This is a genomic window from Rhizobium sp. BK399 (assembly GCF_014194695.1).
In the GTDB taxonomy this organism is placed as follows: Bacteria; Pseudomonadota; Alphaproteobacteria; order Rhizobiales; family Rhizobiaceae; genus Rhizobium.
On record NZ_JACIAH010000004.1, the window covers coordinates 1 to 55947 of the forward strand.

General features: G+C 60.7%; 55 protein-coding genes, 1 tRNA gene and 1 riboswitch. Of the genes, 25 read left to right on the forward strand and 31 right to left on the reverse strand.

What is annotated here, in order from left to right; all coding sequences use genetic code 11:
* Positions 1 to 168 precede the first annotated feature (168 nt).
* From FHT97_RS10740 to FHT97_RS10770, 7 genes are read left to right on the forward strand one after another with little or no spacing between them, the layout of a single operon-like run.
* Positions 169 to 1194, forward strand: a complete 1026-nt coding sequence (locus FHT97_RS10740) for a LacI family DNA-binding transcriptional regulator (protein ID WP_183862041.1) — start codon at positions 169 to 171, stop codon at positions 1192 to 1194.
* 19 nt (positions 1195 to 1213) lie between these two features.
* A complete protein-coding gene (locus FHT97_RS10745; protein ID WP_183862043.1) occupies positions 1214 to 2236 on the forward strand; it encodes an ABC transporter substrate-binding protein in 1023 nt (340 codons plus the stop codon).
* 60 nt (positions 2237 to 2296) lie between these two features.
* On the forward strand, positions 2297 to 3124 hold the full coding sequence (locus tag FHT97_RS10750; RefSeq protein WP_183862045.1) for an ABC transporter permease: 828 nt from the start codon (positions 2297 to 2299) through the stop codon (positions 3122 to 3124).
* Positions 3121 to 3900 carry an ABC transporter permease gene (locus tag FHT97_RS10755; RefSeq protein WP_018859249.1) on the forward strand — a complete coding sequence of 260 codons (780 nt, stop codon included), beginning with the start codon at positions 3121 to 3123 and terminating at the stop codon, positions 3898 to 3900. The genes FHT97_RS10750 and FHT97_RS10755 overlap by 4 nt, the downstream gene beginning before the upstream one ends.
* Positions 3893 to 4918: an ABC transporter ATP-binding protein gene (locus tag FHT97_RS10760; RefSeq protein ID WP_183862047.1), complete on the forward strand. Its 1026-nt coding sequence runs from the start codon at positions 3893 to 3895 to the stop codon at positions 4916 to 4918. The genes FHT97_RS10755 and FHT97_RS10760 overlap by 8 nt, the downstream gene beginning before the upstream one ends.
* A gap of 4 nt (positions 4919 to 4922) precedes the next feature.
* A complete protein-coding gene (locus FHT97_RS10765) occupies positions 4923 to 5843 on the forward strand; it encodes a nucleoside hydrolase (protein WP_183862049.1) in 921 nt (306 codons plus the stop codon).
* On the forward strand, positions 5840 to 7627 hold the full coding sequence (locus FHT97_RS10770; protein ID WP_183862051.1) for an adenine deaminase C-terminal domain-containing protein: 1788 nt from the start codon (positions 5840 to 5842) through the stop codon (positions 7625 to 7627). The genes FHT97_RS10765 and FHT97_RS10770 overlap by 4 nt, the downstream gene beginning before the upstream one ends.
* A 56-nt stretch (positions 7628 to 7683) precedes the next feature.
* On the opposite strand, the gene FHT97_RS10775 is transcribed toward FHT97_RS10770, so the two are convergent.
* Entirely contained in the window at positions 7684 to 8859 is a 1176-nt protein-coding gene (locus tag FHT97_RS10775) for a M20 aminoacylase family protein (RefSeq protein WP_183862053.1), read from the reverse strand.
* Positions 8860 to 9059: 200 nt separating this feature from the next.
* Here FHT97_RS10775 and FHT97_RS10780 point away from each other — a divergent pair, with 200 nt between their 5' ends.
* Both FHT97_RS10780 and FHT97_RS10785 read left to right on the forward strand, forming a co-directional pair.
* Entirely contained in the window at positions 9060 to 9722 is a 663-nt protein-coding gene (locus FHT97_RS10780; protein ID WP_183862055.1) for a sulfite oxidase-like oxidoreductase, read from the forward strand.
* 185 nt (positions 9723 to 9907) lie between these two features.
* Positions 9908 to 10690 (forward strand): helix-turn-helix transcriptional regulator, encoded by a 783-nt coding sequence (locus FHT97_RS10785; protein WP_246712604.1) that lies wholly within the window; start codon positions 9908 to 9910, stop codon positions 10688 to 10690.
* On the opposite strand, the gene FHT97_RS10790 is transcribed toward FHT97_RS10785, so the two are convergent.
* From FHT97_RS10790 to FHT97_RS10800, 3 genes are read right to left on the reverse strand one after another with little or no spacing between them, the layout of a single operon-like run.
* On the reverse strand, positions 10687 to 11295 hold the full coding sequence (locus tag FHT97_RS10790; RefSeq protein ID WP_183862057.1) for a hypothetical protein: 609 nt from the start codon (positions 11293 to 11295) through the stop codon (positions 10687 to 10689). The two genes, FHT97_RS10785 and FHT97_RS10790, sit on opposite strands and share 4 nt — an antisense overlap.
* 40 nt (positions 11296 to 11335) lie before the next feature.
* Positions 11336 to 12079, reverse strand: coding sequence for a CbtA family protein (locus FHT97_RS10795; protein WP_183862059.1), 744 nt, complete (start codon positions 12077 to 12079; stop codon positions 11336 to 11338).
* Between the two features lie 13 nt (positions 12080 to 12092).
* A complete protein-coding gene (locus tag FHT97_RS10800) occupies positions 12093 to 12302 on the reverse strand; it encodes a CbtB-domain containing protein (protein ID WP_183862061.1) in 210 nt (69 codons plus the stop codon).
* Positions 12303 to 12330: 28 nt separating this feature from the next.
* A riboswitch (cobalamin riboswitch) is annotated at positions 12331 to 12482 on the reverse strand.
* A gap of 40 nt (positions 12483 to 12522) precedes the next feature.
* On the opposite strand from FHT97_RS10800, the gene FHT97_RS10805 reads away from it, so the two are divergent.
* The 3 genes from FHT97_RS10805 (at position 12523) to FHT97_RS10815 (ending at position 15860) form a co-directional block, all read left to right on the forward strand.
* Positions 12523 to 13089 carry a histidine phosphatase family protein gene (locus tag FHT97_RS10805; protein WP_183862063.1) on the forward strand — a complete coding sequence of 189 codons (567 nt, stop codon included), beginning with the start codon at positions 12523 to 12525 and terminating at the stop codon, positions 13087 to 13089.
* 360 nt (positions 13090 to 13449) lie between these two features.
* Positions 13450 to 15015: an EAL domain-containing protein gene (locus FHT97_RS10810; protein ID WP_183862065.1), complete on the forward strand. Its 1566-nt coding sequence runs from the start codon at positions 13450 to 13452 to the stop codon at positions 15013 to 15015.
* Positions 15016 to 15236: 221 nt separating this feature from the next.
* Positions 15237 to 15860 carry an outer membrane protein gene (locus FHT97_RS10815; RefSeq protein ID WP_183862067.1) on the forward strand — a complete coding sequence of 208 codons (624 nt, stop codon included), beginning with the start codon at positions 15237 to 15239 and terminating at the stop codon, positions 15858 to 15860.
* Positions 15861 to 16120: 260 nt separating this feature from the next.
* Here FHT97_RS10815 and FHT97_RS10820 read toward each other — a convergent pair whose 3' ends face one another.
* Both FHT97_RS10820 and FHT97_RS10825 read right to left on the reverse strand, forming a co-directional pair.
* Positions 16121 to 16381 (reverse strand): hypothetical protein, encoded by a 261-nt coding sequence (locus FHT97_RS10820; protein WP_016557240.1) that lies wholly within the window; start codon positions 16379 to 16381, stop codon positions 16121 to 16123.
* 633 nt (positions 16382 to 17014) lie between these two features.
* Positions 17015 to 17164 (reverse strand): hypothetical protein, encoded by a 150-nt coding sequence (locus FHT97_RS10825; protein WP_183755687.1) that lies wholly within the window; start codon positions 17162 to 17164, stop codon positions 17015 to 17017.
* A gap of 194 nt (positions 17165 to 17358) precedes the next feature.
* Here FHT97_RS10825 and FHT97_RS10830 point away from each other — a divergent pair, with 194 nt between their 5' ends.
* Entirely contained in the window at positions 17359 to 17607 is a 249-nt protein-coding gene (locus FHT97_RS10830) for a hypothetical protein (protein WP_183862069.1), read from the forward strand.
* 782 nt (positions 17608 to 18389) lie between these two features.
* Entirely contained in the window at positions 18390 to 18575 is a 186-nt protein-coding gene (locus tag FHT97_RS10835; RefSeq protein ID WP_183755689.1) for a hypothetical protein, read from the forward strand.
* A 179-nt stretch (positions 18576 to 18754) separates the two neighbouring features.
* On the opposite strand, the gene FHT97_RS10840 is transcribed toward FHT97_RS10835, so the two are convergent.
* From FHT97_RS10840 to FHT97_RS10860, 5 genes are all read right to left on the reverse strand, one after another.
* Positions 18755 to 18831: transfer RNA gene (locus FHT97_RS10840), tRNA-Met, on the reverse strand.
* Between the two features lie 109 nt (positions 18832 to 18940).
* Positions 18941 to 20140, reverse strand: coding sequence for a tRNA 2-thiouridine(34) synthase MnmA (mnmA, locus tag FHT97_RS10845; RefSeq protein ID WP_183755690.1), 1200 nt, complete (start codon positions 20138 to 20140; stop codon positions 18941 to 18943).
* 184 nt (positions 20141 to 20324) lie between these two features.
* On the reverse strand, positions 20325 to 21737 hold the full coding sequence (gene chrA / locus FHT97_RS10850) for a chromate efflux transporter (protein ID WP_183862071.1): 1413 nt from the start codon (positions 21735 to 21737) through the stop codon (positions 20325 to 20327).
* A gap of 1 nt (position 21738) precedes the next feature.
* Entirely contained in the window at positions 21739 to 22554 is an 816-nt protein-coding gene (locus FHT97_RS10855) for a sulfurtransferase/chromate resistance protein (protein ID WP_183862073.1), read from the reverse strand.
* 257 nt (positions 22555 to 22811) lie between these two features.
* The gene (locus tag FHT97_RS10860) at positions 22812 to 23582 is read right to left on the reverse strand and encodes a siderophore-interacting protein (RefSeq protein WP_183862075.1); all 771 of its coding nucleotides are present in this window, start codon (positions 23580 to 23582) and stop codon (positions 22812 to 22814) included.
* 293 nt (positions 23583 to 23875) lie between these two features.
* On the opposite strand from FHT97_RS10860, the gene FHT97_RS10865 reads away from it, so the two are divergent.
* Positions 23876 to 24490 carry a DUF1442 domain-containing protein gene (locus FHT97_RS10865; protein ID WP_183862077.1) on the forward strand — a complete coding sequence of 205 codons (615 nt, stop codon included), beginning with the start codon at positions 23876 to 23878 and terminating at the stop codon, positions 24488 to 24490.
* Positions 24491 to 24499: 9 nt separating this feature from the next.
* On the opposite strand, the gene FHT97_RS10870 is transcribed toward FHT97_RS10865, so the two are convergent.
* On the reverse strand, positions 24500 to 25651 hold the full coding sequence (locus FHT97_RS10870) for a TDT family transporter (RefSeq protein ID WP_183862079.1): 1152 nt from the start codon (positions 25649 to 25651) through the stop codon (positions 24500 to 24502).
* 115 nt (positions 25652 to 25766) lie between these two features.
* On the opposite strand from FHT97_RS10870, the gene FHT97_RS10875 reads away from it, so the two are divergent.
* Positions 25767 to 26666 carry a LysR family transcriptional regulator gene (locus tag FHT97_RS10875; RefSeq protein ID WP_183862080.1) on the forward strand — a complete coding sequence of 300 codons (900 nt, stop codon included), beginning with the start codon at positions 25767 to 25769 and terminating at the stop codon, positions 26664 to 26666.
* Between the two features lie 220 nt (positions 26667 to 26886).
* Here FHT97_RS10875 and FHT97_RS10880 read toward each other — a convergent pair whose 3' ends face one another.
* Complete coding sequence (locus tag FHT97_RS10880) at positions 26887 to 27345, reverse strand: helix-turn-helix domain-containing protein (RefSeq protein ID WP_183755696.1); 459 nt, start codon at positions 27343 to 27345, stop codon at positions 26887 to 26889.
* 71 nt (positions 27346 to 27416) lie between these two features.
* On the opposite strand from FHT97_RS10880, the gene FHT97_RS10885 reads away from it, so the two are divergent.
* Complete coding sequence (locus FHT97_RS10885; protein ID WP_183862082.1) at positions 27417 to 29663, forward strand: heavy metal translocating P-type ATPase; 2247 nt, start codon at positions 27417 to 27419, stop codon at positions 29661 to 29663.
* Positions 29664 to 29706: 43 nt separating this feature from the next.
* On the opposite strand, the gene FHT97_RS10890 is transcribed toward FHT97_RS10885, so the two are convergent.
* The 17 genes from FHT97_RS10890 to ybgC form a co-directional block, all read right to left on the reverse strand.
* A complete protein-coding gene (locus tag FHT97_RS10890) occupies positions 29707 to 30879 on the reverse strand; it encodes a transporter substrate-binding domain-containing protein (protein WP_183862084.1) in 1173 nt (390 codons plus the stop codon).
* Positions 30880 to 31155: 276 nt separating this feature from the next.
* Complete coding sequence (locus FHT97_RS10895; RefSeq protein WP_183862086.1) at positions 31156 to 31464, reverse strand: hypothetical protein; 309 nt, start codon at positions 31462 to 31464, stop codon at positions 31156 to 31158.
* Positions 31465 to 31536: 72 nt separating this feature from the next.
* Positions 31537 to 31695, reverse strand: a complete 159-nt coding sequence (locus FHT97_RS30790) for an entericidin (RefSeq protein WP_246712605.1) — start codon at positions 31693 to 31695, stop codon at positions 31537 to 31539.
* A gap of 135 nt (positions 31696 to 31830) precedes the next feature.
* A complete protein-coding gene (serA, locus tag FHT97_RS10900; protein ID WP_183862088.1) occupies positions 31831 to 33426 on the reverse strand; it encodes a phosphoglycerate dehydrogenase in 1596 nt (531 codons plus the stop codon).
* A gap of 86 nt (positions 33427 to 33512) precedes the next feature.
* The gene (locus FHT97_RS10905) at positions 33513 to 34694 is read right to left on the reverse strand and encodes a phosphoserine transaminase (protein ID WP_183862090.1); all 1182 of its coding nucleotides are present in this window, start codon (positions 34692 to 34694) and stop codon (positions 33513 to 33515) included.
* 141 nt (positions 34695 to 34835) lie between these two features.
* Entirely contained in the window at positions 34836 to 35636 is an 801-nt protein-coding gene (locus FHT97_RS10910) for an outer membrane protein (RefSeq protein WP_183862092.1), read from the reverse strand.
* 178 nt (positions 35637 to 35814) lie between these two features.
* Positions 35815 to 36585, reverse strand: coding sequence for an outer membrane protein (locus tag FHT97_RS10915; protein WP_183862094.1), 771 nt, complete (start codon positions 36583 to 36585; stop codon positions 35815 to 35817).
* 191 nt (positions 36586 to 36776) lie between these two features.
* Positions 36777 to 38129, reverse strand: a complete 1353-nt coding sequence (glmM, locus tag FHT97_RS10920) for a phosphoglucosamine mutase (RefSeq protein ID WP_114714619.1) — start codon at positions 38127 to 38129, stop codon at positions 36777 to 36779.
* Positions 38130 to 38367: 238 nt separating this feature from the next.
* Entirely contained in the window at positions 38368 to 40299 is a 1932-nt protein-coding gene (ftsH, locus tag FHT97_RS10925; RefSeq protein ID WP_183862096.1) for an ATP-dependent zinc metalloprotease FtsH, read from the reverse strand.
* Between the two features lie 98 nt (positions 40300 to 40397).
* On the reverse strand, positions 40398 to 41717 hold the full coding sequence (gene tilS / locus FHT97_RS10930) for a tRNA lysidine(34) synthetase TilS (protein WP_183862098.1): 1320 nt from the start codon (positions 41715 to 41717) through the stop codon (positions 40398 to 40400).
* A gap of 12 nt (positions 41718 to 41729) precedes the next feature.
* Positions 41730 to 42731 carry a tol-pal system protein YbgF gene (gene ybgF, locus FHT97_RS10935; RefSeq protein ID WP_183862100.1) on the reverse strand — a complete coding sequence of 334 codons (1002 nt, stop codon included), beginning with the start codon at positions 42729 to 42731 and terminating at the stop codon, positions 41730 to 41732.
* 160 nt (positions 42732 to 42891) lie between these two features.
* A complete protein-coding gene (gene pal / locus FHT97_RS10940) occupies positions 42892 to 43422 on the reverse strand; it encodes a peptidoglycan-associated lipoprotein Pal (protein WP_040675631.1) in 531 nt (176 codons plus the stop codon).
* Positions 43423 to 43578: 156 nt separating this feature from the next.
* Positions 43579 to 44889, reverse strand: coding sequence for a Tol-Pal system beta propeller repeat protein TolB (gene tolB / locus FHT97_RS10945; RefSeq protein ID WP_016557211.1), 1311 nt, complete (start codon positions 44887 to 44889; stop codon positions 43579 to 43581).
* Between the two features lie 22 nt (positions 44890 to 44911).
* On the reverse strand, positions 44912 to 46042 hold the full coding sequence (locus tag FHT97_RS10950; RefSeq protein ID WP_183862102.1) for a hypothetical protein: 1131 nt from the start codon (positions 46040 to 46042) through the stop codon (positions 44912 to 44914).
* A gap of 8 nt (positions 46043 to 46050) precedes the next feature.
* Complete coding sequence (gene tolR / locus FHT97_RS10955) at positions 46051 to 46506, reverse strand: protein TolR (protein ID WP_025660914.1); 456 nt, start codon at positions 46504 to 46506, stop codon at positions 46051 to 46053.
* 29 nt (positions 46507 to 46535) lie between these two features.
* Positions 46536 to 47255, reverse strand: a complete 720-nt coding sequence (tolQ, locus tag FHT97_RS10960; protein ID WP_016557208.1) for a protein TolQ — start codon at positions 47253 to 47255, stop codon at positions 46536 to 46538.
* 441 nt (positions 47256 to 47696) lie between these two features.
* Positions 47697 to 48161, reverse strand: coding sequence for a tol-pal system-associated acyl-CoA thioesterase (ybgC, locus tag FHT97_RS10965; protein ID WP_016557207.1), 465 nt, complete (start codon positions 48159 to 48161; stop codon positions 47697 to 47699).
* 119 nt (positions 48162 to 48280) lie between these two features.
* On the opposite strand from ybgC, the gene FHT97_RS10970 reads away from it, so the two are divergent.
* The 7 genes from FHT97_RS10970 to FHT97_RS11000 all read left to right on the forward strand — a co-directional run bounded on the left by FHT97_RS10970 (position 48281) and on the right by FHT97_RS11000 (position 54465).
* Entirely contained in the window at positions 48281 to 49501 is a 1221-nt protein-coding gene (locus FHT97_RS10970; RefSeq protein ID WP_183862104.1) for an NAD-dependent epimerase/dehydratase family protein, read from the forward strand.
* On the forward strand, positions 49498 to 50319 hold the full coding sequence (locus FHT97_RS10975) for a glycosyltransferase (RefSeq protein ID WP_183862106.1): 822 nt from the start codon (positions 49498 to 49500) through the stop codon (positions 50317 to 50319). Before FHT97_RS10970 ends, FHT97_RS10975 begins: the two co-directional genes overlap by 4 nt.
* Positions 50316 to 51200, forward strand: a complete 885-nt coding sequence (locus tag FHT97_RS10980) for an NAD(P)-dependent oxidoreductase (protein WP_183862108.1) — start codon at positions 50316 to 50318, stop codon at positions 51198 to 51200. The genes FHT97_RS10975 and FHT97_RS10980 overlap by 4 nt, the downstream gene beginning before the upstream one ends.
* 65 nt (positions 51201 to 51265) lie before the next feature.
* Complete coding sequence (locus FHT97_RS10985; RefSeq protein ID WP_183862110.1) at positions 51266 to 51997, forward strand: hypothetical protein; 732 nt, start codon at positions 51266 to 51268, stop codon at positions 51995 to 51997.
* 96 nt (positions 51998 to 52093) lie between these two features.
* Positions 52094 to 52681, forward strand: a complete 588-nt coding sequence (locus FHT97_RS10990) for a 5-formyltetrahydrofolate cyclo-ligase (RefSeq protein WP_183755711.1) — start codon at positions 52094 to 52096, stop codon at positions 52679 to 52681.
* 2 nt (positions 52682 to 52683) lie between these two features.
* Positions 52684 to 53508, forward strand: a complete 825-nt coding sequence (locus FHT97_RS10995) for a TIGR00282 family metallophosphoesterase (protein ID WP_183862112.1) — start codon at positions 52684 to 52686, stop codon at positions 53506 to 53508.
* Between the two features lie 120 nt (positions 53509 to 53628).
* Entirely contained in the window at positions 53629 to 54465 is an 837-nt protein-coding gene (locus tag FHT97_RS11000) for an MBL fold metallo-hydrolase (protein ID WP_183862114.1), read from the forward strand.
* 29 nt (positions 54466 to 54494) lie between these two features.
* Here the strand turns inward: FHT97_RS11000 and FHT97_RS11005 are convergent, their stop codons facing one another.
* Positions 54495 to 54998: a pyridoxamine 5'-phosphate oxidase family protein gene (locus FHT97_RS11005; protein ID WP_183862116.1), complete on the reverse strand. Its 504-nt coding sequence runs from the start codon at positions 54996 to 54998 to the stop codon at positions 54495 to 54497.
* 174 nt (positions 54999 to 55172) lie between these two features.
* Here FHT97_RS11005 and FHT97_RS11010 point away from each other — a divergent pair, with 174 nt between their 5' ends.
* A complete protein-coding gene (locus tag FHT97_RS11010; protein WP_183755714.1) occupies positions 55173 to 55919 on the forward strand; it encodes a YebC/PmpR family DNA-binding transcriptional regulator in 747 nt (248 codons plus the stop codon).
* Positions 55920 to 55947 lie beyond the last annotated feature (28 nt).

Below are 55947 nucleotides of genomic sequence, written 5' to 3' on the forward strand. Positions count from 1 at the left end.
GGCGAGCTGAGCCACACGAGACAGAAAGCCCCGCAATCGCGGGGCTTTTTTATGGCCGCTATCGGTAGCCAAAGCCGATAATGACGGCAGCGGCGATTTTGGATTCGACAAGTTCGCCGGCCTGATGTACGCAGTGATTAAACGATTAATCTCCGTATGTCGGAAACCATGCCTCCAACGCGACCTGGACCGAACCTGAGCAGGATTGCGACGTCGCTTGGCGTATCTGTCGCGACGGTTTCCAATGCGCTCTCTGGCAAAGGCCGCGTTTCCGAACAACTGGCAGAGAGGATCAAGGAACATGCCGCCGAACTCGGCTACGTTCCGAGCCAGGCCGGACGCGCGCTTCGTACCGGGCGCAGCGGCGTCCTCGGCCTTGTTCTGCCTGACATCGCCAACCCAATTTTCCCGAAGCTCGCCCAGGCGATCGAATTCGCCGCCACTGCCGCCGGTTACGGCGTGCTCATCGCCGACTCCCGGGGGGACGTCGCCACCCAGACCGAGGCGATCAACCGTTTGGTCGAGCGCGGCGTCGAGGGTATGGTAATCATTCCGCGCCGCGCGACCCGAATTTCCGCCGCCGCCTGCCCGGTCGCCGTCATCGACACAGCCTCCACCCCTGGCAACACCGTGGCTGCCGATCACATGCAGGGCGGCTGGGCGATCGCCAACCATTTGGCCGAGCTTGGACATCGGCGCATCCTCATCATCGGCAACAATCCCGGCTCAAATGTTCAAAACGACCGCGTGGGCGGCATCCGCTCAGGTCTCCGCCCCGGAATGAGTTCGGCAACACTCTGGATCGAGACGCTGGAGCGGCAAAACGGCAGCGGGTGCAGTTTGGGACTCGCTGAGAAAGTGCGCGAGGGCTACACGGCGTTCGCAGCGCTGTCGGATTTGCAGGCCTTGCGAGCCCTCACAGAATTGCAGCGCGACGGCATTGATGTGCCAAGCGTCGCAAGCGTAACCGGCTTCGATGACCTCATCTGGTCACCCGTCATCACCCCATCCCTGACGACGGTGGCGATGGACATGCATACCATCGCAGAGATCGCCATTACGTCATTGCTGCAGACCATACAGACGCGCGGCAGCCGCGAGGGCGTGCTTGTCACGTCTGAGACCGACCGAGTTCCAATGCAACTGATCGTTCGCCAGTCCTCCGGGCCGGCGGACCCGACACGAATATCCTGACAGACGGAGAACAGCTGACATGAAGAATGCCCTCATCGCTTCGGCCGCGCTATTGGCGCTGTCGCCCCTCGCCGCGAAGGCAGAAGAAAAGACGCTTACGATTTCCGTCTATGCCTTTGCTCAGGATGACTTCAAGTCGATCGTCTACGATCCCTTCGAGGCCAAGTGCGGCTGCAAGCTTGTGGTCGAGACTGGCAACAGCGTCGAGCGGCTTGCCAAGATGGAGGCCAACAAGGCGAGCCCCGTTATCGACATGGCCGTCGTCTCCATGGCCGATGCCCTGTCGGCCACCCGCAAGGATCTGATCGACAAGGTCGACACCTCCAAACTCTCCAACTTCGGCAAGCTCTATGACCTCGCCAAGGACCCGAACGGCGACGGCATGAGCGTCGGCTACACCTTCTACGCCACCTCGATCGCCTATCGCTCCGACAAGATGAAGATCGAGTCCTGGGCAGACCTGTTGAAGCCTGAATATGTCGGCCATGTCGCCTTCCCGAACGTCACCACCAACCAGGGCCCTCCGGCGCTGTTCATGCTCGGACAGGCGCTCGGCAGCGACAAGCCGGATCTGAAGACGCCGATCGAGGCGGTCGGCGAGAAGAAGGACGAGATCGTCACCTTCTATGAGAAATCCTCGCAGCTGGTGCAGCTGATGCAGCAGGAAGAAATCTGGGCCGCCCCGATCGGCCGCTTCTCCTGGGCCGGCTTCACCAAGCTCGACGTTCCCGTCGCATGGGCAACGCCTAAGGAAGGCCAGACCGGCGGCATGAACGTGATGGTCGTGACCAAGGGCTCGAAGAACCGTGATCTCGCCCTGCAGTTCATGGACTTCTGGCTCTCCACCGAAATCCAGACGAAGCTTGCTGAAAAGCTCGTCGACAGCCCGGCGAACAAGGAGGTCAAGCTCTCCGAGGAAGCCGCCAACAACCTCACCTACGGCGAAGAAACCGCCAAGAGCCTGAAGCTCATCCCATCAGCAGCCGCGCTCGACAACCGCGATGCCTGGCTGAAGGAATGGAACGAGAAGGTCGGTCAGTAATTTCGAGGCCGGCTCCGGAACCTGCCGGAGCCGGCCCTTCAATCCGTCGAAAGTCGTTTCATGTTTCAGAACCGCGCAGAAGCCTTGGCGCTTGCCCTGCCCGCAGCAGTCTTTGCCGCGCTGGTCTTCCTGCTGCCCGTTGTCGTCCTCCTCTCCGAAGGCTACCGCATCGACGGCAGCTGGACGCTTGGCGCCTATACCGGCTTCTTTTCCGAGCAGCTGAATCGCACCGTCTTTCTGCGGACCTTTCGCCTAGGGCTTGAGGTTACGGCTGTCTCGGCCGTGATCGGCTATGCCGCAGCCTTCGCGATCGTCAACCTGCCACCGAAGGGCAAGGGCCGGATGATCGGCCTCATCACCCTGCCGTTGATGATCTCGCCGGTTGCCCGCACTTATGCCTGGATCGTCATTCTCGGCCGCACCGGCATCGTCAACCAGGCCATCCAGGGCCTCGGCCTCAGCGACGGCCCGCTGCGGCTGCTCTTCACCGAGACCGCCGTCTTCATCGGCCTGCTGCAGCTCTTCCTGCCGCTGATGATCCTGTCCCTGATCAGCGCGCTCGAGAATATGCCGAAGGATGCCATTCCCGCCGCCCGCGTGCTCGGCGCCAACTGGTTCCAGGTATTCTGGAAGGTGATCCTGCCGCTCACCCGTGAAGGCCTCGTCGTCGGCGGCACGCTCGTCTTCACCGGATCGCTGACCGCCTACATCACCCCCGCCGTTCTTGGCGGCTCGAAGGTGCTGATGCTGGAAACGCTGCTCTATCAGCAGGTGTCGGTTGCCAACAACTTCGTCTCGGCAAGCGTCATCGCCTTCATGCTGATCGTCATGAGCTTTGCCGCCAACATCCTGCTCAAGCGCCTTGCCACGGCGAGGAACAAGCGATGACCGCACGCATTCTTTCTCCGCTGGTCCTCGGCCTGTTGCTGATCTTCCTGATCGGCCCGTTCCTGATCATCATCGCCGCATCGCTCTCGGCCGGTGACACGCTGGCCTTCCCGCCACAGGGCCTTTCCCTCAAGTGGGTCGCCAAGGTCTTCACCATCGACAGCTTCCGCGAGAGCTTCGCCATGTCGATGTTCCTTGCCGTCTTCGGTACGCTGACAGCGCTCGTGCTCGGCATCCCCGCTGCCTATGCGCTCTCGCGCTACAAGCTCCCCTTCGGCGAAACCGTCCGTACGATCGTGTCGCTGCCGATCATCGTACCCGGCATCATCGTCGGTCTGGCATTGCTGCGCTACCTCGTCGTGCCTTTCGGCTTCAACATCACGCTGGCCCTGTTCATGGCGCACACGGCGCTCGTGCTGCCCTACGCCGTGCGCGTCGTCTCAGCCAGCCTCAACAACCTGCGCTCGGATATGGAGGAAGCAGCCGTCCTGCTCGGTTCCTCACGCGTCGGCGCCTTCTTCCGCGTCGTCATGCCGAATATCCGTGGCGGCATCCTGGCCGCCTTCATCCTCGGCTTCGTGACCAGCTTCAATCAGGTGCCGGTCTCGCTCTTCCTCTCCGGTCCCGGCGTGCGCACGCTGCCGATCGACATGCTGGGCTACATGGAGACCACTTACGATCCGTCGATCGCGGCGCTCTCCTCGCTGCTCGCCTTCCTTTCCATCGGCATCGTCTTCCTTGCCGAACGCTTCCTGGGATTCTCTCGTTATGTCTGACGCCTATCTCACACTCGACAAGCTGACGCTTGCCTACGGCGATACGGTCGCGGTCAAGGATCTGGATCTTACGATCGCCAAGGGCGAGCTCGTCGCCCTGCTCGGCCCCTCCGGATGCGGCAAGACGACGACGATGCGCTCGATCGCCGGCCTGCTTGCTCCGGCATCCGGCCGCATCACGCTCGATGGAACCGAGATAACCCGCGTCTCCGCCAACAAGCGCAATGTCGGCCTGGTCTTCCAGTCCTACGCGCTGTTCCCGCATCTGACGGTCTACGAGAACGTCGCCTTCGGCCTGCGCCTGAAGGGCATAGGCGGCAAGGATCTCGATACCAAGGTCACATCAGGCATCAAGTCCGTCGGCCTGGCCAAGTTCGCAGACCGAAAGCCTGTCGAACTCTCGGGCGGCCAGCAGCAGCGTGTGGCCCTTGCCCGCTCAATGGTGATGGAGCCGAAGGTTCTGCTGCTCGATGAGCCCCTTTCCAACCTCGACGCCCGCCTGCGCCTTGAAATGCGCGCCGAACTGCAGCGCGTCCAGAAGGAAACCGGCGTCACGATGATCTTCGTCACCCACGACCAGATCGAAGCCCTCGCGCTCGCCGACCGGATCGTGGTGATGCTGAACGGCGGCATCGAGCAGATCGGCACGCCGGAGGAAATCTACAACAAGCCCGTCTCGGCCTTCGTCGCCGATTTCGTCGGCTTCGAAAACGTCTTTGCGCTGGAAAACGGCAAGCTCGCGACATCCACCACATCAGTCGAGCTTTCCGGTCCGGCGCCGCAGGCCGCAAAGGGCCTGGCCTGGCGTCCGCGCATGGTGATCCTTGGTTCAGGTCCTTTCCAAGGCACCGTGCGCGGCACCTCGTTTGCCGGCAACACCCGCGAATACCTGCTCGACACGCCGCTTGGGCCGATCAAGGCCGAGGTCGATGCCGAACTTCCGACGCATGCGATCGGCTCGACGCATGCCTTCGATCTGCCGCTTGCCGCTGCAGCGCCCCTCTCACGTTACAGGTAACATCATGGGCGTCTGGATCGACACCGATATGGGCTTTGACGATATCGCCGCGATCCTCGTGGTGACGCACGCAAAGCTCGACATATCAGGCATCTCGCTCGTCTTCGGCAATACGCCGCTGCCGCAGGTGCGCGTCAACGCATCAGGCGCCGCCAAAGCCTTCGGCTGGACCTTCCCGATCCACAGCGGTCGCGCCATGCCCGTCCTCGGCTCGCTCGAAACCGCGCAGGCGATCCTCGGCGAGACAGGCATTCCGACATCAGGCCAAAGCCTGCCCACCGCCGCACCGCTGGTGGAGAGCGACGCGTTCACCGCCCTCTGCCGCTGGCTGGAGACCGATGGCCCCCATCGAATCCTCGCGCTCGGTCCCTTGACCAATCTCGCTGCCCTCGCATTGGCACGCCCGGACCTCGCCGCCCGCATCACCGAACTGACCTGGATGGGCGGCGGCGTCACGGCGGGCAATCACACGGCGTCCGCCGAGTTCAACGCGCTGGCCGACCCGGAAGCGCTTGCCATCGTTCTCGCCCATAATCTGCCGCTACTCATGGTCGATCTCGATCTTTGCCGTAAGGTTATCGCGACGCCTGACGACGTCGGCCCGGTGCGAGACGCTGGCGGTCACAATGCCGCGTTGCTGGCCGATATGCTCGACGGCTACATCGGCATCGGAACCAGCCGCGGCAGATCGGGAATGGCGATCTACGACCCGTCAGCCGCAGTTGCCTTCGTCGCGCCCGAGATTGTCACGTTCCGTCCGGCGCGCATCGATGCCGAATTGCAGGGCCAGCATACCCGTGGCCGCACCGTGGTCGAGACCCGGGCGACGCATGCAACCTTCAACGCCGAATACGCCATCGGTATCGACGCCGAAAAGGCCCGCGCCTTTATCCTCGGCGCACTGATCGATGAGGCCGGCCGATGAGCGTCACCGAACCGAAAGATCTCAACGATCCCGCACTTCGCGCCCGCGCCGTTGCCGCCGCGCGCGGTGACGCGCCCTTCGATCTGCTGATCTCGGGCGGACGCCTGCTCGATGTCGTCACCGGCCTGACCCGCGACGCCGACATCGGCGTCGTTGGACCGCTGATCGCAAGCGTTCACGCACCAGGTAGCCGCACCGACACTGCCAAGACCGTCGACGCAGCAGGCAGCATCGTTTCGCCCGGTCTCATCGATACGCACATGCATGTCGAAAGCTCGATGGTGACGCCCGCCGCCTATGCGGCAGCCGTCGTTCCGCGCGGCGTGACGACCATTGTCTGGGATCCGCACGAGTTCGGCAACGTGCATGGCCTGGACGGCGTACGCTGGGCAATCGAAGCGTCCCGCTGCCTACCGCTCCGGACCATCGTTCTCGCGCCTTCCTGCGTTCCTTCCGCTCCGGGGCTTGAAGTCGCCGGCGCGGATTTCGACGCATCTGTTATCACCGAAATGCTGCGGTGGCCTGGTGTAGGTGGTGTTGCCGAAGTCATGAACATGCGCGGTGTCATCGACGGCGATCCGCGCATGACCGACATTGTGAATGCCGGCCTCGCATCCGGGAAACTGGTCTGCGGCCATGCCCGTGGGCTCGAGGACGCTGACCTGAATGCTTTCATGGCCGCCGGCGTCACTTCGGATCACGAACTGACCTCCAGCGCCGACCTGCTGCAGAAGCTGGCCGCCGGGCTGACCATCGAGTTGCGCGGCTCGCATGACCATCTGCTGCAGGAATTCGTAACCGCTCTCAACGGTATCGGCCATCTGCCATCGACGGTCACGCTCTGCACCGACGATGTCTTCCCGGACGAACTGAAGGACGGCGGCGGTCTCGACGACGTCATCCGCCGGCTCGTCCGCTATGGGATGAAGCCGGAATGGGCGCTGAGAGCCGCCACCTTCAACGCGGCACAACGACTGAAGCGCTCGGATCTCGGCCTGATCGCTGCCGGTCGCCGCGCGGATCTCGTGCTCTTCAAAGACCTCATTGGCTTCGCCACGAAAGCCGTCATCGCCAATGGCGCAATCGTCTCAACATCGGGTGAAATGGACGCCCACTTGCGCTCGTTCGAGACGCAGGCATTGCAGAACTCGGTCAAGCTGACGTCCCTGACGGAAGATGACTTCAGGGTTCCCGCCACCGGCAAGCGCGTTCGTGTCGCCACGATTGACCGCCCCCGTTTCACCCAGTGGGGCGAGGCGGAAACTGGCGTCGACGGCGGTTTCGTCGTTCCGCCGGCCGGAAGCACCATGATCGCGGTCGCGCATCGGCACGGCAAGGTCGATGGCAGGCCACGCGTCGGCTTCCTCACCGGTTGGGGAGAATGGCGAGGAGCCTTCTGCACGACTGTCTCGCACGACAGCCACAACCTTACCGTCTTCGGCGGCAACGCTCGCGACATGGCAGTCGCCGCCAACGCGGTGATATCAGCGGGCGGCGGCATGGCCGTCGCCAAAGATGGCCAGATCGAAGCGCTTCTGCCGCTGCCGGTGTCGGGCCTCGTGACGGAAGCCCCATTGGCAGAAACGGCGGCGTCCTTCCGAGCGATCCGCAAGGCGATGGAAAAGATCGTTGACTGGAAACCGCCCTACCTAGTTTTCAAGGCATGCTTCGGCGCCACGCTTGCCTGCAACGTCGGCCCGCATCAGACGGATCGAGGGATATCCGACGTTCTGACCGGCGAAGTGCTCGAAAGCCCCGTAATCGAGATTCTCGAGAGCGAATAACCTCAGCATCCGGGCACTGCTGCCCGCCTGCTCAATCTATCAATCGCTCAAACGATCTACAGCGTAGCCTTCAGCTCACGCTCGACCAGAGCCGTCCAGAAGGCCGCGCCATAACCAAGCGCATGGTCATTGAAATCATAGGCGGTGTTGTGGTGCAGGGCGCCATCGACGGCAGGACCGTTCCCGAGCCAGACGTAACATCCCGGCGCATTCTGGCCGAAGAAGGCGAAATCATCGCCTGCCGTCGACGGCGGGAAGCTGGTACGCACCTTGTCCCCGAACACCGCTCCGGCAGCGCCTAACGCACGCGCGGTCGCATCGCTGTCGTTGACCACAGGCGGGATGCGCCGTTCGAACTGGTAATCAACAGCAATGCCGAACATCGCCGCCGTGCCCTTCGCAAGCCGTCCGATCTCTTCCTCGAGTTGGTCGCGGACCTCAGGCGAATAGGCGCGGGCGGTCCCCCCGATTTCGACGATATCGGGGATCACGTTCAACGCCTTGGGATCGCCCGCCTGCAGCGAACAGGCGCTGACGACCGCCGGCTGCAACGGATCGACGACACGTCCGACAATCGTCTGCAACGAGGTCAGGAAGGTGCCGGCTGCCGTGATCGGATCCTTGCCGAGGTGCGGCTTGGCACCATGCGTTCCGGTACCCCGGAAGGTCACACGCCAACTGTCCGAAGACGCCAGTTGCGGCCCTTCGACCACGGCGATCTCATCAACGGCGAGGCCAGGCATGTTGTGAAGGCCATAGACGGCATCACATGGGAAGTGCTTAAACAAGCCGTCCTCGACCATCTTGCGCGCCCCGCCTCTGCCCTCCTCGGCTGGCTGGAAGATGAAATGCACGGTTCCGGAAAACGCGCGCGTTGCCGCCAGATGCCGTGCCGCGCCGAGCAGCATGGTCGTATGTCCGTCATGCCCGCAGGCATGCATCTTGCCCGCAAATTTGGATTTATACGGGCGATCCGCGGTCTCCGGCATTGCAAGCGCATCCATATCGGCACGCAGCCCGATCGTGCGCGTCCCGCTGCCGACCTGCAACGTACCGACAACGCCGGTGCGGCCTAGGCCCAGATGAACCTTGATGCCCGCCTCTTCCAATAGCTGCGCGACGATGCCGCTCGTGCGCTCCTCCTCGAAGCCAAGTTCGGGATGCGCGTGCAGATCGCGACGCAGCGAGGTCAAGAATGGCAGATCGTTCTCGATCCGGGCGGGAATGGGCATGTGCCGGACGTCCTGTAAAAGCGCGCAGGCGTCAAAACTGCGCCATGGTGGTCCCTCTTATTCAGCAAATACCCCGGAAATTCAACCTCTTCGATGCTCTCGCCGCAGCCGATGGCCCGGATCCATGCGACGATCTAGGAGCGACGCTTGACAGTGCGCGGAGGTGAATGGCCTAATCGCTGCAACGCGAAAAGCCAGCAATGAGCGACGATCAAACCCCGACTGACAGCAAGCTCACGACGTCGAAGCGCCGCTGGGCAGCAGAAGGAAAGTTCCTCACCGGCCGCATCAGCCGCCCGCAAGCCGAGCGACTGCCACCCGGCCAGCATCTCGTCAAGAATTGGCCGGTCCTTGATCTGGGTCAGCAGCCAATCATCTCGACGGATACGTGGCGCCTTGAAGTCCGGGGGCTTGTCGAAACGCCGCTTGATCTTTCCTGGGCCGCCTTCCACGCGCTGGAGCAAAGCGTCAAGGTCACCGACATTCACTGCGTGACGACGTGGTCGCGCTATGACAACAAGTGGAAGGGCGTGTCGACCCGTGATCTGCTCGATCAGGCGATGCCAAAGCCGGAAGCCTCCTATGTGATGCTGACGAGCTATGACGGTTACACGACGAACCTGCCGCTCGCGGATTTCGCCGCCGAGGATGCGATCCTGGCAACATCCTGGGAAGGCGTGCCTCTGACGCGTGACCATGGCGGCCCAATGCGGCTCGTGGTTCCGCACCTCTATTTCTGGAAGAGCGCGAAGTGGCTGCGTCGTATCGAGCTGCTGCCGGCCGACGCCGCGGGTTTCTGGGAACAGAACGGCTATCATATGCATGGCGACCCGTGGCGGGAGCAGCGCTATTCTGGGGATTGATACCAGTAGCGATTGCTACTCCGCGCGGGACGACAGGACAGCGCCTCTCGCTTGCTCGCTATAGTTTCGCGAGACGCCCTCTCGGGGCCTCCTCAAACCGACAAGTAAGACCCGCATAGCGGGCAATTGGCGCGAACCGAAATTCACCCCAGAATAGAGATTGGAAGTAATGCATTTTCAAATTAATGCCTTATGACAATTTGAATGCTGTCACTATTGAACCTGCACCCATTTTAGGTTGTTGTTGCATGCCGATTCCAGATATCGCGTATGAGTTGATGAACAAGCACACCTCATTTCACACTGTCACGCAGAAACTGCTGGACGCGTGGCTGCATACCACGCCGCAGCCGCCTGCTGCGCCGGAAGACATCTATCGCGACGTTGTGGATCTCCTAACGATCAGAATGAGGATGACACTTGTGGTTCTCGATGGAGAGGATCCGCTGCAATGGTATCTCAAGGTCGTACGCTCCTCTGGCTTCAGCTCACGCCTGCTGAACATCAATAAGCTGTTCGCTGATCAACGCATCGGCGAGTTCAAGGACCGTACGTACATGGAAACGGCTGTCATCCCGCGCTATCGTGAGGTGATTGCGACGCAGAAACCGTCGATGGAACTGGTCAAAACGAGGGTCCTGGGCGTCAATCTCGGATATGAGCGACTGATCCTTCCCCAAAAGACAATGGCGCGGCGCCCGTCCTGGCTGCTGACAGTTTCGAACGGGCGGTTCATGTTCAACCCGCCTCAGCAGCAGGCTCGCATGGATGCGACCGACGAAGCGGTGATCCAGCTTTTGACCGAAGGGGCTACGGCCAAGGAGATCGCGGCTGATCTCGGTATTTCGCATCGAACCGTCGAACATCGGCTGGAGCGCATGAAAGAGCGCTACGGCGCGAAGAACACCGTGCACCTTACGGCGATGCTGGTTGCAACGCACTTCGACCGCGATGTCGAGAAAAGTTAGGGTGCGATCCGTCGAAGCAGGCGCCGCCCGCCATAGACCGCAGCCAGCAGCGCCGCCGCAAGCGCCGTCAACGTCGCCAGACTAGCGGGATGCAGCGGAACAGCGCTCCAGGAGGGACGAACGATATCTGCAGTGTTGAACGCCTCTCCGCTAAACTCGCAGGTGATCAACGCCAAGCCGCGCAGCACCATGCCGGCATCGATTGCCGAGACGATGGCCTCGGCTTCGACAGCCTCGCCGCCCATGCTCCGCATCGATAGCAGCACGGCCTTCGTTGCCGCGAGATAGGCGTGCGAGCATTCGTTGAACGGGCTGGCCTCGTCGGTCACCCCACCAGGCATTTTGCCCCACAAACAGTAGGCATGCTGGATTTGGGCGTAGTTCAGCACACGCCGGAATGGCTCTGTCGTGTCCGTCGCGCGGGCCGCGAGACCGATGATCCGATCGCGATACTCGGCGAACATGATCATTTCGCCATGTGAGATTTCGGCAATCGCAATGCCGGTATGAGGTCCGCTGCCGCTGCGCTGGTGTGCTTCCGCAACCGAGCAAAACTGTAGCAACGCGAGCAGGGACAAAAGGAAAATTGAGTGCCGAAAGATCATCGTTTGAATGAGGCTCCGGATCGCTCCGGAGCCCCTCCGATCAATGGAAGGCCGGCGCGTGAGCGCGCAGCTTTGCAACGGCGCCAAGCTTGCGCTCGGCGAGCGCACCGAAGGCCACACCGAGGACGCTCCACAAGATCAGGTGCATGCCGATCGAGGTCGTACGGAAACGCCAAAGGACCGCCGCCGAATAGTCTTCCGGCACCTCGTTGATCGGCGGGAGCAGATACTGCACGACACCGATGAAGACGACATAGGCGAGACCTGCTGAGATTCCTGCGTTCCAGGCACCGAACCGTGGAGTGAGACGGCGTGCAAACGCAATTGCGGCAACGAGCGCGGCGATCGAAACGACGATCATCAGGAAGAACAGCTCAGTCCTGACGCCGATCGTATCCGGATTGCCGACCGCCGGCGGATTGGCCGGGTATTTGATATTCGGCACGATAACAACGGAGACGAAGGCCGCAACCGCGATGACTGCCGACGTTCCACGTGCCCCGAGACCACTGAAGCGGCCTTGGACAAAGGCAAAAACCAGTGCGAACAGCCCACCGACAGCGATGCTGTAAGCCATCACGCCGGTGAAGAGACCAATGCCGGCCTGCATGGCGCGGCTGACGATCTCGGGTTCGGCCGTTTCGCCGGCTGCCTGCGCTGCGGCTTCCTCGAACGCAATCGCTTGGTCTACCAGCGGCTCACCGAAGGTGTGGGCAAAGGCAAACACGAGGATGCCAGCGATCAGGCCCGCGAGCATCCCGCGAAGCAAAAGATTTCCAACCATGTTCGGAACTCCCTTAGTGGCAGGGGAAGCCGAGAAGATGCCGGCCGTCATGCACGAACTCGTGCACGTACATACCGTTGAAAAGCGCCATCGCGCCCTCTTCGGTGCCGACGAAATAGATGGCGATGAGCATCAGCAGACCGCCGAAGATCGCCCAGGGCAAAAGCTCACCAACCGGAATCGGAGCGGGTATGGCGACGGGCGCAAAAGTAGAGTCAGACATGTATTCCTCCTGGAATGACGCGTTCAGTCGAGAATTGTTGCGTGGCAGGGTCTGACTTCCAGTCCGAGGTATCCTCATCCTGATCACAGTGGCGCGACCGCACCGGAATTTCACCGGTTTCCAAACCCACAACATAACCGTTATATCTGCGGCTTCGAGCCTGTCAACGAAACTTCATAGAGCGGCAGGTCCCCTTCCCCGTTATCCGGAGACGATCAACGTGATGACGCGCCTCACCTGGATCTGCCATGGTTCGACAGCCGCCAATCGCGAGGCGCGGTTCCCGCAGGACGAACCGCTGAACGACAAGGCAATCATTGCGACGAAGGCAATCGTCCCTCGGCTCCGGCGTGCCGATAGCGTGGTTGCCAGCCCGGCATTGCGCGCCCGGCAGACGGCCGAGGCGCTTGGCCTACAACCGGAATTTTCCGAGGCGCTCGCCGATTGTGACTTTGGCCGCTGGGCAGGACGCTCGATTGCGGAGATCCAGCAGGCGGAACCGGAAAATCTGGCGGTTTGGATGGCGCGACCGGAAGAAGCGCCGCACGGTGGCGAGGCAATCGCCGCCGTGTGCATGCGTGTAAACACCTGGATGAGCGAGCGCCTGCAGGCCGGTGGCCATAGCGTCGCCATCACTCATGCCGCGGTCATCAGGGCAGCAATCATCAACACGCTACAAGCTCCGGTGTCCTCCTTCTGGATCGCCGATATCGAACCTCTCGCTATTGTCCACATGACCAGCAATGGCAGCCGGTGGTCGCTGCGCGTGGAAGGCCCGGCAACCTAATTTTCTGAGCATTAATTTAGATCAGCCTTACGCAAGCGAACCATGCCATAGCTTTCCGACCCGACACAGTCGGGCCGTGTTCCTTGCCCCAAGGAGGACCAAATGCCTTATGATTGGAGCGGCGCGCAGATCCGGCGCACGCGCCTGCTACGCACGACTGCCGCCGTCACACTGCTCTTGCTCATCATTGGCGCATCCCTATTGATCCGTTGAGAGCGACAGGCGGGCGGTGTTACCGCTCGCCTTTCGAGCCGACCTCCTCTCACGGTAGGCGCAGATACCAAGAATTCGCCCTTTGGTTTCAACAAACGCTTCAGACTTCAATGATACACCGGCGCTCGGGTGGAGATGGAGTGAAGCATGCCGGTATTCTTCCAGAGCAGAGCCGGAAGGCAATGCCTGTTGGTCATGGCGTTGGGAGTAACGCTGTGGCTTGTCGGCGCGATCCTGGAATTGGATAACTGGCTCGTCGCCTTCGTCGGCGCTTACGAGAATTATGGTGCGGACAAACTCGTCCTCGCGCTCGGCATCGGCGGCGCGATGAGCTTCGTCTATTCGATCCTGCGCATCGTCGACCTTCGCAAGGAGATGGAGTTGCGGGCCAGCGCCCAGGCCAAGGCCGACTGGACGGCAACCCACGATCACCTCACCAAGCTTCCCAATCGCTATGCCTTCGAGCGTAAAGTCCTTCCGCGAAGGACGAAGACCGATGTCGAGGGCGACGAATGGGAGCAGAATGTTACAATCTTCTCCGTCGACCTTGATGGCTTCAAGAAGGTCAATGACCTTGTCGGCCACAATGGCGGCGATGCGCTGCTGATCGAAGTGGCAAAGCGCATCTGCGCGATCGGCAACGCTGATTGCGTCTACCGTTTTGGCGGTGACGAGTTCGTCGTCGTCGCGCTCGGCCTCTCCCCGCGGCACGAGGAGCGCTTCGCGTGCCTGCTTATCCAGGCCGTAACGCGCCCCATCAATATCAATGGCTTTGCCGTCGAAGTCGGCGCCAGTGTGGGTTATGATCGCTGGCAACAGGGTCGGGAGCCGTTGGAGGACGCCGCCCACCGTGCCGACCTCGCCATGTACGAGGCGAAGTCACGCGGCCCCAATCAGAACATGGCGTTTGAAGCCTCGATGCAGGATAAGGTGGCAAAACGCGCTACTCTGGAATCGAAGCTCCGGATTGCGATCCAAAAGAAGGCTATCCGGCCGTTCTATCAGCCGCTGATCGATCTCAAGACCGGCACGGTCTGCGGCTTCGAGGCGCTGGCGCGCTGGACGGATGAAGATGGCGTTGCCATTCCGCCGCCGGTCTTCATCAGCATTGCCGAAGAAACCGGCATGATCACCGAGCTCTTCGAGGATCTTCTTGCGCATGCCTGCCGCGATGCCTTGGCTTGGGATGATCACGTCATGCTGTCGTTCAACGTCTCTCCGGTACAGATGGAGGACAAGCTGCTAGCCTCGCGCATCTTCAAGGTGCTCTCGGCAAACGGCCTGCCGCCACGCCGCCTGGAGATCGAGATCACCGAGAATGCGCTGATCCAGGATCCGGCGGTTGCCGCCATCATTCTGGATGAACTCCACGACGCCGGCGTGCAGATCGCCCTGGACGATTTCGGCACGGGCTATTCCAGCCTCGCCCAACTCGCCCGATACCGGTTCGACAAGATCAAGATCGACAAGAGCTTCATTGCGACCTACCGCGATGACGAGCGCCAGGAGAAGATCATTCGCGCCATGCTTGGCCTCGGTCGCAGCCTCAACATACAGACGACCGCCGAAGGCATCGAGGAGCATCGCCAACTCGGTCACCTGCTTCAGCTCGGCTGCGATGTTGGCCAGGGCTATCTCTTCGGAAAACCCATGCCCGCCGAAGACACACACTCCTTCATCTTCGATCGCGATGTGACGCTGGCGAACGGATGAGCGCCGCGCAACGTACGCCACATCCGTACTGCTAGCATTCCCGCACATCAGAAATTCGTGATGGAACCTTCTCGGATAGGGCGGCGTTAGCGCCTTGGTCCTGTGGGCGGACATTTCCACTGAAAGTGTAATGCATGCCGCATGGCCACGATTATCGATCGGGGCTGGCCTTGGTCGGCGTGTAACTTGAGTGGACCCTTGTCATAGGAGAGGGATTTATCATGTATTTCCGTATAGTTGGCGTCTCCGCAGCTATGATTGCTCTCGCGGGAACCGCATCCGCCGCGGACCTTGTCAGCGAACCGCCGGCGGCCCCGGTTGCCGAAGCGGCGCCTGCATTCACCTGGAACGGCTTTTATCTAGGCCTGCAGGGTGGCGGCGCGTGGGGCAACGGTGACTTCTCCGGTATCGGCGACGCCAACCTCAACGGCGGCCTTGTCACCGGCTTTGCCGGATATAACTGGCAACTCGACAACAACATCGTCCTCGGTGTCGAAGGCGACGCTTCCTACAATTGGGACGAGGAAACGGTCGGCGGCAATGAATACAAGTTCGACACGACAGGCTCCGTTCGCGCCCGCGTCGGTTACGCTCTCGATCACGCGCTGTTTTATGTCGCTGCCGGCTGGACCGGCGCCAGGGGCCACGTAAGCACCCCTGTTGGCGATGATGATGCGACGTTCTCCGGCTGGACCGTTGGAGCCGGTCTCGACTATGCCTTCACCAACAATATCTTCGGGCGGGTCGAATATCGCTACAACGACTATGGCAGCAAGGACCTTCGCGGCGTCGATACCGACTTCAACCAAAACGTCGTGACCGTCGGCGTTGGCTACAAATTCTGAGAGCGCCGGCCCAAGCAAGTGGCAGGAAATGACAAAGCCCGGGCGAATGCCCGGGCTCTGACTTGACAGCGGTCGCCGTAAACGGCAGTCCGTTCGTAGTCTAGTGGTTTCCACCGCGGCTGCCATCACCCTGGCCGCCGCCGACTTAGCCGCCGCCACCCTGGCTGTTGCCACCCTGGTTGCCGCCACGCCGCGCGCTATTCTTGGGGCGTGATCCTCCGTTGCCTAGCCACCCGCATACCTACACGACCCCAAAGGAGCTAGTGGACCGACGGGTCTTCGTCTTCCAGAAATGTCTTGATCCCCTCACGGGCGACCGTGGCCAGAAACTCGTCGAAAGCCTCGCGATCGGTCGCGAAGGGCTCTTCCCATTCGATGAGATCCTCGTGCTGGGTCACCACCTCCATCTTCCAGTCGCCGTTCGAGCCGGCCGGGCGGAAGATATCGACGAGTACGGTCACACCATCCTCGGTAAACTCGCCGGCGAGCTCGGAATGTTCCAGTTTCGGTTTCTTTGCCATTCTCAAACCCGATCTGTGTTGCGCGCTGCTATCGTGCATATCGTGGCCGAATGAGAAAGGCGTACGGCCGAAGTTTATTGAAGGTTCCACGGAAGAATATGCGGTGCTTTACACAGGCGGGTGCGAGCCGGGCTATACAGCGATCAAACCCCGGTCAATCAACGCACGCAAATTCTCAAGCTTCGACCTTTGGTCCCTTTTGCGTGGAAATGCGCGGCCTGGACATGCGGCCGTGGCTTCGTAGCTGAAGGTAATTCTGAGTGCCGTCGTCGCTTTTGCTGAGAGCCTCAGTTCCATGATCGGGAGAGAAGCTCAGGCGTTGCCTCCGAAGAGCTAAGCTTCTCTCCCTCTGGCATTCGAGATTTCGTCCTGTACAGGATGCTCGGTCCCCGCTGCGCCCTGTGTAAGCCGCACCGTTCGGTTTGCCATGAGGTCACATTAGCGACCTCCAAAATAATTGAAATAGATTTCTGAATGTCTCCGGGAGCACTATGTGAGCTGCAACTCTCGGGACTTTGGTCCAACTATCCAATCGAGCCTAGACGACGTAATCGTGCGCTGTCCAAACCCATGGACACCGGAATGCTCCGGATTGCCCCCGCGGGCGCACCGGAGTATTCTGGACCCCAATCCCTATTTTTCTTCGACCGAAATTCCTTTTTCACCAATAGAAATGTCCACGCCCGAGGGCTTGCTCTGCTCGCGATAAATGTAGACCCCCAGGCCCACCACGACGACGAGCAAAGCACCGATAATTAGGAAGAGACCGTTACGACTATTCATGCCAACTCCTTGTTTGCGGACCCTTTGAGATAGGCGGAAACATCCGCTTGGCAACCGCGTTGCGGCCAAGGCTGCCTCCCGGTGACATCATTAGTTCATACACCGTTGGCACCATGGGCTGCCCGCGTATGGTGATCCGACTGCGCGTATGCGGTGATAGCGTGCTGATAACCGTCATACGAAGGAGAATGCCAATGAACCGCGCTCTCATGGCTGCAGCGGTCGCTGCACTCTTTGGTCTTTCGAACTTTGCGCCTGCTGCGGCGGCGTCATCGGCTGCGAAGAAAGGCACCCCAACAGCAGTGAGCAAGCAAACGACTGGATCCACCACACCGATGACCAATCGGTTTCTGACTCCCCGAATGATGGATCGCAAGCGCCCGATGAATCCGGTTTGCGACCAAGGCTTCAAACCGGGCGCCCCTTCGAGCTGTCACTACTGACTGTCAAATCCACCCTGATGAAGAGAGCCCACAGCCCCAAGAGGGATTAGCTTTACCATGGGCAGCAAGGTGCGTGCATAGCTGTTACCGGATATCCATCGTCTCAATATCCACGACGATCCGCCGCCGCAACATCAGCGCCGCACCCTTCGTCATGAAGGTTCCGAGGCAGATTGACGGCGTCTGGCTGCGCGATATCGGCAGAATGAATTGACCGATGCCGTTAGAGAGGCGGAACCGCGACCGTAGGGCCGAGGATCGAAGCCGTCACCAACAGCACGCAGGTAAGACCGACCAACACCGTAATGCTTAGACCGACGAATTGCTTCTTACTCATGCTTTAGAGATGGGACGATCCATAGTGCTCTACCAGTGCGGCTTCTCGTCACGCTCGATCGCCTGGTTCGGGCCGCGTCACCGGAGGGTAACCAGCCGCAGACCGATCAATTGCGCGAAATCGGGCTCTTGCGGCCGCGCGAGCAGACCGCACTGCCACTAAGACCAGGCAAATAACGATGGCGCCCTGTTTAGTCTGAAAATGAGGCCTAGGGCGACTTTCGCTCCGACCTAAGTCGAACAAATCGTTCGACTTTCGAAAGACGGCAAGGAGCCATTGATACTGTAGCCTTCCAAACGTCCTCATACCCTAGGACACAGTGCATCCCGGATATTGCGGACTGATCCCTCCACAGTATCCGGGAACCGCCTTTTTGACTGCGAGTAGATATCCTTGATCTGGCCTGCTGTCCTGCGCATCCTGCAAGTCAGAGGGAGAAACAGTCGTGAACGACAAACCCGCCTTTCTCGCATTCCGGTACTCTGATGGTACCTGGACTGTCATGATTGTCAGCGAGGACACAATCTCTGAGGTTCAAGATATGACGGCCGCCAAGCTAATCGAGATAATCGAGAGTTTGGAAATCATGAACGAAGCGGAAGAGAAAGACTGGTGGGATGTCTTCCACTAAGAAGACGCGAGTTGCCGTTAAGTGCCTGTCGGAAGAAGAGTGTTACAGTTCCGCACCACTACCATCGGTAGGAAGGCGCCGCCGTTGTCGTCCAACCGACCGACAACAAGCAAGCACTACTAAGTCGGATTAACGGCTACTGTCCAAGTTGGCTGATACGGAGCCGTCGTTGATAAGGATGGTAGCGGAGGAGGGATTTGAACCCCCGACACAAGGATTATGATTCCTCTGCTCTGACCTACTGAGCTACTCCGCCACTGGTCAACGGTGCCGTTCGCGTTGCGGCGGCCCGTGGGATGAGCGGCTTATAAGGTGCGCCTCGGCTTTGTGTCAAGCGCATGATCGAGAAAATACCACAGGCTTTTTCAGGCCGCGATAGGGCTTGCCAGCAACGCCTTCAGCGAAGCCTCCGCCGCCGGTTCGCGCTCGGAGCGTTCGATAAAACCACCGCCGTAGACGCGTGCGTCGTCGCCGGGCGCCGAATAGAGCGCGCAGGCTTGGCCCGGTGCAACACCGGCTTCGCCGACTGCGAGGTCGACATAAATCCCACTCGCATCGGCATGCAACACCGCGGGCGTCGGTGCGCGCGTGGAGCGGACCTTGGCGAAACACGCAAAGCCTTCACCCGAGGCAGCCGCGGCGAGCGGCTCGTCGCCCAGCCAGTTGACATCGCGCAAGTAGACGCGATGAGTCTCCAGTGCTTCCTTCGGGCCGACAATGACCCGGCGGGAGCGAGCATCAAGGTAGACCACGTAGAGCGGCTCGCCGGTGGCAATGCCGATGCCGCGGCGCTGGCCGATGGTGTAGTGCAGGATGCCGTCATGCTGGCCGAGAACGCGGCCGTCGAGATGGACGATCTCACCTGCGAGCGCCGCGTTCGGCTTCAGCTTGTTGATGATGTCGGAATACTTGCCCTGCGGCACGAAACAGATGTCCTGGCTGTCCGCCTTCTTGGCGACCACAAGACCCATGTCCTCGGCAAGCTTTCGGGTTTCGGCCTTCGGCAGGCCGCCGAGCGGAAAGCGCAGATAGTCGATCTGCTCCTGCGTCGTCGCGAAAAGGAAGTAGCTCTGGTCGCGATCGGAATCGGCCGGACGATAGAGCGCGCGACGACCGGGGTCGCCAGGCGCCGGATTGGGCCGCGAGCGAATGTAGTGGCCGGTCGCAAGTGCATCGGCGCCGAGCTCCTTGGCCGTTGCCAGCAGATCCGCGAACTTGACCGTCTGATTGCACGAGACACAGGGGATCGGCGTCTCGCCGGCGACATAGCTTTCCATGAATGGATTGATCACCGTGTCGCGGAAGCGCTTCTCATAGTCCAGTACATAGTGAGGAATGCCGAGCGTCTCACAAACCCGACGGGCATCGTCGATATCTTGGCCGGCACAGCAGGAGCCTGCGCGATGAACTGCGGCGCCGTGATCGTAAAGCTGCAGCGTAATGCCGAGCACGTCATAGCCCTGGCGCTTGAGAATGCCTGCCACCACGGAACTATCGACGCCGCCGGACATGGCGACGACAACGCGGGTATCTTCCGGCTTCTTTTCAAAATCCAGTGTGTTCACGGGTGACTGCCAATTCTAAGCTTGTTGTGATCCACCCATAAGATGCGGCGGATTTCATGCGTCCGCGCGGGATCGGCCGCCGGACTTTCGTTGGCGAGGATATAGAAAGGATTGGGTTCCGGCGCAAGAGGATGCAAGTTTCATCAGTGAAGTGTCGCTTGGCACATGCCTTGTGCTGCCGCTGTTACAGCGCCGCCCCGAGTAGCTTCCAAAGCATTCCGGCCACGGCACAAGCGATCAATGTGGGGATCACCGACAGTCTGAACCGGAAGATGGCAACGGCAGCCGCGATGCTGAGAACGAGCGACGGCAGAGCCAGCGATGACCAGACGGGTACCTCAATCCATACGAGGCCAAGCCGATGGATGCGCGTCTCGGTAAACAGGAAATGCAAGCCGAACCAGATTGCGAGGTTCAGGATGACGCCGACCACAGCAGCGGTAATGGCCGACATCGCGCTTGCGAGCGCTGCATTTCCCCTAAGCTTCTCGATGAACGGCGCACCCAGAAAGATCCACAGGAAGCACGGCACGAAGGTCACCCAGGTCGTGAGGATTGCGGCCAGCGTCGCGGCCACCATCGGATCGAGACCGCCTGGATCGCGGTGAGCTCCCATGAAGCCGACGAACTGGAGGACCATAATCAGGGGGCCGGGCGTCGTCTCGGCCATGCCGAGCCCATCCAGCATCTCCGTTGGGCGCAGCCAGCCATAATGCTGAACCGCCTCCTGCGCGACATAGGCAAGCACGGCGTACGCGCCCCCAAAGGTCACCACGGCCATCTTGCTGAAAAAGACGCCGATCTGCGTAAACACATCATCGCCGCCTCGGAGCACGTAAAGCAGCAAGAGCGGTCCGAGCCACAACGCCAGCATGACGGCCGAAATCTTCAACGACCATAGCAGGTTCGGCCGCGCGTGGAGCGGCGTTTCCTTTCCGAGCGCGGAATCGACGTCGGCCAGCACGCGACCGGCAGCGGCCTTATGGCCATTGCCTGTCTGGAAGGGCTTCGAGCCGGTTGCCGAACCCAAAAAGCCGATGATCGCCGCCGCCAGGATGATCAACGGGAACGAGATATGCAGAATATAGATCCCCACGAACGCCGCGGCCGCGATGGCGACCATCGCCGGATTTTTCAGCGCTCTACCACCGATCCGGATGACGGCTTGCAAAACGACCGCAAGAACAGCCGCCTTGAGACCGAAGAACATGCCTTCGATGGCGTCGACGTTTCCAAACAGCACGTAGACGTAGCTGAGGGCAAGGATGGACAGGAAACCAGGCAAAACGAAAAGGATGCCGGCGACAAGCCCGCCTGCCGTCCTGTGCATGAGCCAGCCGATATAGATGGCGAGCTGTTGCGCTTCTGGTCCCGGCAACAGCATGCAGTAGTTCAGGGCATGCAGAAAACGATGCTCGCCGATCCACTTCTTTTCGTCGACGACGATCCTGTGCATGACGGCGATCTGCCCGGCCGGGCCGCCGAAGCTCAGCGCCGCCACCCGCAACCAGACGCGGAAGGCTTCGCCGAAGGAGACACCGTGACCCGTCCCGCCCGTCATGTTGTCGGCGGGTGTATCCGTGACAAGGTTGGCCATCTCAGCTTCCCTTCTTCGCCGAGGGCCAATTGTGCGTCTCGTCGGTCGCGTCCCGGCACCATCGATAGAAGGCATCGTATAGGGTCATGCCTGCTTCCAATTGCTCAAGGTCGTCGGCAAACATCCGCGAAAGCCCGAGTGAAGCCGCCAGCAATCCGGCCGCTTCAGGCGCAAGATCGAGTCTTGCGGTATCGGCCGCCCGGACAACCGTCGCAAGCCTGAGGAGCGCGTCGGATTGAATGGCAAATTCCTCCACCATGATGTCGAAGGAGCAGCGATCGCCGCGATGGCTCCAGAAGACACCCTCGATATCGAAGGGTGTCGCCCCGAAACGGTCGGCGACCATCAAGACCTCCGCGGTCGGAACAAACAGAAAGACGGCCGACGGATCGACGAAGCGACGGATCAGCCAGGGGCATGCGATACGGTCGATCTTCGGGCGCGCGCGCGTGACCCAAACGGTTCGTCCCTTGGCATCACGAGACGGCAACTTCTCCGAGGGCACAGCAAGGCCGCTCGTCTTGATCCATGCTTCGAACCCGCCTTCCAGCGTTTCGGCCTGCACGCCCATGAAGCGAAGATGCGCGGCAACGCCGTGGCTGAGCTTGGCGCCATGGTGGCAGATGATCACCGCTGGACTCTGGATTTCATGGCCCCATTGGTCCACCTCCCTGAACGGCCTGCGGATTGACCCGGGAATGAGACGAGGATCGGCAGAAAAATCCTCATCGTTGCGCACATCGATCAACACCGGCGCACCGGGCGTGCCAATGAGGCGGTTGAGTTTGTCGGCTGAGATTTCGGTGAATGACGGCATCGCGCGTCCCTCCGTGTTAGCGGCTTCGTTGGACGCGACTCTTCGGCTGGCGCCTCGTGGGGTGATCGCGACCCCATGAGGCGTATGATCCATGGTGGATCCGGGTGTGTCAAACACTTTCCAACCGCGCGTTGCTTGCGAAGATCCGAGATGCAGCGACGTTGCGAACACGGATTTCACGCTGGAAAGGGCCCTTCAGAGGCCGTAGGAGCAGGGAGCGAGGCGTCTGCGTGACGCGCGCGCCTCCTGAACAGAACCTAGTCGAACTTCTCCGTGGTATCGGCCTTGCCCTTGACCCAGTACCCGGAAGCCTTGATCCAGTGCAACGGATAGCCCCGCTCCGTAACAAGATAGGCGCGGATTGCGCGGGTAACCGACGCCTCGGCTGCGACCCAGACGAAAGTTTCCGGCCGAATATCGACTCCCCGCAATATGCTCAGAAGCGGTCCGGCATCCGTCGCATCCGAAGGCGATCGTTCCGCCCAATGCATATGTAGATCCGCCTTGGTTTCGAAGATCTGCCTCTCCGCCTGCCCTGCCACCGCCGCGATCGCGGTGATCACCATGCCGACATCGCTTTCCTCGATCCGGCGTCCCATGGCAGGCAGCGCGGTTTCGTCGCCGATCAGCAGCCACCGGGTCACGGTTGAGGACACCACCGCTGAGCCTCGCGGCCCGCCGATCGCAAGCGTATCGCCCACGGATGCCTCAATCGCCCACTGGGTCACCGGGCCGGCTTCATGCAAGGCAAAGTCGATCGTCAACGTGCGGGCATCGTTGTCGTACCGCCGTGGCGTATAGTCGCGACGGGCCTCGCCCTCGAGCGCAGGCACAAAGACTTTCACGTGATCATCCGGCGCTAGGCTGATGAAGTCCGCAAGGTCGTCGCCCGTCAGGACGATGCGGCGCATGCCCGGCGTGATGTCCGTGACTTCGGCGACCGTCAGGGAGCGGCGACGTAGTTCATGACGAACCCGTTCGATCTGTGGAGCCGGCAGGCTGTAAGTTGAGTTCTGATTGCTATCCATCGTGTCCTTCAGAGGCTCTTCACCTCGATCCGCAGGACACAGTCGCGCAGATCGAAGCCGCAGAGCCGTTCGATCATACGCGTTGAGTGACGTTAACGCTTACGCGGCCGAGCGACGCCCGACCGTTGACGCGCCGGATGTAACCGACATCTCAGGGCCGTGCAACAACGCTTGGCGGTAAATGGCGATTGTTGCCAAAGTTTAACTTTCATGCCGGCGACTACCGAGCAAATCTTGTCAGCAGGGCCGCGCATGTGGGTGTCTCAACGCGGGCACCCCTCGAGGAGTCGAAGATGGACAGCAAGATTCAAGACGTGCTTGATACCTACCATGTCATGATCCGCGAGGAGCAGAACAGCCCTCGCCAGCTTGTGCCCGGCGGCCGCGACGGAGGGCAGGACATGCGTTTGCGCGCGGTCGGTCGGGAAACCGGGCAACTTATCAACATTCTCGCCAAGAGCCTCGAAAAGCCGGTCATTCTCGAGCTTGGCACTTCCTTCGGCTATTCCGGCATCTGGCTGGCGGAAGCGGCGCGGGCGGCAGGCGGCAGGCTGATCACCATGGAGTTGCACGAGTATAAGTCGGCACATGCCAAAGAGATGGCGACAAAGGCTAGGCTCGCGGACTGGATCGATTTCCGGATCGGTGACGCGGTCGAAATGATCGGTGACCTCACCGATGGCATCGACTTTGTCCTCGTGGATCTCTGGAAGGACTTGTATCTGCCTTGCCTCGAGGCCTTCTATCCCAAGCTCAATCCCGGCGCGATTGTCGTTGCGGACAACATGCTCCGTCCCGGCGACGAGAACGTCAGGCAATACGGCAAGGCGATCCGGGCCAGGCCCGGCATTACCAGCGTGCTTTTGCCGGTCGGCAGCGGAATCGAGGTGAGTCGCTTCGACCGATGAACTCAAGCCTTACCGAGTGAGGCCCGACGGAGCCCCGTCAGCCAAACTAGGATCTACAAATAGTGTGCCGTCCACGGCCCCGAAGCAGGTTCTGACGGCAACGACAATCCAGATCGCCGCGAGCACGATCACAAGAACGGCACCGAGCATCGCGAGCGCCGGAAAATGGACCGCCGCCGCAAGACGCAGCGTTGCAACCGCGTAGACACCGATCGGAAAGGTGTATCCCCACCAGCCGAGGTTGAATGGCAGGCCATTCGCCACGTAGCGGGCAGTTATGGCCAGCGCCATGCCCAACCACCACAACCCATAGGCCCAAAGCAAGATCGCGCCGAGGAATGCGGCACCCGACATTGCGCCGGCAACGAGGCCGAGACCATTGGCGGCGAGCACCGCGTTCCCGTTCAGCGCAAAAAGGATCAGTCCGAGCGCCCCGGTCCCTATCGGGCCGAGCGACAGGAAAGCGGTCGACGCCATGCTGGCCGGAGGCAAGTTGTGAAGCACCATCCGCAGGAAGAGGATGCTGAGCAGCCCAAGCGCCAGCGGCACGGAAGCGGCCCAGAGCACGTAACTCGCAAACAGCACCGTCATCTGGTTACCCGCGCCGGGAATGTGAGGAAGCAGCAACCCGCCGCTTGCCGCGGTGACTTCGCAGGCAACCACCGGCAACAGCCACACCGCACTCATCTCTTCGAGCACATGCGTCTGCCGGGTGACCATCGCGAACGGAATCGCAAGACCGGAAAGCACCGCAAGCGCCGCATCGAACCACCACAGGCCAACCGCCACCGAGATGGCGGCTTGGCCAAACCACGCTGCGCCAAAGATCACCGTTCCATTTATGATGGTCGCCAGCCCCATCGGGACGCACCCAAAAAACATCGACACGACAGGGTGGGCGAACACACGCAGGGCATCCCGCGGGTACAGGATCCATTTGCTTGCATATAGAGCCGAAAGGCTGGCGAACAGCACGATGTTCGCCAGCCACAACACTTCCCCGAAGATCGACAATGCCGGCGCATTCGGGAACTGCGCGAGACAGATGGCAAAAATGCCCGTACCCATCGTTGCCGCGAACCAGTTCGGCGTAAAATGCAGGATGCGCCAGTGTCCTTCGGACGGCGTGGGTCGAATGCCTGGAACGGAAAATGCGGTCATGGCTGTATCCTTCGTTATCGCTCTTGGATACGCCGCTAAATCAATCGACTCCAACGAATTATAATTGTAATTTTGTTCGACAAAATCGAATGATTAATTTAGGATCGGTATTCCTTTGACCCTTGAACAGCTTCGAATCTTCGTTGCAGTCGCCGCGCGAGAGCACATCACTCAGGCGGCTGCCGACCTCAACATGACGCAATCGGCCGTCAGCGCAGCAATCACCGCGCTCGAAAGCAGGCATCGCGTTGCGCTGTTTGACCGTGTCGGTCGCTCGATCGTGCTGAACCAAGCTGGGCGGATGTTCCTCAAGGAAGCGCACGCGGTCCTCGCGAGCGCACGCGCCGCCGAAGCGGCCTTGATGGATCTTTCCGGCCTGATGCACGGCGAACTATCGATCATGGCGAGCCAGACTGTCGCCGGCTACTGGCTTGCACCGCGTCTCGCGGAATATCGCAGGCATCATTCCGGCATCGCGTTGAACGTCAAGATCGGCAATACGGAGGAAGTGACGGATGCTGTAGCGGAAGGGCGAGCAGAAATCGGCCTCATCGAATGGCCACAGCATCGCCGGGGCCTGTCGATGAGAAAGATTGCCACCGACGAGATGATTGTCGTCGTAGCGCCCGGGCACGCCTGGGCCGACGGAAAACCGCGAACCATCAGAGATTTCACCCAAACCGCGTGGATCCTGCGCGAGACAGGTTCCGGAACCCGACGCGCTTTCGAGAGCCTTCTCCAAACAGCCGGACTGACGGTCGCGAAGCTGGATGTTCCCATGTCTCTGCCGGGCAACGAGACGGTGATTGGCACTGTCGAGGCCGGACTGGGTGCAACGCTGATATCACGAAGCATCGCCACCCCGTTTCTCCGGGCCGGAACTCTTAAGGAAGCGAACATTCCTCCCTTGCCCCGGCCGTTCTTTCTGCTCCGCCATCAGGAGCGCTACCGCAGCAAGGCGGCGGACGCGTTTGACGCTATGGCGTCAGCAGCCGATGCCGGCGACCAGAGGTAAATACGCTGCCGTCAATCAAAACTTCGTCTCAGCCTGCAGCATCGGGCGGCGGCCCAGTAGGAGCCATGCACCTTCAGCGGTACCTTCTGCGACTGCTCTTCGGTTTTGATCCTAAAAGCAGGGATCGGTCGGGCGTGCACAGAAAATCTAAATACGATCAAAATTATAAATCGCAGAAGCTATAGGCGAAACGCCTGCGTATTGTGCAAGGCTGAAAGATTCAGGCTCCCTGGAGCCTTCCGATTTCATTCCACCGCGAGTGATGAGCATGACTGCACTGACCGTGATCGGCCAGCACCTCGATGACGCGGCACTGATCGACGCGCCCGTGCCCGCAGCCTTCAACCATCAGCTCAAGCTCAGCCTTCAACGCCATCAAGCTCCGGATCCTCTGCTCGACTTCGATTAGGCGAGCCTTGGCGATCGCATCTGCGGACGCGCAGGACTGGTGCGGATCGTCCTGCAGGGTGAGGAGAGTGCGGATCGCCTCCACCTCGAACCCAAGCTCGCGGGCGTGACGGATGAAGGCAAGCCTGCGCAGATCGGCCGGCTCGTAGGAGCGTTGATTGCCCTCGCTACGATTTGGCTCCGCAAGGAGGCCGATGCTCTCATAGTAGCGGATTGTCGGTACCTTGACGCCGCTTTTCCGGGACGCTTCCCCGATCGTGATCTTTTTCATGATTTTCCTCTTGCACCTCTAGTCGCTAGAGGATGTAGGAAAGATGCTTCGAACTGACAAGGAAGCGGATCATGGGCGAAACGGTCGAGAAGCGATACAGGGTCGGCGGCATGGATTGCGCCAGTTGCGCAGCCAAGATCGACACGGCCGTCCGACGTATGCCCGGCGTCGAAGACGTTTCGGTTTCGGTGACCGCCGGAACGATGACCGTACGCCACGACGGCAGCAGCGACCTTGTCGCCATCGAAAAGAAAGTCACGAGCCTAGGCTATAGCGTCTCGCAAGCGGCCGGCAGGTTGCCGGCGGATACGGAGCAGGCAGGCCGTTCCCACCATGACCATGACCATGACCATGGTGACCACGATCACGCCGGGCACAACCATCAGGCTCACGATCATGCGGCGGAGCAGGCGCCGGATGCACTGGAAGGGCTCCACGGCCACGACGCGCCGATGGTTGGTCCCTGGTGGCAAAGCAGGAAAGGTCGCCTGACCATATTCTCCGGTGTGGCGCTCGTGGTCGCCTACGTCATCGGCCACCTTGTGCCTTCCATTGCGCCTTATGCATTCGTCGTTGCGATGCTCGTCGGGCTTGTTCCGATCGCTCGTCGCGCAGTCACGGCTGCCTTGTCGGGCACACCGTTTTCGATCGAAATGTTGATGACCATCGCGGCAGTCGGCGCGGTGATCATTCATGCCGGCGAGGAAGCCGCAACCGTGGTTTTCCTGTTTCTGGTTGGCGAACTGCTGGAAGGCGTCGCCGCAGGCAAGGCACGGGCAAGCATCCAGTCCCTGACGACTTTGGTTCCCAAACGAGCCTTTATCGAGGAAGGTGGCACGACCCGGGAAGTGCCGGCCGAAAGCCTCGCCGTCGGCGCGATTATTCTGGTTCGACCTGGTGACCGCATCGCGGCGGACGGCACCATCCTGTCTGGCGAGAGTGCAATCGACGAAGCGCCGGTCACAGGCGAAAGCACACCGGTACGCAAAGGTGAAGGTGAAACGGTTTTTGCCGGCACGGTCAACGGTGATGCGGCACTTCGGGTCAAGGTGACCGCAGCGGCCGCCGACAACACAATCGCGCGTGTCGTCCGACTGGTGGAGGAGGCACAGGAGTCGAAGGCTCCGACCGAACGCTTTATCGATCGTTTCTCGCGCTACTACACGCCGGGTGTGGTCGTCGTTGCTGCTCTGGTTGCCATCATGCCGCCGCTTCTTATGGGAGCTGCTTGGGACGAATGGATCTACAAGGGTCTCGCCATACTGCTGATCGGCTGCCCCTGCGCCCTTGTGATTTCGACCCCGGCCGCGATTGCCGCCTCGCTTTCTTCGGGAGCGCGCCGCGGCTTGCTGCTGAAGGGCGGCGCAGTGCTCGAGACGCTCGGCAAAGTCACCGCCGTCGCCCTCGACAAGACAGGCACGCTAACCGAAGGCAAGCCGCAGGTGACCGATGTAATCGCCTTCGCAAGGGATGAGGCGGATGTCCTGAGGTATGCTGCCGCCCTTGAGACAGGCTCGAGCCATCCGCTGGCGCTGGCGATCCTGGCACGGGCAACAGCTGTGGGTATCCCGGTACCCGCAGTGAACGGCGCCAAGGCCCTGGGAGGGAAAGGCATCGCCGGGACAGTCGAGGGTCAGCCTGTGTTCTTCGGATCTCCGAAAGCTGCCGGCGAGCAAGTTCCGCTCTCATCCGATCAGACCGCGCGTATCACGGCACTCAATGACGATGGGAAAACAGTTTCGGTGCTGATCGTCGGCGACACGCTGGCAGGAGCGATCGCCATGCGCGACGAGCCGCGCGACGACGCCAAGTCCGGTCTTGAAGCGCTGACTGTAGCGGGTATCAAGACTGTCATGCTCACGGGCGATAATCACCGCGCTGCCGAGGCCATCGGCAAAGAACTCGGCATCCAAGTCCGAGCCGAACTGATGCCGGAGGACAAGCAGCGCATCGTGAACGAGCTGAAGCGCGGCGGCTTGATCGTTGCCAAGGTCGGCGACGGCATCAATGACGCCCCTGCCCTTGCGACCGCCGATGTCGGCATCGCCATGGGCGGCGGTACCGATGTGGCGCTGGAAACGGCCGACGCCGCCATCCTTCATGGACGTGTCAGCGATGTGGCGGCAATGATCGAACTCTCGAAGCGCACCATGCGCAATATCGTCCAAAACATCAGCATCGCGCTGGGCCTGAAGGCGGTGTTCCTTGTGACGACCATCGCTGGCATCACCGGCCTGTGGCCCGCGATCCTGGCCGATACCGGTGCGACGGTGCTCGTCACAATCAACGCACTGAGGCTCCTGAAGCCGGCGAAGTAGACCGCGCGGCGAACGGCAATAACGGAGACGTCGGTCGCCCGCGCTACTGCTTCTCCCCCAGATATTGAAACAGCGTCCGCTTCCAACGCTGATCGTGAACTGCCTGAAGGACGGCGACATCGATCGCCTTGCGATAGGGCCGTCCAAGGGGCATCGCGAGCCCGTAGCTCTGAGGTTCGAAATCGACATCCAGCACTTGAACCGTGCTGGAGAAGCGTTGTTCGACGGTCCAGGCAAGCAACGGTTTGTCGTACACGAAAGCATCGATCGATCCTGCTTCCAGCGCCTTGAGCCCGTCGGCCACCTGAGGAAACGTCCGATGTTTGATGCGTTCGCCGTCCAGGAAACCGATGGTCGCCGAGTTGGCAAGCGTCCCGACGCGCACGCCCGGCAGATCCTCGACGCCGTTGACCAGCCCGCGCATCTGCCTTGTCGTCAACGCGGAGGTGACGCTGGCCGTAAAGACCGCGATCGTGATGATCGAGACCACCATCCAAATAATCGCGAGCGCCCTGCCCGCGATTGTGATCGGCCCGCGGTGACCGGTGCTTGCCTGGGTCATGGCCTCCGCCGACCACCAGATGCTTGCTCCCAAACCACGTCCAAGCGGCCCGCCGAAGTCGTCGTTATGACGCCGCTCGAACAGCCACACCAACGCGCCGACAAGCAGAGAGATGCCGATCAACGCTCCTGCCGCCTGCAGGAAGCCCGCCGAAATCATTGTCCGGATGATCTCGCGCCATACTGATACGCTATTGACCGAAACAGCTATTCCCAGCCCTGTATCGTAGAAAGGCTGACTGAAATCGACGATCCGCTCGCGATCGGCGGTGATGGTGATCGCCGCCACGGAAACATCGTAGTCGCCTCGCGATGTCGCTTCGAGGAGTTTCTGGACGTTGGGTTCCTCGGTGAGGCGAAACTTCAGTCCGAGCTTCTCGGCAACTTCCCGCCAGAGGTCAATGGAAATACCTGTCCAATTTCCGTCGGCATCCTTCATCGCAAAGGGTGGCGCCTCCTTGGTGCCGATCACCAGCTCTCGCTGTGGAAACTCTTGTCTGTCGGACGGCTGCGGCATTTGGGCGTGAGCGTTTTCGCTCCCCATCGCTGCTAAAAGCATCACGGCGACGAATGCCCAGTGCCCCCGGTGAAATGCGGCATGCAGGCGTGCATGTACGTGGCGCGCGAAGAGGGCCGCAAAGGGAATTGCCATCATGCTCGTTCGCACCCGGCCTCCAACATCGAAAGGTTCTCTGCAACGGCTCTCAAGCCGGTCGCGGCCTCGCCCTCGAGATCCAAATCCACGCGAAGAGGCGATCTTAGCGAGACACGAGCAGGCGTAAATTGGAAGTACGTTACTGTAAAATTGACTGCAATGGGACCGGCAAGCCCATGAGCATTCGCGGATTCGAGCGCGTCATCCTGGCGGCTCACATAACCTTCACGGAGATTTGCGCGTATCGGAACATTTTACCCGTCTGGGAGTTAACGTTTAGAGGAGGACTAACATGACGAATGACTTCAACAAGCCGAACCCGGTGAACACATCGGCATCGAAGAGCAGGACGATCTGGATTGTGCTCGCAGCGATCGTTGTCATCGTTGCCTTGGCGGCTACATATTGGCCGAGATCACAGAGTTCTTCGACAGCGACAGCACCAGCGCCGACGGCGTCCGAGCCAGCTTCGCCGCCTGCGTCGACTGCACCAGCATCACCGCCTGCAGCAAACCCGCCCGCGAGCGCTCCGGCGACCCCTGCCGCTCCAGCCGCTCCGGCCCCCGCTGCTCCGGCTCCGGCCACGCCGCAGTAACGGCAAGCCCGCTTGGTCTGGCGGGCAGATGCTTCGTAGGCGTAGAAGGCCGGCAGCGTCTCTCAGTTCGCGCCGGCCCTGAGGATACGATGCGTGCTTTGATCCAGCGCACTACTCGCCTCCCGGCCGTCCTTGGCAAGACCATTCGCCGTATTTGCGCAGGATGACAGGCTCACAAGAGATGAGAGCGCAAGGACGATAATCACGGCTGACTTTGTCATGGACGCACCCGAATAGGTGAAAGGAACGATAGTCGCTCGCGACAGTGATTATCAACGCGAGTGATCAACAGGCAAAACGAGAAAACCCGGCGCAGGTTCCCGCGCCGGGTTTTCTCATTGCCTTGGGAGCAAAACTCAGTCGACTGCGAAAACCAGCGGCTTTGCCTGACGGATCGCCGGATTTGCCGTCAGCTTGGCAAGGACCTCGTCGCCGATCGGACCGTCGACATAAAGCAGCGCGATCGCATCGCCGCCCTGCTTGTCGCGGCCGAGCTGGAAGTTCGCGATATTGACGCCGGCAGCGCCAAGCGTGGTGCCGATGAAGCCGATCATGCCGGGAACGTCGGTGTTCGTGAGGTAGACCATGTGCGAACCGACATCGGCATCGAGATTGATGCCCTTGATCTGGATAAAGCGGGGCTTGCCGTCCGAGAAGACCGTGCCGGCGATCGATCGGGTCATCGTGTCGGTCTTGACGGTGAGCTTGATGTAGCCGTCGAAGACGCCGGTCTTGTCGCGCTTGACCTCGGAGAGGACGATGCCCTTTTCCTTGATCATAACAGGAGCCGAGACCATGTTGACATCGGCGACCTGCGGCCGGATCAGGCCGGCAAGCAGCGCGCTCGTCAACGCCCGCGTATTCATGCCAGCCGTCGCACCGTCAAAGAGGATCTCGATTTCCTTGATCGGCTCTTCCGTCACCTGGCCGACGAAGGCACCGAGAACATCGGCGAGCCGGATGAACGGCTTGAGGATCGGTGCTTCCTCAGCAGTGATCGAGGGCATGTTGATGGCGTTGGAAACGGCACCCTTCACCAGATAGTCCGACATCTGCTCGGCAACCTGCAGGGCCACGTTCTCCTGGGCTTCCGTCGTCGACGCGCCGAGATGCGGAGTGCAAACCACGTTCGGCAGGCCGAACAGCGGGCTTTCTTTGGCGGGCTCGACTTCGAAAACGTCGAAACCGGCTCCGGCGACGTGACCGGACTTGATGGCCTCGGCAAGTGCTGCCTCATCGACCAGGCCGCCACGGGCGCAGTTGATGATGCGAACGCCGGGCTTGGTCTTTGCGAGGTTTTCCTTGCCGAGAATGCCGCGCGTCTTGTCGGTCATCGGTACGTGCAAGGTGATGAAGTCGGCCTTGGCGAGCAGCTCGTCCAGCTCGACCTTGGTGACGCCCATCTCCTGGGCGCGCTCGGCCGAGAGGAAGGGGTCGTAGGCGAGAACATGCATGCCGAGGCCGATGGCCTTCTTGCAGACGATGCCGCCGATATTGCCGGCGCCGATGACGCCGAGCGTCTTGCCGGTGATTTCGACGCCCATGAACTTCGACTTTTCCCACTTGCCGGCCTGCGTCGAGCTGTCTGCCTGCGGCAGCTGGCGGGCAACGGCGAACATCAGAGCGATGGCGTGTTCGGCCGTGGTGATCGAGTTGCCGAACGGCGTGTTCATGACGATGATACCGCGCTTGGAAGCGGCCGGGATATCGACATTGTCGACGCCGATGCCGGCGCGGCCGATGACCTTGAGGTTGGTCGCGGCGGCGATCAGCTTTTCCGTTGCCTTGGTGGCGGAGCGGATAGCGAGGCCGTCGTAGTTGCCGATGATTTCGGCAAGCTTGTCCTTGTCCTTGCCGAGCTGCGGCTGGAAATCGACTTCGACGCCGCGATCACGGAAGATCTGGACGGCAGTTTCCGACAGTTCGTCGGATACGAGAACGCGAGGTGCCATTGGGGGCTTCCTTCAAAAGGTTCAACGATGGAATGTAATCGGGATTGCGAGGCTCCGCCCGTTCGGCGGAGCCGGATGCGATCAACTCAGGCGGCAGCCTGGGAAAGCGTCGCCTTCTGCGTTTCGAACGCCCAGGAAAGCCACGGCATCAGCTTCTGCATGTCTGCAGTTTCGATCGTGGCGCCGGCCCAGATGCGCAGGCCAGACGGAGCGTCACGGTAATGGCCGATGTCGTAGGCGACACCTTCCTTGTCGAGCAGGCTGACGATGCCCTTGGCGAAGTTCGCCTGGCCGTCGGCGTCGAGTGCCAGAACGTCCTTATCGGTAATCTTCAGGCAGACCGAGGTGTTGGAAGCCGTCTCGGCCTTGACGGCCAGGTTGGCGATCCAGTCATTGGCGGCGACGAAGTCGGCGATGACCTTGGCATTGGCGTCGGCGCGGGCCATCAGGCCCTTCAGGCCGCCAACATCCTTCGACCAGAGCAGTGCGTCGATATAGTCCTCGACGCAGAGCATCGACGGCGTGTTGATGGTTTCGCCGGTGAATATGCCCTCGATCAGCTTGCCGCCCGAGGTCATGCGGAAGATTTTCGGCAGCGGCCAGGCCGGTGCGTAAGTCGTCAGACGCTCGACAGCGCGCGGCGACAGGATGATGACGCCATGAGCGCCCTCGCCGCCGAGAACCTTCTGCCAGGAGAAGGTGACAACGTCGAGCTTGGCAAAATCGAGGTTCTGCGCAAAAGCAGCCGAGGTGGCATCGCAGATCGTCAGGCCCTTGCGGTCGGCCGGGATGAAGTCGCCGTTCGGAACGCGAACGCCCGAGGTGGTGCCGTTCCAGGTGAAGACGACGTCGCGGTCGAAATCGATGGTCGAAAGGTCCGGCAGCTCGCCGTAACCGGCTTCGATCTTGCGGACGTCTTTCAGCTTCAGCTGCTTGACGACATCGGTGACCCAGCCGGCGCCGAAGCTTTCCCAGGCGACCATGTCGACGCCGCGCTCGCCGAGCAGCGACCAGAGCGCCATTTCGACGGCGCCGGTGTCGGAAGCGGGCACGATGCCGATGCGGTAATCGGCAGGCACTTCGAGAATTTCACGGGTAAGGTCGATGGCCTGCTTGAGCTTCATCTTTCCGATCTTCGCGCGGTGCGAACGGCCAAGCGGCGCGTCGGAAAGGGCTTCGAGCGACCAACCGGGACGCTTCGAGCAAGGGCCAGAAGAAAAATGAGTGTTGTTCGGACGGACGTCCGGCTTTGCGGTGGCAGCGGCCATATGTATACCCTTCCAGGTAATTAGCCTCTCGTTGGGGAGAGGTGTCCCGCCGCCGTGGATATAGATCGCGCCTGACATAGTCAACGGGCAAGCGTCGCAACTGGAGGATTTTTTGGTCTACACGCGTCATTGCGTCGCGGACTACCAGCCGGCGATACGCAAGCCGATACGAATCTCGTGCCGCGTCAATCCGTCGTCGCGGCCGCTGGTCCCGGAGGGGCCGGCAAACATGCTGCCGCCGGCGATATCGGAGAAGCGATAGCCCAAATCGACCTTGATGTTGTTGGTGATTTCATAACTGAGGCCCGCCATCAGTGCATAAGTGAAGCGCCAGTTGTTTTCGCCATTGAAATCTTGGGGCGGAAACGTGACCCTAGAGCAGGCCGAACCACCATCGACGCACTCGGGTTGCGAACGTACGCTGCCCCATCTGACGTTGGTTACCCCTATGCCGGCGCCGACATACGGGGTGAAGCCGGCAACGGTCGCAAGGTCCGCATAGCCGTTGGTCATGACGCCATAGGCCCGAAGATCGGCGCGCACACCGGAGGTGCAGCCGGTCCCGGCAGGCGCGGATGCGGCACAAGGCAGATCAGTGTTGGCCGTGCCGGTAAAATCGCTTTTGAAGAAATCCCCCGTCAGGTCGGCGCGCCAGATGTCGGTGAATTGATAGCCAATCCCCGCACCGCCAGAAACGGGCTTCGAGAAGCGTGCCGAATCGAACTCGTGGATAGCCCCATCATCGAAGCGGTAGTCCGGCGTTTCGTTGCCGGTCCATGGAGCATAACCAAGATCACCGCGGAGATACCAGCCGGTCGTGGACGAGTCGCCCGGAATGCTTATCTCCGGTGCCTCAGCAATAGGGGGCTCCTCCGCCATCGCCCGCCCACCAAGCAGGACAAGGCTTGCCGCAGTGGCGAGGATCGTGATGGACGATTTCATTGCAATTCCCGACCGGGCAAAGCGGTGCCCGCATGACTGACCATGCGGTATTATTCCAGCGAGTTGCTAACGCGCGGTTAACCATATTTGTTAACTTCGATTGAGGTTCAAACCACGAAAAAGGCCGCCGTGACGGCGGCCTTGAAGTCGAAAGCTCCTCCAACGATGAACGAATTGGCTATTGCAGCGAGTAGCGCAGGCCGAGTTTGAAGTCGTGCGAGGTAATGTTGTTGAAGTGCATCGGGCCGGTGTTAACGGTGTCATCATAGGAGCGGAGCCGGCCGCTTTTTGCGTCACCAAGGTCAACATAGCTATAGCCGAAATCGACGGTCAGGCGGTCGGTCACTTGATAGCCGATCCCGGCATGCAGCGCCCATGCAAAGTTCCAAGTGGAGTCGCTGTCCCCGTATGCAACTCCGAGCGTAGGGACATTAACATCGCGGAAACGAGAGATCGTATTGCGTGACGCACCGATACCGGCGCCCACATACGGCGTGATGCCCTCCCAGGTGCCGATATCGACATAGGCGTTGGCCATCAACAGCCATTCCGACTTGGCACCGTCGTAGTCATTCGTGGCATCCCAGACAGCCGTGCCCGTTGCATCGGTGTGTCCATAACGATCAAGCGCAGAGAAATCAGTCTTGCCGCGATACTGGACGATCGCATCGCCACGAAGCCACTGGTTGAATTGATAGCCAACACCAAGTCCACCGAGCGGCCCGCTGTCAAAGCTGCCGTCATCGACAAATTCGCGAAAATCCACGTCGTCAAACAGCTCGTGCTGCATGCTGCCAAGACGCTGATTGGTCATGCCTATATCGCCGCGCAAGTACCATCCGCCAAAGACGGGAACTGGTGGCGGCGCCGGGTCGACATAGAGATCGGCAGCGAGAGCTGGGACACCTCCCATCAGCGCCGCAGCCGCGGCAATCAAAAATCTCTTCATAGTATTCTCCAGGAACAATCAATACCCAGCACGCGCCACTAGACCGCGTCTGACCTTTATTCAGCCTGGACTCTTACAAATCAGAGTTAATGTCCGATTAAATTTACAAGATATTTATCATGATGTTACGGGAACGGACGCGCGCCAGCTGGGAAGCTGGCGGCACCCGACAAAAAGCGTGCATGTCGACTTCAGGCTGCGGAGCGCACGTTCGAAATCGTGCCGATCAATTCGTTGACGATCCGCTCGATCTGCGAGCGGTCATCGCCCTCGGCCATGACGCGGATTAGCGGTTCCGTACCGGACGGGCGGATGACCAGGCGGCCATTCTTTGCGAGCTCGGCCTCCGCATCGGCAATCGCCTTCTGCACCTGAATATCCTCGAGCGGCTTGCCGCCGGAGATACGGACGTTGCGGAGGAGCTGCGGCACGGGGTCAAAGCGACGGCATACTTCGCTGACGGTCCTGCCGGTCCGTTTGACCGCAGCAAGGATCTGCAGCGCAGCCACCAAACCGTCGCCCGTCGTGCCATAGTCCGACAACACGATGTGTCCGGACTGTTCACCGCCGACATTGTAGTTGTGCTGGCGCATGTGCTCGACAACGTAGCGGTCACCGACCATCGTACGCACGAGACCAAGTCCCTTGTCGTCGAGGAAGCGCTCGAGCCCGAGATTGGACATCACGGTCGCGACAATGCCGCCGCCGCGAAGCTGCTGGCTCTCGGCGTAGCTTTCGGCGATCACAGCCATCAGCTGGTCGCCATCGACAACCGCACCGTTCTCGTCGACGATGATGACGCGGTCGGCGTCGCCGTCGAGCGCAATGCCGATATCGGCGCGCACTTCATCGACCTTCTTCTGCAGCGCGACCGGGCTGGTAGAACCGCAATTGAGATTGATGTTCGTGCCGTTCGGCTCGTTGCCAATGGTCACAACGTCGGCACCGAGTTCCCAGAGGACAGCTGGAGCCACCTTGTAGGCAGCGCCGTTTGCGCAGTCGATCGCGATCCTCAATCCCTGCAACGTCACGTCGCGCGGCAGCGTGCGCTTGGCGTGCTCGATGTAGCGGTCGTGAACGCCGTCAACGCGCTTGGCGCGGCCGATGTCATCCGACTTCGCAAGCTGCGAGGACAGATCCTTCTCAAGCAAATCCTCAATCTGCGACTCCAGATCGTCGGACAATTTGTAGCCATCCGGCCCAAAGAGCTTGATGCCGTTGTCCTCGTAGGGATTATGCGAGGCGGAGATCATGACACCGATATCAGCACGCAAGGACCGCGTCAGCATAGCTACGGCCGGTGTCGGTATAGGACCGAGAACGAACGCATCGACGCCTGCAGCGGTGAAGCCGGCCACCATTGCGTTTTCGAGCATGTAGCCCGAAAGGCGGGTGTCCTTGCCTATGACGACGCGATGACGGTGGTTGCCTCTCCGGAAGATCGTTCCAACTGCGATACCAACTCGCATCGCAAGATCCGGTGTCATCGGGAACACGTTGGATTGACCGCGAATGCCATCCGTACCGAAATAGCGTCTTTTCATATGCACCCCTGTGCCTTGGCGCGCCTACAGGCTGCGCATTACCACTTGCAAAAAATGAGCCGCCACAGGCGGAATTATCGCTACAAGAGCCCCAAATGAGGCCTCGCTATGTCACCGGCATGACATAAATCGCGGTGTCCATCACGTAAATTAGCAAGAAAACCCATTACATCGCGTTACCGACGCGAAAGGCCGGCGTCCTAACGGACCCGGCCTTTCGGTCATTCTGCAAGAGAAATCAATGCGGCTGCGGCTCCAGGCCACCCTCCGGCTCGTCACCCTTTGTCGCTGGGCGCGTGCCGGTCTTCGGCACGGCCGAACCGCGGCTGGGCGGCGCGTCATCGCCGAGATCGCGCGACGGCTTCTCGCCGCGAATCAACGCTTTGATCTCTTCGCCCGTCAGCGTTTCGTACTCGAGCAGCCCCTCGGCGATCGCCACGAACTCCTCGTGGTGGTCGGTGAGAATGCGGCGCGCTTCCGAATAGGCGTCGTCGATCAGGCGACGGACTTCGGTGTCGATCGTCTGAGCGGTGGCCTCGGAAACATTCTTCGACTGCGAAACCGAGTGACCAAGGAACACTTCCTGCTGGTTTTCACCGTAGGAGACCTGGCCAAGCGCATCCGAAAAGCCCCACTGCGTGACCATTGCACGCGCAAGCTTGGTGGCCTGCTCGATATCGGACGATGCGCCGGAGGTGATGTTTTCCTTGCCGAATGTCAGCTCTTCTGCAACGCGACCACCCATCATGATGACGAGGCGCGACACCATCCACTTGTAGCTCATGGAGTAGCGGTCGCCTTCAGGCAACTGCATCACCATGCCCAGCGCACGGCCGCGCGGAATGATGGTTGCCTTGTGCAGGGGATCCGCAACGGGAACCTTCAACGCGGTGATGGCATGACCGGCTTCGTGATAGGCCGTCAGCTTCTTCTCCGCCTCGGTCATCGCCGAAGAGCGGCGCTCGGCGCCCATCATGATCTTGTCCTTGGCGTCTTCGAACTCCTGCATGGTGACGACGCGCTTGTTGCGGCGTGCAGCCATCAGGGCAGCTTCGTTGACGAGGTTCATCAGGTCAGCACCGGAGAAGCCAGGCGTACCGCGAGCCAGGACCTTGAGATCGACGTTCGGTGCCAGCGGCACATTGCGGGCGTGGACCTTCAGGATGCGCTCGCGGCCGACGATATCGGGGTTCGGAACGACGACCTGGCGGTCGAAACGGCCCGGACGCAGCAGTGCCGGATCGAGAACGTCGGGACGGTTGGTCGCAGCGATCAGGATGATGCCCTCGTTGGCTTCAAAGCCGTCCATCTCGACCAGCAACTGGTTCAGCGTCTGCTCGCGTTCATCGTTACCGCCGCCGAGACCGGCGCCACGATGGCGGCCGACGGCGTCGATTTCGTCGATGAAGATGATGCAAGGCGCGTTCTTCTTGGCCTGCTCGAACATGTCGCGCACACGGGATGCGCCGACACCGACGAACATTTCAACGAAGTCGGAACCCGAGATCGTGAAGAACGGCACGTTCGCTTCGCCGGCGACAGAACGGGCGAGCAGCGTCTTACCGGTGCCAGGAGGGCCGACCAGCAACACGCCGCGCGGAATCTTGCCGCCGAGGCGCTGGAACTTCTGCGGATCGCGCAGGAATTCAACAATTTCCTCGAGGTCCTGCTTGGCTTCGTCAACGCCGGCGACGTCATCGAAGGTCACGCGGCCGTGCGCTTCAGTCAGAAGTTTAGCCTTGGACTTGCCAAAGCCCATCGCGCCGCGCGAACCCCCTTGCATCTGCCGCATGAAGAACAGCCAGACGCCCAGGATCAGCAGCATCGGCAGCAACGTGCCGATATAGCTCAAGAAGCCCGACGAACCGTCGGTTTCCGGGCGCGCCGAAACCAGGACGTTCTTCTGCTGCAGGCGATCGAGCAGGTTGTCATCAACGACAGGGGTATAAGTCTGGAAGGTGGTGCCATTTTCAACATAGCTGCCAGACACGCGGTTGCCCGTGACGACGACTTCCTTGACGCGGCCCGCATCCACTTCACGCAAGAATTGCGAATAAGGGATTTCGCGGGAGCTGGTCTGCGCCGGCGACGTCTGGAACATGCTGAACAGAGCAATCAGCAGCAGAGCTATGATTGCCCACAAGGCGAAATTACGTAAGTTAGGGTTCATCGAACTCCCCAGCACTGGAACAGCCGCCTCATGGCGACCGTCTTATTTGGCCTCTAACATAGGATTGCCTCAGGTGAATGCCAAGGCAAACTGGACTGTTAGATAGATTTTCCGTCAATAAGACCTAAAGGCGGTTTTGGATAGGGGCGTGTACCAAAGGCAGCCGCAAGGCTATCTGCGAAGATGAAATCAAATCGTGTCAAAAAACGGTCGAAGGGCGAAAAATAGGGGGTGATCCTTACTTTCTCGCCAACACTGGCAAGTGGATCTTCTCCTGCGAAATCAACGATGCGTGGTGCCGCCGTCAAGGCTCGCCGAACAACATCCCTGGGCAGTCGACCGCTGACGGGCCCGTGTTGACCTGCAAGAATAGTGATGTCGTCCGGAGATCCGTTTTCAACGAGGAACCGGCTGTCCCAGAGACCGCGCGCACCCGGCGTCAACGTCAACGGCAAAATGCCGCGGCTTTCGCGGACAAGAAAGAGCCCGTCGCGCCGAAGATCGAAGACCACCCTGCCCGCGGTCATCCGGCCCGGCTTCCCACTTTCAACGAGACCGAGCACATCATCCGTCTGTTTTCGCCCGAGCGGGAATGCCTGTCCGCCGAACACTGCCGCAAGGCGTGGAACGGCATAACAAAGCGTCTCTCGATCGGCGAGCCCGGCCGGCATCACCTGACCTATCCAAGGAGAATGCAGGGCAAAATACCTATGCAACCATCGGCCCGCCGAAGTGGCGAGCGCCGCGCGCACAATTGCCCCGTCCGCACCAGACGCGACCTCCGCTTCCCCCGCCAGCCGCAAGCGCACCCGAACGCGCTCATACTTCGGATCGTCGTTGCTCGGGTCATCGATCCAGGCAACCTGTCGCGCACGGAGAAAGTCGCGAATAGCTTGCCGTCTGCAGCCGAGCAGTGGCCGGGCTATCCAAAGGCTTCGATCGAAAAGGACGAGGTCCGCAATACCGGTGCTCGCTTGCTCAGAGCGCTCCTTGCGCATGGCAAGCGTCTCGCGCTGGTCGTCTGCCGTATGCCCGGTCACGACAATGTCGGCTTTCAGGCTTTTGGCGACATCGGCAAGCAGCTGGTAGCGAGCGTCGCGTGCTGCCGCCATGATGCCTGATTTGGGCTTCTCACCCTGCCACACCTTGACCAAGTGCGGGATACCAAGAGAGCTGCAGAAGGCTGCAACCTCGCGCGCCTCCTCGGCCGATTCTGCCCGCAAGGTATGGTCGACAGTTGCCGCACAAAGAGAGATTTTTGAATTGGGTATGGCCTTGAGGGCTTCAACAAGCGCCAGAAGCAGGCCGGTTGAATCGCTTCCACCTGAAATCGCGACAAGAATGCGCGTGGGTTTGGTCAGCGATGCAAGAAAACGGCGCGCTGCCGTCTCAGGTAGAAGGGGGCCGTCCGGGCACAAAACCGGAAGACCTTAGCAGGCGAGGCGTTTTTGCTCGCTGGCGACCTTGGTTATGACGGCACGCGAAGCCTTGGGGTAACGCTTCGGGACTTCCCGCAGCGTGGCGCATGCGGTTTCCGTATTGTCGAGCGCTGCGAGCGACATGCCGAGCTTCAGCAGCATTTCCGGCGCCTTTTCAGAGCTGCCGTACTTCTTGTGCGCATCCAGAAACCGCTTGGCGGCTTCGTTATACTTGCCCTGCGAGTAAAGCGCCTCGCCAAGCCAGAAATTCGCGTCGGCTGCCCGTGCGCTGCTTGGATATTGAGCGATATACTGGGTGAACTCCTGCTCTGCCGTCGAGTAGTCACCGGACAGAACATGGCCGTAGGCAGCCTTGTACTGATCGGCTTCGCTGCCGAGCGACGCAGTCTGCGACGAACGACCGGAATCGACACCCGGAACCGGGCCTGATCCAACCGTGGCATTCTCGTTGACCGAGCCGCCGACCGGATTGCCGTTCTTGTCGAACTCCATCGAGCCGAGCTGCTTCGGCGGCTGACCGAGACCCTCGTTTGTCGGAACATCGGTCGAGGGAGCCGTTTCGGCTCCCTGTGGTGCTTGGATCACGCGGGCGACATCATCGCCGCTCTGACCCTGAACCGGAGGAGGCACATCGGCCTCGCTCTTCTTCATCGTCTTGGTGCTACCGCCGGCACTGCTGCCACCGCCGCCTTTTTCCAGCTCCTGGAAGCGGAATTCGTTGTCTTCCTGCGCCTTGCGGATCGTTTCCTGCATCTGCAGCAGCTGGAAGCTCATCTCCTCGATGCGGCCGTTCAGCTGGCGCAGTTGCTCTTCAAGCTGCTGGACGCGAACTTCAGCTCCGCCGGCCTGCACGTTTACGACCGGTGCCTGAGCCTGCCGATCCGCGGCTTTGCCGCCGATCTGCCAACCCAAAATCGACGTCGCACTCGCCGATTGGCCCGCCCCGGCCACGGCCGCGAGGCACAGCATGCCCGCAACGACAAGTTTTTTCATATGGTTCGTCCTGTCCCAGTGATTCTTCGCACCCTTTGGCACGAACAGGAGATTTTTCCAATTGCTTTCAAAAAGCAACGGAAACTGGCCAAAGTGTGTTCAAAAAGAAAAGGCGGCCCGCAATGGAGCCGCCTTTCGAAATTGTAATATTTCCCGGCAATTACATGCCGGCGCCACCCAGAACGGTGACCGCGCGGCGGTTCTGCGACCAGCAGGAAATATCGTCGCAGACGGCGACCGGGCGTTCCTTGCCGTAGGAGATGGTCTTCATGCGCTGAGCCGGAACACCGCGCGAAGCAAGGTAATCCTTGGTAGCGGCTGCACGGCGAGCACCGAGGGCAAGGTTGTATTCGCGCGTGCCGCGTTCGTCGGCGTGACCTTCGACGGTGATGGCATACTTCGGATAGCGAGCGAGCCACTGAGCCTGACGGTCGAGCGTCTGGGCGGCGTCCGCGCGGATCGAGGTGGAATCGGTGTCGAAGAAGATGCGGTCGCCGACGTTGACGGTGAAGTCCTGAGCCGAACCCGGCGTTGCGGCGCCGGCGCCAAGGCCGAGATCACCGGCGCTGTTGGCCATGTTCTTCTTGTTGGCGCAACCGGCCAGAGCAAGACCGGCGACAAGCGCGATCATGACGGGGTTGCGGGCGAAATTCTGCATGCGGCTCATTGCCGGGGTGTGAATTCGGCTCATGGCCGGTCTCCTTGCGACTTGATTAAGGTTGCCGGACTGTAACCGTATTGGGTTAATCGGCATTCAAGAATTATGGTTAACAGATGGTTGATTTGTCCCTCAGTCGCCCCAATCAGGGATTTTTGCGGCGACAAAAAGGCACATCCACAGGCTTTTCTACTCGAGAAGCGGCGACCAGGCGGGGTCGGAAGCGTAGGTCGGGGTCTTGATGAGCTGCTCGTTATAGCCCGTCAGATCGATCGAGTAGAGCTGCGGACCGCCAGCACCGGCCGCCTGGCGGAAGAACATGATGACGCGGCCATTTGGTGCCCAGGTCGGGCCCTCGTTGTGGAAGCCCGTCGTCAGGATGCGCTCGCCCGAACCGTCCGGCTTCATCACGCCGATCGAGAACTTGCCACCCGACTGCTTGGTGAAGGCGATCAGATCGCCACGCGGAGACCAGACCGGCGTGGAGTAGTTGCCGTCGCCGAAGGAGATACGCGTCTGGCCGGAGCCGTCGGCATTCATGACGTAGATCTGCTGCTTGCCGCCGCGGTCGCTTTCGAACACGATCCGTCCGCCGTCCGGCGAATAGGAGGGCGAGGTATCGATGGCCGCCGTCGAGGTCAGGCGCGTCGTCGTGCGCGAACGCAGGTCCATCGTGTAGATGTTGGCGTTGCCTTCCTGCTGAAGGCTCATCACGACCTTCTGGCCATCCGGCGAGAAGCGCGGGGAGAAGGTCATGCCCGGGAAGTTGCCGACAACTTCGCGCTGTCCCGTCTCGAGCTGCAGCAGGTAGACCCGCGGCTGCTGGTTGGCGAAGGACATGTAGGTGACTTCCTGGCGGTTCGGCGAGAAGCGCGGCGTGAGAACGAGGTCGCTGCCGTTCGTCAGCATGCGGACGTTGAAGCCGTCCTGGTCCATGATGGCGAGCTGGCGCTTGCGCTCCTGCTTGGTGCCGGACTCCGAAACGAACACGACACGCGTATCGAAGTAGCCTTCCTCGCCGGTGATCTGCTTGTAGATCGCGTCGGCGATGATGTGAGCAACGCGGCGCCAGTTCTCCGGCTGCGTGTAGAACTGCTGCCCGGTCATCTGCGTGCCGGCAAACGTATCCCAGAGGCGGAACTCGGCGCGCAGACGTCCGTCGCTTTCCTGCGTCACGCGACCCGTCACGAGTGCCTGCGCATTGATGACCTTCCAGTCCTCGAAGCGCGGAGCGGCATCCGGATTGGAGATCTTCTCGATGAAGGCGTTCTTGTCGATCGGCTTGAAAAGGCCCGAGCGCTGAAGGTCGGCGGCAATCACCTGCGAAACCTGCGCACCCATGTCGCCCTGCAGGAAGTCGGTGATCGCGATCGGCAACGGCTCGACATTGCCCTTGTTGATGTTGATTTCGACAAGCGCGTTGGCCGGCGTGGCGACAACCGCAGTGGTTATCATGCCGACGGCGACCATCAAGGCGCGAATGAGGGAACACTTGGTCATGGAGGACAAGCCTTTCAGCATTTTAAAGGGCTAGATCGCTGGGATCGAAATTGACGATAACCTCGCCCCAGGCGTCATATTTGTCTTTCGGGAGAGTCGTGAAGGGCGACGACTTCATGACGGCACGCTTGGCACCGCTTGCCAACGCCATGCGCGTCGCCTCGTTGGTGCCGCCAACCGCTTCGACCTCGGGCGAACCGATGATGTTGCCATCCGGGTCCAGCTTCATGTGGACCTTGATGCGAACGTCGCTGGCACCTTCCATCCCGGGGATAACCGACCAGTTGCCGGCGATCGCGCTGCGCAGCGCATCCATCTCGCTCATCGAGAGCTTGGAGCCGCCGGTAGCCTTCTTGGCACCGAGCGACGCAACCTCGGTCGAACTCTTGGCGCCACCATTCGACGGGTCCTGCTTGTTCAGCAGCGCCGCGATATCATCGGCGTTGAAGTCGCTCTGCTTGGAGGAGGCGGACTTGGCCTTCTCCTGCTTCTTGTCGGCCTTCTTCTTGTCCGTCGGCTTCTCGTCCGCCTTCGCCTGATCCTCGGTCTTTTTCTCCGGGGGCTTTTCGGCCGGCTTCTGTTCCGGCGGCTTGGCTTGCGGCTTCACGACCGGAGTCGGAACCTTGTCCGGCAGCGCCTCGGCGTCCGGCTTCGGTGGCTCCGGCTGTTCCTGTGGCGTTTCCTCAGGCTTTGGCGGCGTCGGCGGGGTGATTTCGGGCTTCGGCGGCGTAATGGACGCGACCTGCTTCGGCTCGACGTCCGTCTCCTCCTTCATGATCTCCTTCACCTCGTTGGGCACGGGATCATTCTGAGGAAGAGGCTTTTCAACGGCCTTGGGGGCAGCAGCGCTCTCGTTATTGTTGGGCTTGGCGTTCGGGACTGGCGGCGTCTTGAGGTCGACCTTGTTCTCGCCCATGTTCTCGGCGTTTTCGACATTGGTCGGCTTGGCCGTCGGCTTCGGCGCCGGCTTTTCACTCGGCTTGGCCGTCTTGTCGCCCTGCTGCATCTGCGTCATTTCTTCGACGGGCACGAGGTCGACGGGCATCGCCTCGAAATCCTCGACCTTGAACTGCTCCGGGGAGCCGATCGAGATCAGCGCCCAGGCAAGCAGTGCACAGTGCAGAGCCGCAGATGTGACGATACTGGCCTTCATAGCGTTCGCTATTGGTCCTTCTTCTGCTGCGTCACGAGGCCGATGTTCTTGTAGCCGGCACCCTGGATGCGAGCCATGACGTCGGCGATCACGCCATAGGGCGCGGTCGCGTCGCCGCGAACGAAGATGCGTTCATTATAGCCGGTCGTTGCGATCGCCTCGAGCTTCGCGGCAATCTCTTCGACCGGGATCGGTGTTTCCTGCAGGAACACCTGGCCGTCGTTCTTCACCGAGATCGTGATCGGCTGCGTTTCAGAATTCAGCGCCTTGGCCTGTGTTTCCGGCAAGTCGACGGGCACGCCGACCGTCATCATCGGTGCTGCCACCATGAAGATGATCAAAAGCACGAGCATGACGTCGACGAGCGGCGTCACATTGATTTCGGAGATGGCACCACCTCTGTGGCCACCGCGACGACGACCACCGCGACCACCGCCGCTACCGCCACCGCTTGGAGCACCCATACCCATATCGTTGACTCCGTTCCCGTCGATTACTGCGCGGCCTGGCGCGGCTGCAGTTTCTCGTCGATCTGGCGCGAAAGGATGGCGGAGAATTCATCCGCGAAGCCTTCCATGCGGCCCGAAAGCTTGCCGGCATCGGCAGTGAACTTGTTGTAGGCGATAACGGCCGGGATAGCAGCAACAAGCCCGATTGCGGTTGCAAGCAGCGCTTCGGCGATACCGGGAGCAACGACCGCGAGGTTCGTCGACTTCGAGCCGGCGATTGCCTGGAACGAGGTCATGATACCAACGACCGTACCGAACAGGCCGATGAACGGACCGGCGGAACCAATCGTTGCCAGCGAGCCGAGGCGGGCTGAGAGGAATTCGGATTCACGCGCCAATGTCACGTCCATGGCGCGGTCGATACGCATCTGCAGACCGATCGGGGAGCGCGCACCGCGCTCGAACGACTTCTTCCATTCGCGCATCGCCGCAACGAAGATCGCGGCAAGGCCGGTATTGTTGCGCTCCGATAGAGTGCGATAAAGCTCTTCCAGCGACTGGCCCGACCAGAATACCTGCTCGAACTTCTCGAACTGGCGCCGTGCGCGGCCGTAGGCCAGATATTTGTCGATGACGATCGCCCAGGTCCAGACCGAGGCTGCGATGAGCCCGAGCATGACCAGCTTGACGACGAGACCTGCCTGCATAAACAGCGACCAGAGGCTGACGTCGGCCGTTGCTGCTGCCAATCCTACTTGTTCCATTGATCCAAAATCCCCGAATCCAAACGCCCGGCACTTGACCGGGCGGCACAAAGTGATCTCGCAAGAAGTGTCTGGCGGCCGCCGCCCAAAGCCCTGGTCAAGCTTCCAAGCTCTTATCCGCCTTCCTTGCCGTCAAATTTGGTCAAAGGAAGGCGTGCACCGCACAAACTCTGACAATCCGAGTAAGACACTATTATGGTTAACAGTTCGTTAGCGCCGGATCATGACAGCGAAACTATCGGAGAAAGATTTATCCCTTGGATTACTTGGTCAGATCTAGCTCGATGACCACAACAGCGCTTATCTTCCAGCGCGTGAATTCCTTCACACAAAACTCATGTTTATGCAAGGCCGGAATCCCGCGTCTTTTCAGCGTTCACGATCAATCCAAGCGAATCGCCGCACGCAAACCGTGTCGATCACATTGAGCGCGGCAAGGGCTCAGGGCCCGCGGAGCGGCTTGCTGCCTTCAAGAAATTTCTCGGCGAGTGTCTCCGGCAATCGTCGCGGCCTGGCATTGGCATTGATGACGGCGATGATCACCTTGGCGGCGATCAGCAGCGTTTCGCCGCGCCGGATCTCCTGATTGAGGACCATCTTGGCCCCGCCGGCTTTTTCGGTGTGGGTCAGGACGGTCAGGATATCATCCATCCGCGCCGGCTGCTTGAAGTCGATCTCCATGCGGTGGACGACGAAGACAAGCCCCTCCTCGTCGGCATTGATCAGCTCCCGCTGCTCAACGCCGAGACAACGGAGGTAATCGGTGCGGCCGCGCTCGAGGAAGTGAAGATAACGCGCATGGTAGACGAGGCCGGAAAAATCGGTGTCCTCGTAATAAACCCGCTGCAGGAGCCGGTGACCCGTTTCCGTGAGTTCACCCGAAATCGAAAAACCGTTGTCCGCCATAATTTTCTCCAAAGTCACGCGCCCTCTTTGGCGGAAGACATTCCGCCTTGCAAGCATTGAACAATTGTCACGCTTCCTAAGTAATTTTTGACAGAGACATTCAAGCAGGAGACGACGCGATGAAGATTGCAGTGATGGGCGGGGACGGATTCATTGGCTGGCCGACATCATTGCATCTCTCCGACACCGGACACGACGTTCACATTCTCGACAACCTCTCGCGGCGCTGGATCGACACTGAACTTGGGGTTCAGTCACTGACCCCGATGGACTCGATCCAGGAGCGAACGCGCATCTGGCACGCCGAAACCGGCCGGCGCATTCATTTCAACCTGATCGACCTCGCCAAGGACTACGAACTGCTGAAGAAGTGGCTAGCTGAGAACCGGCCTGATGCCATCATTCATTTCGCCGAACAGCGCGCGGCGCCCTACTCGATGAAGAGCGACCGCCACAAGAACTACACGGTAAACAACAACGTCAACGCCACCCATAACCTCCTGAATGCGCTTGTCGAACTCCAACTCGACGCGCATCTGATCCACCTCGGCACGATGGGCGTCTACGGCTATTCGACAGTTGGCGCAGCGATCCCCGAGGGCTATCTGCCGGTTGGCATCGAGACGGCGAACGGCGAGACCGTTAGCCAGGAAATCCTCTACCCCTCCAATCCAGGCTCGATCTATCACATGACCAAGTGCCTGGATCAGCTGCTCTTCCATTTCTATGCCAAGAACGACGGCCTGCGCATCACCGACCTGCACCAGGGCATTGTCTGGGGCACCCACACCGAGCAGACGCGTCGGCATCCGCAGCTGATCAATCGCTTCGACTATGACGGCGATTATGGCACAGTGTTGAACCGCTTCCTGATCCAGGCGGCGATCGGATATCCGCTGACAGTCCACGGCACCGGCGGCCAGACCCGCGCCTTCATCCACATCCAGGATTCGGTCCGCTGCATCGAGCTTGCCTTGAACAACCCGCCTGCCCGAGGCGCCCGCGTCGAGATCTTCAACCAGATGACCGAAACGCATCGGGTGCGAGATCTGGCGGAAATGATCGCCAAGCTGAGCGGCGGCGAGATCGCCTGGCTGCCGAACCCACGCAAGGAGGCGCCGGAAAACGAACTCATCGTCAAGAACGAGAAATTCCGCAAGCTCGGTCTCGATCCGATCACCCTGCAGACAGGTCTTCTGAGCGAGATCGTCGACGTCGCCAAGAAATTTGCCTACCGCGTCGATCGGTCGCGCGTCCCCGCGATCTCTGCCTGGACGAAAGACATTGCGGCGACGATCAACCGTGATCCGGAAGGTAGGAGGCTGAAGTCCGTTTCATGAGTGAGCCTCGGCACGCCTATGTCACTCTCGTCACCAACCACGATTACGCCATGGGCGCCAAGGCGCTTGCGGTATCGTTGCGCCGAACCGCCACTCCAGCGGATATCGTCATCCTCCATACGGCAGGCGCCGACCAAGCCAGTCTTGACCTGCTTCTGCAACTCGGCTGTCGCCTGGTGCCGGTCGACCATCTGCCCCTGTCAGCGGAGTTCAATGAGCGTCATGCTCGATCCAGTCTGCACGCCGCCGCTCCCTTTACGAAGGGACGCAAGCCTGCGTTTCATTCCCCGCTCGACAATTTCTGCAAGCTGCGCCTATGGCAATTGACCGAATACGCCAGCTGCGTCTTCATCGACGCCGACGCGATCGTGTTGCGAAACATCGACAAGCTCTTCCGCTATCCGGAGTTTTCCGCCGCCCCGAACGTCTATGAGTCCCTGGCGGACTTCCACCGGCTGAATTCCGGCGTCTTCGTCGCGCAGCCGTCCGAAGACACATTCCAGCGAATGCTGGAACGGCTGGATCGGCCGGGGGTGTTCTGGAAGCGGACGGACCAGACCTTCCTGCAGGAGTTTTTCCCGGATTGGCACGGCTTGCCCGTCTATTTCAACATGCTCCAGTACGTGTGGTTCACCATGCCCCGGCTTTGGGACTGGCAGAGTATTTCCGTCCTGCATTACCAGTATGAGAAGCCGTGGGAGACGAATCATCCGAAGGCCGATAAACTGCGGCCGCTGATCGACCTTTGGCATGCATTCTATGCCGGCGATGACCTGCCGGATCCATCGACAATGTCCAACCCTGACGAGGCGGCATGAAGGTATTGGTATCGGGGGGAACAGGTCTCGTCGGACGTTATATCGTCGAAGAACTGCTCGCCGCCGGCTATACCGTGATCATCGGCGGTCGCCACGCTCCCCTGCCCCGCTTCTTTTCAAGACCGGTCGAATTCGCCCCGCTCTCGCTCGATCCGACGCGTGATCATATCGAAGCCTTTGACGACGCCTATTTCTTCGTGCACGCCGCCTTCCACCACCTGCCCGGCAACTACCGCGGCGGCGAGGGCGATGACCCGGAGACGTTCAAGCACCTTAACCTTGACGGCAGCGTCCGGCTTTTCGAAGCGGCCAAACGCGCCGGCACACGCCGCTGCATCTTCATTTCGAGCCGCGCCGCCTATGGCGAGCACCCTCCGGGAACCACGCTGACAGAAGGCATGGCTGAGAAGCCCGAGACCCTCTACGGTCAGGTCAAGCTCGACGCCGAACGCAGCCTCGCGCATCTCGCGGCGCCCGGCTTCGCAACGACCAGCTTGCGCTTGACCGGCGTCTACGGCGACCTTCGGCCCAACAAATGGGACAAGCTGATCGAGGATTACCTCGCCGGCCGCCATCTGCCATCACGTGCCGGCACCGAGGTCCACGGAAGAGACGTCGGCGGCGCGGTTCGGCTGATGCTGGAAGCGGACACCGCGCGTATATCAGGCGAGACCTTCAACGTCTCCGATGTCACACTCGATACCTGGGACATCCTGGAACACATTCGCTGGGAGCGCGATTGCCTGAACAGGCTGCCGCTTCCTGCCGACAAGTCACAGCTGACGCCGATGGACACGGCGAAAATCCGCGCCCTCGGTTGGTCACCGGGCGGCATGCCGCTGTTCAATGAAACGATCCATACGCTCGCCACGCGTACGTAGGTGGCACAGGCCCACGCAAGCCTGAAGTTGCAGACTACGCCGGATCGTGCAATCCGGAGGATAGTATGCAAGTCGGTTCCGCATCAGCGCTCAACATCCTGCGCACCACTTACTCCTCCGACAATCTCACTACGTCGACCGACAGCACCAGCGCGCGCCTGAAGATCTTGCAGAATGCGGCAAGGGCACAGGAAAGCCTGCGTGAGAGCATGGCGACATCGGCCGAAGCGGCCAAAGCCCGTGCGGCACGCAAGCTTGAGGAAGCCAAGCAGCAGCTCGAAATGCTGAAGAGTGGCGGCTACCCACCGGAGGTCGTTGCCCGGCTTGCAGCCGAACTTGCCCACAAGATCAGCGCCGCTGCGGCGGAATTTGCCTCGGCTGTTGCGGCCAGTGCAACAAACATCGCTTCCACAGCCAATGCCTCTGCGGCAACGACCGATACCGGAGCGGCGTCGGCAGATGCCGCAACCGATACATCAGGCACAGACGCGGCCGCGGCGGCGGACAGCTCCGACACGAGCGCCCCCCAAGCGGACGAACCCGACGGCGCAACTGCGGCGCGCAACGCCTACCAGAGCGTCGTCGAAGACGGACAGCAGGCGTCCGCAGGGATCTCCACCGAAGACCGAAAGACGATGGAAGAGTTCAAGGCCATCCTGCAGGAGGTTCGTCAGTTGATGGACAAGGCGATGCGCGACTTGCGCGAGAGAACCGGCCAGCAGGCATCCGGAGTGAACGCCTACTCGTTTGAGGCGCAGGCCGACACCTCAGTCATGCCGACCAGCATCACGATTTGATCCGATTGGCTAAGGCGGGCGGTCAAAGGTCGTATTGTCCCGTTGAAATGATCGGCAGGACCTTTATCGTCTGCTGAAAACAGCGCGATGGACCGTATGACCCCAAAAGAACAGAAAGCCGAAATGCGAGCCGGCCGGCTTACACTGCGCGACGCGATCCCGGAGGCCACGCGCATCGAGATGAGCCTGGCCATGGCCGAGCATGCCGGCGAGGCCGTCGCCTTCGATCCGGGCACTGTCGTCTCCGGCTTCCTGCCGATCCGTTCGGAGGCCGACATCCGGCCGCTTCTGGCGCGCTTCCAGGCACGTGGAGCCCGGCTTTGCGTGCCTGCCATCCTCGACAAGCAGACGATAGTGTTTCGCGAACTTGTGCGCGGCGCGCCGTTGGTCAGCACGGGCTTCGGCACCTCCGGCCCGCCGGCGGACGCCGCCGTGCTCGATCCCGAAATCATGCTGGTGCCGCTCTCCGCCTTCGACAATCGCGGTCACCGCATTGGCTACGGCGCCGGCTATTACGACCGTGCCATCGAGCGTTTGCGGCAAAAAGGCCAGCATCCCAAGCTGATCGGCATTGCATTCGACTGCCAGGAAGTGGCACATGTGCCCGACGAGCCGCACGATGTCAGCCTAGACGCCCTCCTGACGGAAAGCGGGCTTCGCTTTTTTGCCTCTTGGATTGGATAGCAATGCGACTGCTTTTTCTGGGTGACATGGTGGGTAAGACCGGACGCACCGCCGTCTGGAACCGCCTCCCCGGCCTCATTTCCGACCTCAAGCTAGATTTCGTCGTCGTCAACGGCGAGAACGCCGCCGGCGGCTTCGGCATCACCGAGGATATCTTCCTCGAGACGATCAATGCCGGCGCCGATGTCGTGACGACGGGCAACCACGTCTGGGACCAGAAGGAAGCCGTCGCCTTTGCCGGACGTCACGACCAGTTCCTGCGGCCCGCGAACTACCCGCAGGGCACGCCGGGTCGCGGCTCAGGGCTGTTCTATGCCCGCAACGGCGCACGCGTGCTTGTCGCAAATGTCATGGGCCGCGTCTTCATGCATCCCGAACTCGACGATCCCTTCAAATCCGCCGAAGCGATCCTCGACGCCTGCCCGCTCAAGGAACAGGCCGATGCGATCATTTTCGACTTCCACGCCGAAGCGACTAGCGAGAAGCAGTGCTTCGGCCATTTCGTCGACGGCCGCGCCAGCTTCGTCGTCGGCACGCACACCCATGTCCCGACCGCCGATCATCAGATCCTGAATGGCGGCACCGCCTACATGTCTGACGCCGGCATGTGCGGCGACTACGATTCCTCGCTCGGCATGGACAAGGAGGAGCCGCTGAACCGGTTCATCTCGAAGATGCCGAAAGGCCGCATGGAGGCGGCGACCGGCCCGGCAACCATCTGCGGCGTCGGCGTCGAGATCTCCGATACGACCGGCCTGGCTGAAAAGATCGCTCCACTGCGGCTCGGCCCGCGGCTTGCCGAGACCATTCCGGAGTTCTGGCGCTAGTTCAGGCAGGCGTCTGCCATGACGCAAAAGTGAGCAGCGGTCCCGGCATTTCAACTGGACCACTGCGGCGCCTTGCCGCATCCTCCCGAGCCTACCCGTGAGCGCGCTGGAGGAAGTGGCATGAAGCCGCGTTTTCTTGTTTTCGCAATCGCCTGCCTGATGGTCTTGGTTGCCGTGGAAGTGGCCGCCGCTCAGGAGGAACGGCGAAACGTCAGCCAGTGCCAGGCTATCGCCCAATCGATCCCACAAGCGACCTTTGCGAGTTTCACAGGCCCGGCCCCAGTCATCGACGCCGGCGCCATCAATCAATCGGTTACGCTGACCTACATTGGGCACTCCACCTTCCTCATTGAAACGCCGGGCGGTGTGACGATCGCGACCGATTACAGCGGCTGGTACTCGCCGCCGCAGGCGCCGATGGTCGTCACCATGAACCGCGCCCATTCCTCGCACTATACTCTGGTGACCGACCCGGCCATCAAGTATGTGCTGCATGGATGGGGTGACGTGCCGGGCGAAAAAGCCAAGATCAACCTGGTAGTCGGCGACACCTACATTCGCAATGTCACCACCGATATCAGGGGCGGTTTCGGCGCGCCGCAGCAGGATGGGAACTCAATCTTCATCTTCGAGGTTGCCGGCCTCTGCATCGGCCATCTTGGCCATCTGCACTACGAACTGACGGAAACCCACTACGCGGAAATCGGCCGACTGGATGTCGTGATGGTGCCAGTGGATGGTGGCCTGACAATGGGCTCCGACAGCATGAGCCGCGTCATCAAGCGCCTGCGCGCCTCGCTGATCCTGCCGATGCATCAACCGCGCCCGCTGCAAAGCTTCCTGTCGATGTTCGGACCCGATTTCGACATCAGCTACGCGCCGACGAACACGATCTCCGTTTCGCTGCTCACCTTGCCGAAAAAGCCGCTGATCTATGTCGCAAAGGGCATGCAATAAAAGACCCGGACTGCGCCGGGTCTGTTCTTTCAAGCAAACTGCAAGTGCTGCCTGATGCCGACATCGGGCATCTTGTCATCGTCGAGATTGGCCTTGGCGATCTCCCAGCCGAACCTCAGCTTGCTACCCGTCGAAACCCAGATTTCGGCGTCGTCGACATGCATTGCGAGCATCGTGAGATTCGGATCCTTCTTGCCGTCATCATACCAGGCGGCGACAACTGAGTTCCAATATTCGTCAATCTTCGACGGGTCGGGCCGCACCTCGATCTTGCCTGCGAGGCAGGCATGGTAGTCGTGATCCTTGCCGACCACGCAGAAATGTGCCCGCGTACCCGGCTTGATGGCACGCACGATCGCTGCGTCCGATTTCGTGTAGAACCATATCGTATTCGTCTTCGGATCAGCATTCGGCGCCATCGGCTGCATGTGCATGTCCGCTCCATCCACGCCGAGCATGCCTGCATGGATGTCGTTCACCTGGTCCCAGAGCTGGCGTGCCGGGTGTTCCCGCGCTTCGTTGAAACTGGCCATAGCACTTCCTTCCGTTTCGAGGGTCCGTGCTTTGAAACGTCAGCTTCCGGGCTTTGTTCCGCCTTTCGGGCTGTATGAGCAACACGCGCGGTGGAGCCGTTTTCCCTTGAATACGGCCCATTTCGCTCTTATAAGGCGGCCCATTCCTAACAATATGACGTGAACAGGGGTGCCATGGCTGGCCATTCACAGTTTAAAAACATCATGCATCGCAAGGGCCGTCAGGATGCCGTGCGGTCGAAAATGTTCTCCAAGCTCGCGCGCGAAATCACCGTTGCCGCCAAGGCCGGTCTGCCTGATCCTTCGATGAACGCCCGCCTGCGTCTTGCGATCCAGAACGCCAAGGCGCAGTCCATGCCGAAGGATAACATCGACCGTGCCATCAAGAAGGCTGCGGGCGCCGACGGCGAGAACTACGATGAAGTCCGCTACGAAGGTTACGGCCCGGGCGGCACGGCGATCATCGTCGAGGCCCTGACCGACAACCGCAACCGCACCGCCTCCAACGTCCGCTCGATCTTCACGAAGGCCGGCGGCGCTCTTGGTGAAACAGGCTCGGTTTCCTTCTCCTTCGACCACGTCGGTGAAATCACCTACAAGCTTGAGGCAGGCGATGCCGACAAGATGATGGAAGCCGCCATTGAAGCCGGTGCCGACGACGTCGAGACCGACGAGGAAGGCCACTACATCACCTGCGGCTTCGAAGCCCTCGGCGAAGTCGCTAAGGCGCTCGAAACCTCGCTCGGCGAAGCCGAAACCGTCAAGGCTGTCTGGCGCGCCCAGAACAACGTGCCGGTCGACGAAGAACGGGCCCAGTCGCTGCTGAAGCTGATCGACAGCCTCGAAGACGACGACGACGTTCAGAACGTCTACTCGAATTTCGAAGTGGATGAAGAGGTTCTGGCCAAGCTTTCGGCCTGATCTATTTCAACCATTTATTCAAAGCCGG

Coding starts and splice junctions, on each gene's coding strand:
- FHT97_RS10830 (WP_183862069.1), top strand. CDS start 17,359: ATGAACCGCGCTCTCATGGCTGCAGCGGTCGCTGCACTCTTTGGTCTT.
- FHT97_RS10865 (WP_183862077.1), top strand. CDS start 23,876: ATGGACAGCAAGATTCAAGACGTGCTTGATACCTACCATGTCATGATC.
- FHT97_RS10975 (WP_183862106.1), top strand. CDS start 49,498: ATGAGTGAGCCTCGGCACGCCTATGTCACTCTCGTCACCAACCACGAT.
- FHT97_RS10820 (WP_016557240.1), bottom strand. CDS start 16,381: ATGGCAAAGAAACCGAAACTGGAACATTCCGAGCTCGCCGGCGAGTTT.
- FHT97_RS11010 (WP_183755714.1), top strand. CDS start 55,173: ATGGCTGGCCATTCACAGTTTAAAAACATCATGCATCGCAAGGGCCGT.
- ybgF (WP_183862100.1), bottom strand. CDS start 42,731: ATGAAAAAACTTGTCGTTGCGGGCATGCTGTGCCTCGCGGCCGTGGCC.
- FHT97_RS10825 (WP_183755687.1), bottom strand. CDS start 17,164: ATGAATAGTCGTAACGGTCTCTTCCTAATTATCGGTGCTTTGCTCGTC.
- FHT97_RS10750 (WP_183862045.1), top strand. CDS start 2,297: ATGTTTCAGAACCGCGCAGAAGCCTTGGCGCTTGCCCTGCCCGCAGCA.
- pal (WP_040675631.1), bottom strand. CDS start 43,422: ATGAGCCGAATTCACACCCCGGCAATGAGCCGCATGCAGAATTTCGCC.
- tolQ (WP_016557208.1), bottom strand. CDS start 47,255: ATGGAACAAGTAGGATTGGCAGCAGCAACGGCCGACGTCAGCCTCTGG.
- FHT97_RS10755 (WP_018859249.1), top strand. CDS start 3,121: ATGACCGCACGCATTCTTTCTCCGCTGGTCCTCGGCCTGTTGCTGATC.
- FHT97_RS10885 (WP_183862082.1), top strand. CDS start 27,417: ATGGGCGAAACGGTCGAGAAGCGATACAGGGTCGGCGGCATGGATTGC.
- FHT97_RS10770 (WP_183862051.1), top strand. CDS start 5,840: ATGAGCGTCACCGAACCGAAAGATCTCAACGATCCCGCACTTCGCGCC.
- FHT97_RS11000 (WP_183862114.1), top strand. CDS start 53,629: ATGAAGCCGCGTTTTCTTGTTTTCGCAATCGCCTGCCTGATGGTCTTG.
- FHT97_RS10765 (WP_183862049.1), top strand. CDS start 4,923: ATGGGCGTCTGGATCGACACCGATATGGGCTTTGACGATATCGCCGCG.
- FHT97_RS10910 (WP_183862092.1), bottom strand. CDS start 35,636: ATGAAATCGTCCATCACGATCCTCGCCACTGCGGCAAGCCTTGTCCTG.
- FHT97_RS10860 (WP_183862075.1), bottom strand. CDS start 23,582: ATGGATAGCAATCAGAACTCAACTTACAGCCTGCCGGCTCCACAGATC.
- FHT97_RS10800 (WP_183862061.1), bottom strand. CDS start 12,302: ATGTCTGACTCTACTTTTGCGCCCGTCGCCATACCCGCTCCGATTCCG.
- ybgC (WP_016557207.1), bottom strand. CDS start 48,161: ATGGCGGACAACGGTTTTTCGATTTCGGGTGAACTCACGGAAACGGGT.
- FHT97_RS30790 (WP_246712605.1), bottom strand. CDS start 31,695: ATGACAAAGTCAGCCGTGATTATCGTCCTTGCGCTCTCATCTCTTGTG.
- FHT97_RS10790 (WP_183862057.1), bottom strand. CDS start 11,295: ATGATCTTTCGGCACTCAATTTTCCTTTTGTCCCTGCTCGCGTTGCTA.
- FHT97_RS10795 (WP_183862059.1), bottom strand. CDS start 12,079: ATGGTTGGAAATCTTTTGCTTCGCGGGATGCTCGCGGGCCTGATCGCT.
- chrA (WP_183862071.1), bottom strand. CDS start 21,737: ATGGCCAACCTTGTCACGGATACACCCGCCGACAACATGACGGGCGGG.
- FHT97_RS10890 (WP_183862084.1), bottom strand. CDS start 30,879: ATGATGGCAATTCCCTTTGCGGCCCTCTTCGCGCGCCACGTACATGCA.
- ftsH (WP_183862096.1), bottom strand. CDS start 40,299: ATGAACCCTAACTTACGTAATTTCGCCTTGTGGGCAATCATAGCTCTG.
- FHT97_RS10990 (WP_183755711.1), top strand. CDS start 52,094: ATGACCCCAAAAGAACAGAAAGCCGAAATGCGAGCCGGCCGGCTTACA.
- FHT97_RS10745 (WP_183862043.1), top strand. CDS start 1,214: ATGAAGAATGCCCTCATCGCTTCGGCCGCGCTATTGGCGCTGTCGCCC.
- serA (WP_183862088.1), bottom strand. CDS start 33,426: ATGGCACCTCGCGTTCTCGTATCCGACGAACTGTCGGAAACTGCCGTC.
- FHT97_RS10980 (WP_183862108.1), top strand. CDS start 50,316: ATGAAGGTATTGGTATCGGGGGGAACAGGTCTCGTCGGACGTTATATC.
- FHT97_RS10870 (WP_183862079.1), bottom strand. CDS start 25,651: ATGACCGCATTTTCCGTTCCAGGCATTCGACCCACGCCGTCCGAAGGA.
- FHT97_RS10785 (WP_246712604.1), top strand. CDS start 9,908: ATGCCTTATGACAATTTGAATGCTGTCACTATTGAACCTGCACCCATT.
- FHT97_RS10775 (WP_183862053.1), bottom strand. CDS start 8,859: ATGCCCATTCCCGCCCGGATCGAGAACGATCTGCCATTCTTGACCTCG.
- tolR (WP_025660914.1), bottom strand. CDS start 46,506: ATGGGTGCTCCAAGCGGTGGCGGTAGCGGCGGTGGTCGCGGTGGTCGT.
- FHT97_RS11005 (WP_183862116.1), bottom strand. CDS start 54,998: ATGGCCAGTTTCAACGAAGCGCGGGAACACCCGGCACGCCAGCTCTGG.
- FHT97_RS10950 (WP_183862102.1), bottom strand. CDS start 46,042: ATGAAGGCCAGTATCGTCACATCTGCGGCTCTGCACTGTGCACTGCTT.
- FHT97_RS10995 (WP_183862112.1), top strand. CDS start 52,684: ATGCGACTGCTTTTTCTGGGTGACATGGTGGGTAAGACCGGACGCACC.
- FHT97_RS10815 (WP_183862067.1), top strand. CDS start 15,237: ATGTATTTCCGTATAGTTGGCGTCTCCGCAGCTATGATTGCTCTCGCG.
- FHT97_RS10780 (WP_183862055.1), top strand. CDS start 9,060: ATGAGCGACGATCAAACCCCGACTGACAGCAAGCTCACGACGTCGAAG.
- tolB (WP_016557211.1), bottom strand. CDS start 44,889: ATGACCAAGTGTTCCCTCATTCGCGCCTTGATGGTCGCCGTCGGCATG.
- FHT97_RS10985 (WP_183862110.1), top strand. CDS start 51,266: ATGCAAGTCGGTTCCGCATCAGCGCTCAACATCCTGCGCACCACTTAC.
- FHT97_RS10915 (WP_183862094.1), bottom strand. CDS start 36,585: ATGAAGAGATTTTTGATTGCCGCGGCTGCGGCGCTGATGGGAGGTGTC.
- FHT97_RS10905 (WP_183862090.1), bottom strand. CDS start 34,694: ATGGCCGCTGCCACCGCAAAGCCGGACGTCCGTCCGAACAACACTCAT.
- FHT97_RS10880 (WP_183755696.1), bottom strand. CDS start 27,345: ATGAAAAAGATCACGATCGGGGAAGCGTCCCGGAAAAGCGGCGTCAAG.
- FHT97_RS10760 (WP_183862047.1), top strand. CDS start 3,893: ATGTCTGACGCCTATCTCACACTCGACAAGCTGACGCTTGCCTACGGC.
- FHT97_RS10740 (WP_183862041.1), top strand. CDS start 169: ATGCCTCCAACGCGACCTGGACCGAACCTGAGCAGGATTGCGACGTCG.
- FHT97_RS10855 (WP_183862073.1), bottom strand. CDS start 22,554: ATGCCGTCATTCACCGAAATCTCAGCCGACAAACTCAACCGCCTCATT.
- FHT97_RS10970 (WP_183862104.1), top strand. CDS start 48,281: ATGAAGATTGCAGTGATGGGCGGGGACGGATTCATTGGCTGGCCGACA.
- FHT97_RS10810 (WP_183862065.1), top strand. CDS start 13,450: ATGCCGGTATTCTTCCAGAGCAGAGCCGGAAGGCAATGCCTGTTGGTC.
- glmM (WP_114714619.1), bottom strand. CDS start 38,129: ATGAAAAGACGCTATTTCGGTACGGATGGCATTCGCGGTCAATCCAAC.